This window comes from Burkholderia sp. Bp9090 (assembly GCF_003857985.1).
GTDB lineage: Bacteria > Pseudomonadota > Gammaproteobacteria > Burkholderiales > Burkholderiaceae > Burkholderia.
Window position 1 is genome coordinate 1 of the sequence record NZ_QTPV01000056.1, and the last position, 43,371, is coordinate 43,371.

Genomic DNA, 43,371 nt, shown 5'->3' on the forward strand with positions numbered 1-43,371 from the left:
GCTGCACTGGCGATTGTCGTCGAGATCGGCGGTTCGCTGTGCGTGGTGTTTCGCCGCTTCACGTGGCTCGGCGCCGGCAGCCTCGGCGTGCTGACCGTCGTCGCGATGCTGGTGGCGAACGACTTCTGGAACCAGACGGGCGCAGCGCGCTTCATGGCGCTCAACGGTTTCTTCGAGCACCTCGGCCTGATTGCAGCGCTCGTCCTCGTCACGATGCTGGGCGATGCCCGGCATGCGCAAGGCGACGGTCGCGCCTGAGGGCATGAGCCGCGCATTGCGATGGAACGCAGATTCGATCACCAGGCGGCTTTTTCCCCGTTGCGCCTTTGAAAGAGGCGCAACGGGGATTCCTTTGCGCGACGCGTTGCAGGCGTGCGGCAATTGGGGGCACGCGTGGCGTTGCCCATCGTGCTCACCGGCGAAATCACTTTTGATCTGAAATCACGAATCGGCGGCCGATTCCGTCGCCAGCCTTGTCGGGCGGGGCCGCCGCGCGAACGGACCCTCCGGACGCGATATCCGCCCACCCTTCAGACCACGTTTTAGACCTCCAGGGACTCAACTGTGTCGAATTCCGTCTTGGACAGACTTAACCCGGCTGCCTAGACTGAACTCGCTTTCCCTCACCCCTGGAGAAAATGATGAGTCTCAAAGACACGCTGCCCGGTAACAAGATCCTTGGTTTCGGTACTGCCCCGCTCGGCAACATGTTCCGCAACATCCCGGACGCGGAAGCGGCGGCCACCGTCGAAGCGGCATGGCAACACGGCATCCGTTATTTCGATTCGGCCCCGTTCTACGGCGCCGGCCTCGCGGAAATCCGCCTCGGCGACGCGCTGGCGAATCACCCGCGTGACGAATACGTACTGAGCACCAAGGTCGGCCGCGTGATCCTCGACGAAGTCGAGGACGTGTCGGCGCGCGATCTCGGCGAGAAGGGCGGCCTGTTCGAACACGGCCGGCCGAACCGCATCGTCAACGACTACACGGCCGATGCGACGCTGCGTTCGATCGAGGACAGCCTGAAGCGTCTGCGCACCGACCGCCTCGACATCGTCTGGGTGCACGACATCGCACAGGACTTCTACGGCGACGAATGGCTCGCGCAGTTCGAAGTCGCGCGCAAGGGCGCATTCCGCGTGCTGAGCAAGCTGCGTGAAGAAGGCGTGATCAAGGCGTGGGGCCTCGGCGTGAACCGCGTCGAGCCGATCGAGCTCGTGCTCGACCTGTCCGAGCCGCAACCGGACGGCATGCTGCTCGCCGGCCGCTACACGCTGCTCGATCACGAGCGCGCGCTGCAACGCGTGATGCCGGCGGCTGCCGCGCAGAACGTCGGGATCGTCGTCGGCGGCCCGTACAGCTCGGGCGTACTCGCGGGCGGCACGCACTTCGAATACCAGAAGGCTTCGCCGGAAATTCTCGCGAAGGTCGAGCGCATCAAGGCGATCGCCACACGCTACGACGTGCCGATCAAGGCCGCCGCGCTGCAGTTCTCGATGTCGCATCCTGCCACCGTCGCGGTGATTCCGGGCGCGAGCCGTCCGGAGCGGATCGCGGAAGACCAGGCTGCGCTGAACGTGGTGATTCCGGCCGACTTCTGGCGCGAAATGCGTGAACAAGGTCTGATTGCGGCCAATGCGCCGCTGCCGACCGATCGTTGATCCGCAAAGGTGATGACATGGCACAGGCCAATGCAAGCATCGAGATCACGGCTTCGGCCGACACGGTCTGGACACTGATCGGCGGCTTCGGGTCGCTGCCCGACTGGCTGTCGTACATCCCGGCGAGCGAGCTGAGCGAAGGCGGTCGCGTGCGCAGCCTCGCGAACCCGGACGGCGACGCGATCGTCGAGCGGCTGGTCGCCTTCGACGACGCGGCACGCAGCTACACGTACGCGATCCTCGAAGCGCCGTTCCCGGTCGTGAACTATCGCTCCACGCTGCGCGTGCGCGAGAACGGCGCGAACGCGGCGACGGTCGAGTGGTCGGGCACGTTCACGCCGGATGGCGCGACCGACGACGAAGCGATCCGCCTCTTCCGCGGTATCTACGAGGACGGTCTTGCCGAGCTGGCGAAGCGGTTCACGGCGTGACGGTGTCGTGGCGTAGCGGCGCGATCGCGTGACGGTGTGACGATGTCGCGCGCGGTGGCGCGGGTGCCGGTCGTGTCGGCACCCGCCGGCGCCGTGCGCCGTGGCGGGTTTTCATCCGTGACGACGCGCGGCACCCGCGCCACCGCGCGTGCATCGTCAATCGTCGTATGAACGTGCCGAGCCGTCGTCGCCGTTGCGGTCGCACCGTTCGTCGTCCGGCCGCCGCGGCGGCATGCGATGGACGCGGAACGCGCCCGCATGCGGCGGCGGGGCAACGACCGATAACGCGCGGTTATACCGGTATCACATCCCGTCAATTGTCGCGCGGGGGCGGACTCCGTATGCTGGCCCATTGCGCGGCTTTCCGGCGCATTTCGGACGTGCGCGTCAGTCGGTGCGCCGCCGGCACGCGCTGCGCGCACGGCAGCGCCGGCGCGTGAGCGTGCCGGCCGGCGCACGCGGCGGCACCCGAGCCCGGCATCGAGCGCCCCGCTGCACGGGTTCGAACCGCCCGGCCCACTCACGGCGACGCGACAGGCGCGCCGGCACGACAAACAACACACAACACCTATGCGAGCCCGTGATCGCACGGCGTTCGCCCCCGATCCATCTACAGAGGAAACGAACATGACACTCGCAGGCAACCTGCTGATCGGCTCGCGCGCACGGCGCGGCACGAACGGCGACACATACGCGGTCAACGCATCCAGCGGCGAACGCATGGCGCCGGCCTTCGGCGGCGCGAGCAGCGTCGATCTCGATGAAGCATGCGCGCTCGCCCGGGCCGCGTTCGACACGTATCGCGAAACGCAACCCGAAGCGCGCGCGACGTTCCTCGAGACGATCGCGGCGAACATCCTCGCGCTCGGCGACGAACTGGTCGAGCGCTGCGTCGCGGAAACGGGCCTGCCGCGCGCCCGCGTCGAAGGCGAGCGCGGCCGAACGGTCGGCCAGCTGCGGATGTTCGCCGACGTGGTGCGCGCGGGCGACTACCTCGACGCGCGCATCGATCCGGCGCAGCCGGCACGCCAACCGGCGCCGCGTCCCGACCTGCGCCTGCGTCATATCGGCCTCGGGCCGGTCGCGGTGTTCGGCGCGAGCAATTTCCCGCTGGCATTCTCGGTCGCGGGCGGCGATACGGCGTCCGCGCTCGCGGCCGGCTGCCCGGTGATCGTGAAGGCGCACCCGGCGCATCCGGGCACGTCGGAACTGGTCGGGATCGCCGTGCAGCGGGCGGTGAAGACGTGCGGGATGCCGGAAGGCACGTTCTCGCTACTGTTCGACACCGGCCTCGAGATCGGCCAGGGGCTCGTGCGCGATCGGCGCATCAAGGCGGTCGGCTTCACCGGTTCGCGCCATGCCGGCACCGCGCTGATCGCACTTGCGAACGCGCGGCCCGAGCCGATCCCCGTGTACGCGGAAATGAGCAGCATCAATCCGGTGCTGCTGTTCCCGAACGCACTCGACGCGCGCGGCGACGCGATCGCGCAGCAGTTCGTGCAGTCGCTGACGCTCGGCGCCGGGCAGTTCTGCACGAATCCGGGGTTGATCCTCGCCGTGGACGGGCCGGCACTCGAGCGCTTTACCGCCGCGGCGGCGGAGCGTCTCGCCCAGGCCGCGGCGGCGACGATGCTCACGCCGGGTATTCATCAGGCCTTCGAGCGTTCGGTGGCCGCGCTCGCGCAGCATCCGCAGGTGCGCACCGTCGCGCGCGCGCATGCGCCGGCCGGCGCGAACCAGGGGCAGGGCGCGCTGTTCTCGACGAGCGCTGACGCGTTCCGCGAGTCGAAGGCGCTGCATGAGGAGATGTTCGGCGCGGCGTCGCTGATCGTCCGCTGTCCGGACCTCGAGACGATGCTCGATCTGATCGAGTCGCTGGAAGGGCAGCTGACGACGGCGCTCCATATCGACGAAGCCGACTACGCCGCCGCGCGCACGTTCCTGCCGGCGCTGGAGCGGCGCGCGGGCCGCGTGCTCGTCAACGGTTTCGGCACCGGCGTGGAAGTCGCGCATGCGATGGTGCACGGCGGCCCGTATCCGGCCACCGCGGACGGGCGTACGACGTCGGTCGGCAGTCTCGCGATCCGTCGTTTCCTGCGGCCGGTCTGCTATCAGGACATGCCGGAGGCGCTGCTGCCCGATGCGCTGAAGACCTCGAACCCGCTGGCGATCAACCGGCTGATGGACGGGAAGGTCACGCTCGCGAACTGACGCGCGAGCGGGGGGAAGCCGGCATCAGGTATCGCGCATGCAATCGCATGCGGACCGCTGCCGGCTCGATCGATTTCAGCCGGATTCGTGTGCGGGGATGCGGACGGCACGATAGATTCTTTGTCTTTGCCGGCGATCGCGCCCCCCGTCACGTCACTCGACCGTCGCGACCACATCCTCGCCGGTCAGAATCTCGCGAAACACGCCGACCAGCGGCCGCAGGTTGACCTTGTGCCACGCGGCCCACAGCGGCGTGCGATAGCTGAACCACGGTAGCTCGCGCAGCACGACGCCTTCCGGCACCTGGTGACGCAGGCTCTGCTGGATCATCGTCACGCCGAGCCCGGCGGCGACGAGCCCGAGCGCCGCGAGCGGCTCGCTCGCCTCGACGGAAATATCCGGCGAGAAACCGGCCTTCGCGCACGCGGCGACGAACGCGCCGTGACGCGGCGCGCTTTCCTGCTGGGTGACCCCGATCCACGGCTGCGTCGCGAGATCGTCGGCCACAAGCGTCTTCTTCTTCGCGAGCGGATGGCCTTCAGGCAGCGCGAGCAGCATCGGATCGTTCAGCACGCGCATCGATTCGAGTTCCGGATCGTCGGGCGCGGGCGGCTCGGTCACGAGCGCGATGTCGAGACTGCGCTCGCGCAGGCCTTCGAGCTGCGCGGCGGACGTGTAGTTGTACAGCGCGATGTGGACGGCCGGGCGGTCCGCGCGCAACGTCTTCAGCGCGCGCGGCAGCACGCCCGAGTGCGTGGCCGTTTCCAGGTAGCCGATGCAGAGCCCGCCTTCGTCGCCGCGGCCGAGCCGGCGCGCGAGCGATTCCAGCCGGTGCGCATGGCGCAGGAACGCCTGCGTCTCGCTGAGGAACGTGCGGCCGTCGCGCGTCAGACGAATGCGCTGCTGGCTGCGTTCGAACAGCGTCAGCCCGAGCTTTTCCTCGAGCTGCGCGATCTGGCGGCTGAGCGGCGACTGCGAAATGTGCAGCCGTTCGGCGGCGCGGCCGACGTGTTCTTCCTCCGCGACCGCGATGAAATATTGAAGCTGACGGATGTCGAGCATATAAGACCTGGAGGGACTCAAGTTGGATGAATTATGTCTTGGATGGACATAACCATGCAACCCAGACTGGGCGCACTTTTCCGTGACCTGTGGAGAAATGCATGCGTCTCGACAACACGCTCGGTTTCGGCGCCGCCGCGCTCTGCAACATGTTCCGCGACATCCCCGACGACGAAGCCGCCGCGACCATCGAGACCGCATGGGCGGATCCGCAACTTCGACACCGCGCCGTCGTGCGGCACGAGGCTGGCCGAGTCGCGCTTGGGCGACGTGCTCGCCGGCCATCGACGCGACGACTACGTGATCAGCACGAAGGTCGGCCGCATCAAGGTGATCGCCGCGCGCTACGACATGCCGGTCAAGGCGGCCGCGCTGCAGTTCGTGCTCGCGCATCCGGCGCGCGCGTCGGTGATTCCCGGTGCGAGCCGTCCGGCGCGCATCGCGGAAGATGTCGACGCGCTGAACGCGACGATTCCGGCCGACTTCTGGCGCGAGATGCGCGAGCAGGGGCTCGTCGCCGCGAACGCGCCGCTGCCGATCGATCGCTGATCGGGCCGGTCGACGCGAGTCGACAAAAAAATGCCCGCGCAAGCGGGCATCGTCGGGACGGTGCGGTGCGGCGCGCCGTTCGGGCGCGCGCTTGGCCGTTCAATTAGAATCTCTAACAAAATGAACGGATGGGGCTGCCAACCTGCCGCACGCTCCGCTCACCACTTCGTTGTTTCGCTGACGACGAGACCACGGCAAAACCGATACTCGATGGCGCATTGCCGTCACTGATCCAACTGCTGCGATATTTCGTGCGCGAATGACCGGTTTAGCGCTTGCGTGCCGTTGCGGTCATCGCTGACAAAGGCTACGACTCGAACGCCTTTGTGGCGAGTATCCACTCTCCGCGTGCGAAGGCCGTCATCCCGCTTCGCTCGAACAGAAAAACCAAGCGTCGCTATAGCCGCGTGCTGTATCGGATGAGCTTTATCGATGATCGCTCTGCCCCTGAACAAGCCGCTTGACTTCCTCGATCACTTCGTCTGCCAGCGTCTCGGGTACGCCCCAGTAATCGAAGATACCGCCATCCGCATGATTCTGTCCGCACGTCACGAATACGCCGGTGCCAAATCGATTCTTGAGATGGGTAGCCAGCCAGCCAACGAAGCCACTATTGTCTGCCCCTGCCGGGAAGTGGAATCGAAAGATGCCGAACTGTTCCTTGTGTGAACCGTCACTCGGCACAAGCTGACTCCACACGTTGTCGTCTCGCACCAAGGCAAGTGCGTCGGCCCGCACAGCGCTTGGGAATTGATCCAGCGGAAATTCAATGAACGTGTACGTGCCGGAGTAAATCCGTAGGCGTGCCTCGGTGATGACTCGTCGAAGGCGACGCTCAGTTTGTTCGACGGTCTCACGTGAAATATCAACCATGTCTACTCCGAGAATGAGGCGGTTACAGGTCAGATCATCAATGCAAGTAGAAACGAACTTCATCCTACCAGCATGTGACGCAATCACCGGCGAATAGTCGCCCGAACCGAGCGGACCGGATAACCCGACAACCCGCACAAATGTAAACAGACCCTGGAGCTGCCCGGAGCAGGCGTTTGGCGGACAGACAGGTCGCTCAACATCACCCTGCACTCGAATCGTCGATCGCGGCCAGCGCCTGTCTTGTCATTCCGGCTCCGACTCCGACTCCGACTTCGATGGCGAGGCGACGAAGCGCATGCCAGCCAAGCCTTGTGGAGCCGGCTACTGCTGCATCACGGCGCCTGCGCTGGCACCGATGACAAACAACGTGCCGATACTTTGCAGCAGGGTCACGGGCTGCCCGAGTACCGCAAATCCGATTGCCGAGGCAATCGCAGGCTCGACGCTCATCAGGATGCCAAACGCCGACGCCGTCATGCGCCGTAACGCAATCATCTCCAGAACATAAGGCAGGAGCGGGACGAGCACGGCGAGACCGGCAGCGTCGATCAATTGCCCGGCCGGAAAATGCCCGCCGCTTTCCGCGAGGCCGAATGGCGCGGTCACGAGCGCCGCGACGATCAGCGACGTGGACAGGCCTTGCAAACCATCGAACAGCGACCCCACGCGCTTCATCATCAGGATGTAGGCGGCCCATCCGAGCGCCGAGCCGAGCGGGAATACGAGCGCCGAAACCGGCACGATCCACATGTCGTCCTGGCGCGCGAGCAGCACGATTCCTGCCAGGGCGAGCGCGGGCCACGCGAGCATCCGGATGTTGCGTACGCCGATGGTCGCGACGCACAGCGGCCCCAAGAAATTGATCGCGACCGCGAGCCCGAGTGGCACGCGCTTGACCGCCTCGAAGAAGCACAGTGTCATGCAGGCCATCGCGCAGCCGAGCGCGATGGCGGCGATCCAGCGCTGCCGGGAGTAGCGCCGGACGGGCGGGCGCACGATCACGGCCAGCGCGAAGGCGGCGAAGCACAGGCGCAGCCAGGTCGTGCTGAACGTTCCGTACTCGATCATCGCGGGCCGCGACAGTGCAGCGCCGAGCTGGACGCTGCACATCGACACCACGGCGAACCCGGGCGCCAGAGCCGCTTGGAAGCGTCGTGTCCGCGACGCGCCAAACGACGCATTCGCCGTGAACGCGTCGCGCGCAACCGGTGTGGAAGCGGTCGTGTGCCGGCCGGCCCGGATGCTTCCGGTTTCTTCGTTCATGCAGTGCTCCATGATGGCGATGCGGCGATGGTAACCACGCATGTTCGTTTGGTATAAGCTCGAATTTTTTATGGGCGCTTCAAGAATATTTATGGCTCGGGATCTCGACAGCGGCTTGTTGCGCACCTTTCTGATCGTGGTCGAAACCGGTAGCGTGAGCGAGGCGGCGCAGGCGCTGCATCGCACGCAGGCCGCCGTCAGCATGGCATTGCGCCGGCTGGAAGAATCGGTCGGGCAGCGCCTGCTCGAACGTTCGCCACGCGGCATCAAGCCGACAGCGGCGGGCAGCGTGCTGCTGCCTTACGCGCAGCGCATGCTCGACATCGGTATCGCGGCGCGCGCTGCGCTGAATGCAGGTGAGATCTCAGGGACGGTCCGGCTCGGCCTCCTCGAGGACATCGCTGTTGGCCATCTGCCGCACACGCTGCGTGATTTTGGCGCGTCGTTCCCGAATGTCGCCGTGGAGATCGTCGTCGATTCGAGCAAGGCGCTGTCGCAGGATTTCATGAATGGCTCGCTCGATTTCGCGATCATCGACCCGACGTTCATCCATGCGGAACCGCTCGTGCGGTGGCAGCACCCGCTGTTCTGGGCGGCTGGACTTGCGTATGACGGAGATGTCCGCCACGGTCCATTGCCGTTCGTCGCATTCGGCGGTGCGTGCCCGTGGCAAGACAGGCTGTATGCGTCATTGCGCGATGCTCGGGTCGCATGGAAAGTCATCTGCACGAGCACGAGCCTGGCCGCCATTCAATCCGCAGTCGAGGCAGGGCTGGGGGTCACGGTCCTGCTCGAATGGAACGTCCGGCGCGATTCGATGCGCGTGCTCGATCCGGCTGCCACCGGATTGCCGCACCCGCCATCTGCGGAATTCGGCTTGTTCAGCCGTGCGGATGGCAGCGATCGCATGTCGGCGGTACAGGCCTTGCAGCGCTTTCTCCTTCGCGAGTTGCGCGATGCCGCAACGCTCCAGGAAGCGCTCACACAATGAGTCTTGAAGCCGTCGCCGGCAGTTGCTGCAAGCGGCGATCTTCATGAACGCTTCGTGGATCGCCGCGAGGCGCTCGAACCGGATGTGCAGTCGCCCGAAGTTGTGCAGCCAGGCTGTTGCCAGTCGCGCGGTCTGCGCCAGCAGCTGATGCCCGAGCCGCAGCCCGTTTCCTGCGGAAGCATCTTCCAGGAAATGCCGGACTGCGGCACGAACCCAACGGCATCGCGAACGCGGCGCTGCTGCGTTCGTGATCGACTTCAACCGCTCCGCGTGCCCGACGCTCTACCGCGACATCGCGGCGGCGTTCGGCCGCGTTCTCGCCGATCAAGTGGGCAGCGGCTGCTGTAGCGTCTCGACGAGCATGCGCGCACCGGGTGTCAAGTGCGCGAAGGTGCGGGCCACCACGCCGAACGGCTCGTCGAGCGCGGGGATCGCGACCGGCAGGCACGCGACGAGGCCGAAGCGTTCGCCGAACTCGGCGACTTCGCGCGGAATCACCGCGACCAGTTCCGGGTTCGCCTGCAGCAGCGTCAGCGTCGCGAACGTCGACGCCGTCTCGATCGGATAGCCCGGCACCTCGATGCCGGCATCCGCGAGCGCGCGTTCGAGCGCGAGCCGCATCGGCGTGTTGACCGGATACGCGACCCATTCCGCGTCGGCGAGATCGCGCAGCGTCAGCGCGTCGCGTTCGGCCAGCGCATGCGTGCGCGCGGTCACGACCGCGAGCGGTTCGGACTGCAGCGGGATATGGTCGTAGGCTCCCGGGCGCCGGTTGTTGCCGTTGCGGCAGATCGCGAGATCGATGCGGCCGTCGTCGATCAGGGCGAGCAGGCTCGCGCTGGTGCCTTCGACGATCTCGACCGACAGGTGCGGCTGGCGGCGGCGCAGGTCGGTCAGCGCGCGCGTGAGCAGCGGCACCGCGCCCATGACCACGCCGACGGCCAGATGGCCGCCATGCCCCTGCGTGATCGCGAGCACTTCGGTATGCAGGTGTTCGAGGTCGCTGTAGATGAGGCGCGCATAGCGCGTGACGCAGCGGCCGAGGTCGTTCGCGACGAGGCCTTTCGGTTGCCGCTCGAACAGCGGCATGCCGAGGATGTCCTCGATTTCGCGCAGCACCTTGGTCGCACCGGGTTGCGATATCGCGATTTCTTCGGCGGCCTTGTGCAGCGAGCCGTGGTTTTCGAGCGCGATAAGCAGCTTGAGCTGCTTCAGGCGAAGGCGCGACGCGATGTTCGCGAGAGAGGGAACGGCCAGCGGTTTCATGGCGTCGACCAAACCGAAAGCGGCGATTATAGCCCTGCCGGGCCGAAAACGATCTTGAGGATCGCCAATGCAGAACCGGTCAGCGCGCGTGCGGTGAAGCGGCCCCGCACGCGACGCGGCCCGTGATGTTCGTCGTCAATTACCGTACATGTCGAAGTCGAAGTATTTCGACTGGATCCGGTTGTACGTGCCGTCGCCGTGGATCTGCGGGAGGCATTTGCGCGGATGCGGGATCGGCGCGACGCATGAGCGGGGGAGCGGAGGAGCGGATCGCGATTGCGCCGCACCGATTGGCCGTTGCCCGTCGATCATGCTCGGCCCGTATCGCAATGCAGGCAGGTGTTTGCCCACACGTAGCGGAGTGTTCGGCGTGTTGCGGTTGCTCGGGCGAGCACACAAGCGAGCGTAGGGTGCCACTACGCTCGCTTCAGCGCTCCTTGCGAGCGGCTTCATCGACGCGATGACGTGCATTGCCGAAGCACATGATCGGCGCTCGATGAGCGTGTTGCCGCTGATCGAGCCGCGGCGTTATCCGGAATGGTTCATTCCTGAATCAGGAATCGATTCCGGTTCTTGGCATCCTTGATCCATGCGGGCGCGCGGCCACGGCCCGACCAGGTTGCGCCAGTCTTGGGATCGCGATACTTCGCATTCACGGTCGACGGCTTTTTTGCCGTCGCTCGATCCCGACGAACACCGAAGATGTCTTTTTCGGTAATTCCGTACTCCGCGACCTTGGTACGGATGTCTTCGATTACAGCCTGGAGCTCGGTGAGACGGGCGGTTTCCGCTTTCTCCGCCAGCGCGTCCATTTGAGCCTTCAGTTCCTTGTATGTAGCCATGCTTTCCTCCGCGGGTTGTACTGCAAACATGATATGCGGCTTTTTGCCGAAATGATAATGATTGGCTATGCCTAATTCGCCAAGTTTAAAGCAAATTGAACTTTGGATCTCCCTTGCCTTCGGCGCGAGGAACTGTCCGGCTATCGAATTCTATTTTCATATGATGTGAGTTTCGCTGCCGATCGCACTGCCTACGACTGGAAATCGGCGATGAATCCGTTTGTCATCATGCTCGGCGAGCAATTCACGCCATCGTCACGACAGGCAGGTCGATCATGAGTGTCACCAAAAGCGGAGCAGGACCGGAAGGCTACAACATAGTTACCGAATGGCAACGGAAAGCCGGCAATAACGTCGCGAAACGAAAGATGATCTAAAGAGGACACCTGGTTTATGAACTCCGCCAAAGGCAGCGGGGCCGCTGCGCTTACTCGAACGGCGGACTTTCGTGCTCTGTTGGCGAAATTGCTTTACGAACGGGGCCCGGATTTCGCGCTCGAGGTTCTTGTGGTGACCACGACGCCGGGTTGGGAAGAAAACAGACGAGCGCAAATTTGCGACATCCTTTCAGATGAGGCGAGGCTTGCGGTTATTCAGCGTATGGCGGCAGCGCAGCAGCCTGAAATCGTAGACCAGACAGCGTCCACAACGGTGATTGACGAAATTGCGAGATTTGCTCTGGAATTCCGGATCGAGTCGAAGCGTTTAAGGCAGGGTGCGGCGAAAACGCTCCGTACGAGGATCTTATCTTCCGCCGGCGATCGATTACCTCGCTGTCAGACCGCGTGATCAACCGCTTTTCCCGTGCGTTTTCGCAGCCACGTTGCGGCCGATGATCGTCCGAGAGAGCGGGCATACCCTACATCAGGTAGCAGGACGGGCTCGGCGGAAAGCTTCCGCCGAGCCCGTCCTCGCCGTTCATGTACTCGGCGCGTCACGCGATCGAGCGCGAGGAACGCGCGGCACCTCCCGCGCGCGGGCGGGAAGATCGCGCGCGTTGCCGCTCGAGTTCGGACTCGTGCTTGCGCTCATGCACACGCTCAGGCTCAGGCGAGCGCGGCATCCGTGGTGCGGGAGGCCGACACGCCGGCCCCGCTGGACGAAGACGTACCGGCCAGCGCAGCGCCGGCCAGACGCCGATAGCGCGCAAGCGCCCACAGCGGGAAGTACGCGGTATAGCCGTGATACTTCAGGTAGAAGATGCGCGGAAAGCCCGGCGCATTGTGCGAGCGGTGCCACCAGAAGCCGTCGTCCTGCTGCACCGATTGCAGATACGCGATGCCGCGTTTCACCGAGTCGGATTCGCAGTCGCCGAACGCCATCTGCGCGAGCAGCGCCCACGCGGTGAAGTTCGACGTGCTTTCGCCCGCATTGGTGCCGGCGAGCGCCGGGTCGATGTAGCTGTCGTTCGTCTCGCCCCAGCCGCCGTCCGCGTGCTGACGCGCGCGCAGCCAGGCCAGCGCGCGGGCAATGTACGGCTGCGCGGGGTCTTCGCCCGCGAGCGCGAGCCCGGCCAGCACGCTCCACGTGCCGTAGATGTAGTTCGTGCCCCAGCGGCCCCACCAGCTGCCGTCGGGCTGCTGCGTGCGCTTCACGTAGTCGATCGCGCGCGCGAGCGACGCGCGGTCGGCCGCGCGCTTCGTGACACCGAAGCACAGCAGCACGCGGCCCGATACATCCTCGGTCGGCGGATCGAGCAGCGCGCCGTGATCGGCGAACGGGATCGCGTTCAGGTACATGCGGTCGCAGTCGGCGTCGAACGCCGCGAAGCCGCCGTTGCGCGATTGCAGCCCGCGCATCCAGTCGAGTGCGCGTGCGACGCGCGCCGCATACGGGTGCGAGCCATCCGCGTTGCGGTGCGTGCGGCCACGGCGGTCGAGCATCGCGGTGACGACCGCGGTGTCGTCGATGTCGGGGTAGTACGGGTTCGCATACTGGAACGCCCAGCCGCCCGGTTGCGTGTCGGCGGACGCGTTCTCGATCCAGTCGCCGCGCAGGTCGTTCACCTGGCGCTCGGCGAGCCAGTCGTATGCGCGGGCGATGCATGCGTCGAGTTCATTCTGTGAGCCTGACGGCGCGCCGGCGTCGGGCGCGGCCACGCCACGCGCCTGCTCGAGCGCCATCGTGCTCCACGCGGTGTCCCATACCGGCGACAGGCACGGCTGGCAGTACACGCTGCCGTCGGGCCGCGTGACCAGCAGCTTTTCGAGCGCGTTCTCGCAGTCGCGGCGCAGCGGATGATCGTCCGGGTAGCCGAGCACGTCCATCATCTGGTAGCTGTACACGATCGGCGGAAAGATCCCGCCGAGCCCGTCCTCGCCGTTCATGCGCTCCGCGCACCACGCTTCCGCATGCCGGATCGCACGTTGCCGCAGGCGTTTCGGCAGCAGCGGCTCCACGTGACGCACCACGCGATCGAGCGCGAGGAACGCGCGGCGCATCCCGCGCGCGGGCGGGAAGTACTGGCGTTCCTGGTCGGGCGGCGTGACGAACAGCTCGGGGATCGCGATGTTGCGCGGGTTGCGCGCACGCGCCTTCAGCGAGCACAGCACGAGCAGCGGCACCATCGTCGTACGTGCCCAGTACGCGACCTTGTACATCGAAATCGGCACCCACTTCGGGAACAGCACGAATTCGACCGGCATGAACGGCGCCGCGCGCCACGGCACCTCGCCGAAGGTCGCGAGCAGGATGCGCGTGAACACGTTCGCGCGTGCCGCGCCGCCGAGCTTCAGGATCGCGTCGCGCGCGCGGACCATGTGCGGCGCCTGCTCGCTGTCACCGGCGGCCTTCAGCGCGAAGTACGCCTTCACGCTGCACGACACGTCCGGATCGCCGTCTACGTACAGATCCCACCCGCCATGCGTGTCGAGCCGCTGGATCGCGCGCAGGTAGCGCGCCATCTGCTCCTGACGCGCGTCGTCGATCTTGTCCATGAAATGCATCATCAGGATGTATTCCGCGGTGATCGTCGCGTCGGATTCGAGTTCGAAACACCAGCTGCCGTCGGGCTGCTGAAGACGCATCAGCGCGTCGCGGCCGCGGGCGATCGCGGTGTCGAGCGCGGACCAGGAGGAGGGGGCGGGTTTATTCATGCGGCGGATCATACCATCCAGCCGGAATGTTTATATCGAGACCGCGGGTGCTAACATCGCCGCCATGAAGAAACGCCGCGAACCCGCTTTGCACGACATCCCCGCGCCCGTCGACACGGCCGAACCGGCCGGCCCGCAGGCGTCCGGCGCACCGGCTGTGCCCGGTTCTGCGCCTGATTCCGCGCCCGTCGCCGGCGTGCGGCGTAAAAAGGCGCCGGAACAGGTGCGCGCGCAACTGCTGGAAGCCGCGTCGGAAATCGCGACCCATCATGGCGTGGCCGCGTTGACGCTCGACGCGGTCGCCGAGCGTGCAGGCGTGACGAAAGGTGCGCTGCAGTATCACTTCGCGAACAAGCAGGGCTTGCTCGACGCGCTGTTCGGGCAGGCGACCGAGCGCTTCGCGACGCAGATGGCCGCACGCCGCGCGGCCGATTCGCACGGCGACGGCGCGGCGGCGCGCGCATATCTGCATGCGGTGCTCGACACCTCGCAGCCGGCCGCGAGCACCGACGTGCTGCGCGTGCTGGTCGCGTCGATGATCACCGAGCAGGAGACGCGTGCGCGCTGGTCGGTGCCGATGCGCGAGTGGACGCGGCCGGACCCGGTGCCGCTCGAACGGGCGGCGACGCTGATGATCTGCCGGCTCGCGGCCGACGGGCTGTGGATCTCGGAGCTGCTCGACAGCGTGGAGATCTCGGCGGAACTGCGCGCGGAGATCGTCCGGCAACTCGACCGGATGACCGCGGCCGAGCCGGCGGGCACCGGCAAGATCAAGGGTGAGCGCGGCCGGCGCCGCTGAGTATTCGGTCGCCGGACAGCGCGACGAGATCGGCATACGCCGCACGCCCGTCTTCGCGAAGACCGCCTTGCTCTGGCTGAGCACGGTGCGAATCTGTACGCCGTTGCATGCCGCGTGCTCGGCCGGCGCCAGGCCGCCGGCTATACCGGTCGCGACGGCCGGTTCCGGGCGGGTGAGCGAGAGCGGACGCCGGTGCCGGTGCGCGCGTCGCGCACGAAGCAGTTCGCCGCTCGCGCGTCGGCGAGCGCCATGAGGGCCTCGAGCGCGACGTCCGACTGTTCGGGATCGACGGCGGCCGTGCAGAGCGCCGCGATCGACTCGTCGGCAGCGCAAATCCTCGCGTCCCCGTTCCCCGTTTGCCGCACGCGCTACGTTGCGCGTGTTGCCGCATCGCGTTCGCCGGATCTGGCATGCCGGCGTGTCGCACGGATGCGGTGCGGTCGACTTCTGCAGGCATCCTCAATTTTGGGGATGCCATCGTGAGGCGGAGTGTCTACGATCGGCAACGAAGAGAGGGGCCGTGGACGTGACGCGTGCGGTACGACATCGATCCGACGATATGAAGAAAATCGTCGTGCTGCCGGGTGTTTTTCTGACATACGACGCGCGTACCGTGAAGCGAAACGAGGACGACGCGTCCAGCAAAAGGACCATGCGGCGACGCGCCGATGAAGACAGGCCGGGTGCTCTGTTTCGGGGAGTGGCAAGCACATGCTGACGAGAGACTATGTGGAGCGCGAGCTCTCTCATATCGAGAGAATGGTCGCGCTGCTGGAAAGCGATACCGATACCGGCGCGGCGGTGATGCCGGTTGCGATGCGCGTGAGTCACCCGAGTTACTGGCGCGAGCGGATCGAGGCGCTGCTGGCGATCCCCGGCATGCCGCGCCATCTGACGAAGCTCGGCAATGCGCTGCTCGCGAGGATCGACGGGATGGAGTCGCGGCCGGCGCCGGCGAAGCCCTGAACGGATGGACACGCGCGGCCCGGGACGTGCCGCGCCCGCCCGCCTGTATCCATTATCGAGATAGTCCATATTCCGGATATCGCGTTGCGGGATAGCACTCGTCGCCGCCACACTTGCGCAAAATCAATCCCAACCGGAGACATTCATGCGTACGCAAGTCGGCATCATCGGCGCTGGGCCCGCGGGCCTGCTGCTTTCCCATCTTCTTCATCTGCGCGGTATCGAGTCGGTCGTGCTCGAGTCGCGCAGCCGCGAACAGATCGAATCCACCATCCGCGCCGGCGTGCTCGAACAGGGCACGATGGACGTGCTGACCGAATCGGGCGTCGGCGACCGGATGAAGGCGGAAGGCGCGCTGCATCACGGGTTCGAACTGGCATTCGAAGGCAAGCGCCGCCGCATCGACCTGACCGAACTGACCGGCAAGGCGATCACCGTCTATGCGCAGCACGAGGTGCTGAAGGATCTCGTGGCCGCGCGCGTGGCGGCCGGCGGCGCGCTGTACTTCAACGTGTCCGGGACGACGATTGCCGGCATCGAGACCGATGCGCCGTCGATCCGCTTCGTGCACGACGGCGTCGAACAGACGCTCGACTGCGACTTCGTGATCGGCTGCGACGGCTCGCAGGGCGTGTCGCGCACGATGATCCCCGCCGCCTTGCGGCAGGACTACGAGCGCGTGTTTCCGTTCGGCTGGTTCGGCATTCTCGTGGAGGCGCCGCCGTCGTCGGACGAGCTGATCTATGCGCGCCACGAACGCGGCTTCGCGCTTGTCAGCACGCGCTCGCCGAACGTGCAGCGCATGTATTTCCAGTGCGACCCGAAGGATTCGGTCGACCAATGGTCCGACGATCGCATCTGGGCCGAGATGCACGCGCGCGTCGACTCCGCCGATGGCCGGCAGGTCGTGGAAGGGCGGATTTTCCAGAAGAACATCGTCGGCATGCGCAGCTTCGTGTCGACCACGATGCAGCACGGCCGCCTGTTCCTCGCCGGCGACGCCGCGCACATCGTGCCGCCGACCGGCGCGAAGGGCCTCAACCTCGCGGTGTCGGACGTGCGCATCCTGACGTCCGCGCTGCAGGCGTTCTACGACGAAGCGCGCACCGACCTGCTCGACGCGTACAGCGAAACCGCGCTGCGCCGGATCTGGCGCGCCGAACACTTCTCGTACTGGATGACGCGCATGATGCATCGTCTCGACGACGCGTCGCCGTTCGAGCAGCGTTTGCAGGTGGCCGAACTCGAGCACGTGACGACGTCGCGCACGGCGGCGATGGCGATGGCCGAAAATTACGTCGGCGCGGTCGCGGTCTGACGCGCGGCGATCGAGCGGGCTGTTGCGGTCGCGGCTTTCGGGAGCCGCGACCGCGCGCTTCGCCCGCACCGCGCCCGTTTACGAGCGGCCCGGCATCAGGTCGCGATGGGCCGCTTCCCTGAACTCGCCCGGCGTCAGGCCGGTCTGCTTGCGGAAATAGCGGCTGAAATACGCGCTGTCCGCAAACCCCATCTCGTGCGCGATCTGCTTCACGCTCAGATTCGAATAAACCAGATCGCGCTGCGCTTCGCGAATCAGATGCGCGTTGACGACCGCCGTCGTCGAGATACCCAACTCCTCCCGGCACACGCGCGCAAGCTGCGCGGCCGTTACGCCGAGCCGGTCCGCGTAGAATTCCACCGGCCGATGCTCGCGAAAATGCGTGTCGATCAGTTCGCGAAACCGCCGCAGCAACGTGGCGCGCCGATCGGTGCCGGCATGCGACGGCGCGGCCGCGAGATCGCTCAGGCGCGAGACATGCACGATCAACGCCACCAGCAACGCCATCCCGGCCGCGCCGCGTCCGCGTGAGGTGCTGCGGAATTCCTGTTCTAGCAACGCGAACAGCGGCATCAGCATCGACGCGCTCGCGTCCGGCTCCTTGACCGGAATCACCGCCGCGCGTTGCAGGATCGACAGCGCGCCCGGCGCGGCGGTCTTGACCAGCGTTTCGAGCGCGCGCTGCACGACCGTGATCACGAGGCCGTCGATCTGCGGCGAGAACTCGAACGCATGGACCGTCTGCGCGGGCAGCACCACGAGGCACGGCGGCGCGAACGTGTGCTTCCCGCTCTCGATCACGACATGCCCCTGCCCGCCGCGGATGTACAAAATCTGCAATAGCGCATCGTGACGGTGCGCGGCGATATGCCAGTCGTTCGGCTGGCTGCGCTCCGGTATCCATTCGAAATTGAACGCGTCGTACCAGGGCGGACGCGCCGATTCGCCATACAGATCGTAGTTAGGGATTCTCCTCATGCCGCGCGGCCTCCTGTGTACAAATTGTCCTGTTGCTTGCGGCGTTTGTCCAATTTTCGCGCGATGCGCGCTTCTATACTTTTCCCATCGACGTAGCGCGCGCCACTGATGCGACGCGCGACGTTCGGGCAGCGTGTGCCGGATCGAGCCGGATCTATCAAGATCATTTCAATAGGATACCTAATGATATCGCAAGCGAACAATCAACAGCAGGACTGGCTTCGTCTCGACGGACAGGTTTGCGTCGTGACGGGGGCCGCGGGCGGCATCGGCACGTCGATCGTCGAAACGTTCGTGTCGGCCGGCGCGCGGGTCGCGCTGCTCGACCGCGACGCGGACGGCACCATCGCGATCGTCGAGCGGCTGCGCGCGGCCGGCGGCGACGTCGTCGCCATCGGCTGCGATATCGGCGACGCCGACAGCGTGACCCAGGCCGCCGAACGTGTGGAGCGTGACCTCGGTCCCGCCGACGTGCTCGTGAACAACGCCGGCCTGTTGCGTGCAGGCGGCATCGAGAGCATCGGCCTCGACGCATGGAACGCGATGCTGCAGGTCAATCTCACGGGCTACATGTTGTGTTCGCAAGCGTTCGGCCGCGCGATGCTCGCGCGCGGCTCGGGTGTGCTGGTACATGTCGCGTCGATCGCGGCGCGCCACCCGCAGACGTACAGCGGCGCCTACAGCGCGAGCAAGGCGGCGGTCGCGATGCTCGCGCGGCAACTGGCGGCGGAGTGGGGGCCGCGCGGCATCCGCAGCAATACCGTGTGCCCGGGAATGATCCGCACGCCGCTGTCCGAGTCGTTCTATGCGAGCGGCGACATCGAGGCGCGCCGCAGCGCGATGACCGCGAACCGCCGCATCGGCCGGCCCGACGACATCGCGAACGTCGTCGCGTTTCTCGCGAGCCCGCGTGCGGCATACGTGAATGGCGCGGAATTGGTGGTCGACGGCGGCCTCGACGCGATGCTGATGGATCTCGTGCCGCGGCCCGGCTACGACGCCGGTGCCGGCGCACGCTGATTCGGTGACCTTGCCGTGCTGCACGCACGACGCGCAGCGTGAGCCCGGCGACGCACAGTTATTCAAGAGATGGAGGAAGACATGATGAACGATCAGCAGCGTTCGAAGCACGTCACGTGCGATCTGCTCGTGATCGGATCGGGAGCGGGCGGCCTGTCCACCGCCATTACCGCGCGCAAGGCGGGGCTCGACGTGATCGTCGTCGAGAAGGAAGCGTGCTTCGGCGGCACGACCGCATTTTCCGGTGGCGTGCTGTGGATTCCCGGCAATCGCCATGCGCGCGCAAACGACGTGCAGGATACGCGCGAAGCGGCCCGCACGTATCTGCGCGGCGAGACGGGCGCGTTCTACGACGATGCGGCGATCGACGCATTTCTCGAGCACGGCCCGCACATGCTCGATTTCTTCGAGCGCGAGACGGACGTGAAATTCGTGCCGACGCTGTATCCCGACTATCACCCGGACATGCCCGGCGGCGTCGACATCGGCCGCTCGGTCGTCGCCGCGCCGTACGATGCGCGCGGGCTGGGGCGCGATCTCGAGCGCCTGCGTCCGCCGCTGAAGACGATCACGTTCATCGGGATGATGTTCAATTCGTCGAATGCGGACCTGAAGCACTTCTTCAACGCGACGCGCTCGCTTCGGTCGGCGTGGTACGTGACGAAGCGGCTTGCCGCGCATCTGAAGGATCTCGCGCTGTACCGGCGCGGCGTGCAGATCACGAGCGGCAACGCGCTCGCCGCGCGCCTCGCGAAGTCCGCGCTGGATCTCGGCATTCCGATCCTGACGAACACGCCCGCACGCGAACTCGCCGCGGACGGCGCACGCATCGCCGGCGCAACGGTCGGGGCCGACGGCGCGACGTATCGCATCACCGCACGCCGCGCAGTCGTGCTCGCGAGCGGCGGCTTCTCGCATGACGTCGCGCGCATCGCGCGTGCTTATCCGCACGTTGCGCGCGGCGGCGAACATGTATCGCCGGTGCCGGCCGGCAACACCGGCGACGGCGCGACGCTCGCCGAGCGCGCGGGCGGCCGCGTCGAGATCCGCTATCCGCAACCGGCCGCATGGATGCCCGTCTCGCGCGTGCCGCTCGGCGACGGCCGCTTCGGTGTGTTTCCGCATCTGCTCGATCGCTACAAGCCCGGCGTCATCGGCGTGACCCGCCGCGGCACGCGTTTCACGAACGAATCGAATTCGTATCACGACGTCGGCGCCGCGATGATCGCAGCATGCCAAGGCGAGACCGAGACGGCGATGTGGCTCGTATGCGATCACGCGACGATCCGCAAATACGGGCTCGGCTTCGCGAAACCCGCACCCGTGCCGCTCGGGCCGCTGCTGCGCAACGGCTATCTCGTGCAGGGGCGCACGCTGGCCGAACTCGCGCAGCGCGCCGGCCTCGATGCGGCGAATCTGGAAGCGACCGTGCGACGCTACAACCGCGATGCCGCGCGCGGCGAGGATCCCGAATTCGGCCGCGGCACGACGTCGTTCAACCGTTATCTCGGCGACGCCGACCATCGTCCGAATCCGTGCGTGGCGCCGCTCGGCGACGGGCCGTATTACGCGCTGAAGGTCGTGATGGGTGACCTCGGCACCTTCGACGGCATCCGGACCAACGTGGTCGGCCAGGTGCTCGCCGCCGACGACCGGCCGATCGCCGGCCTGTATGCGGTCGGCAACGATCGCGCCAGCATCATGGGCGGCAACTATCCGGGCGCGGGGATCACGCTCGGGCCGATCATGACGTTCGGCTATCTGAGCGCACGCCATATCGCGGGGCTGGCCGATCTAGGCGACCAGACCGACGTTCGTGACCGACTCGATCTTGCCGAGCCGACACCATCCGCCGCCGAGCCGACACCACCCGCCGCCGCGCGCGCGACCGCCTGACCCCGGAGCCGACCATGACTACCGCTAAATCCTTCATCGACCATCGCATCTATACGATCCGCCCGCGCGGCATGGCGGAGTTCATCGAGATCTTCGACCGGCTCGCGATGCCGATCCAGGTCAAGTATCTCGGCGCGCCCGTCGGCTTCTACATGAGCGACATCGGCGCGTTGAACCAGGTCGTCCATCTGTGGGGCTACGACAGCATCGCCGACTACGACGCGCGGCGCACCGCGCGCGATGCCGATCCGGACTGGCCCGCGTATCTGCAGGCGTCCGGCCACCTGATCGTCGCGCAGGAGAGCCGCATCATCCGCCGCGTCGAGTTCCCGAGCCTCGCGTACCTGACGCGCTGAGCCGATGACGATGAAACCCGGACCCGACACGGACGACACCCCGCGCGCGGGGCGATCGTCACGGGCGGCGCGGACGGCATCGGCCGGCCATGCGCGATGCGGTTGGTCGCCACGGGCTGCCGCGTCGCGATCGCCGGCCTGCAAGGGCGCCGGGTTCACGACGAAACCATGACCATGAACAGGTCCGCGCGCGGGCGGTGCATCGGCACCGTCGTGCGACCGGACCGAAGGAGACATACGATGAAAACCCCCCCGCGTACGCTCGACGTGCAGTCGTTCATCGACGCCGAGCGCTTTTCCCCCTGTCAGTGGCTGATCCTGATCCTGTGCTTCCTGGTCGTGGCCGCCGACGGCTACGACACGGCCGCGATCGGCTTCATCGCGCCCGCGCTGACGCACGACTGGGGCATCGCGCGCAGCGCGCTCGGCCCGGTGATGAGCGCGGCGCTGGCCGGGCTCGGCATCGGCGCACTCGCCGCCGGCCCGTGCGCGGACAGGCTCGGCCGCAAGACCGTGCTCGTGCTGTCGGTTGTGTGCTTCGGCGCGTGGAGCATGGTGTCCGCACATGCGCAGTCGATCGAAGCGTTGACTGCATTCCGCTTCCTGACCGGGCTCGGCCTGGGCGCGGCGATGCCGAATGCCGTCACGCTGATGTCGGAGTACGCGCCCGCCCGGATCCGCGGTGTGGCCGTCAACGCGATGTTCTGCGGTTTCTCGTGCGGGCTCGCGGTGGGCGGCGTCACGTCCGCGTGGCTGATTCCGCAGTTCGGCTGGCAAAGCGTGCTGACCGCGGGCGGCATCGGGCCGCTCGCGCTGGCGGTCGCGCTCGTGATGCTGCTGCCCGAGTCCGCGCAGTATCTCGCGGCGCGACCGGGCACGCATGCGCGCATCGCGCGCATCCTCGCGCGGATCGCACCGCGCGAGCGCTTCGACGACTGCACGTTCGTGGCCGCCGGCGCGCGAGCGCAAACGGGCGGGGCGTCCGCGCTCGCACAGGTCGTATCCGCGCAGTTCCGTTCGCGCACGCTGATGCTGTGGGCGGCCTATTTCATGGGACTGCTGATCTATTACCTGCTGACCAACTGGATGCCGACGCTGCTTCGCGACGCCGGTTTCAGCGCCGAAGGCGGCGCGCTGATGACGTCGTTGTTCCCGCTCGGCGGCGTGCTCGGCAACCTCGGCGCCGGATGGTTGATGGACCGCTTCAATCCGAACCGGACGATCGTCTGCGCGTATGTCGTGGCGGCGCTGCTGGTGCTCGTGGCGAGCCGCACGATCGGGCATGCCGCATGGCTCGGCACGCTGATTTTCCTGTGCGGCACCGTGGTGACGAGCGCGGTGACGTCGATGTCGGCCTATGCGGCGAGCCTGTATCCGACGCGCTGCCGCGCGACGGGCGTGGCATGGATGCTCGGCATCGGACGAATCGGCGGCGTGGCCGGCGCATTCGCCGGCGCGATGCTGATGGGGCTCGGCTGGCACTTCGGCGACGTGTTCAGCCTGCTGGCGGTGCCGGCGCTCGCCGCGGCCGGTGCGTTGTACATGATCGGCCATTGCCGCACGGAGATCACGGAACAGGAGCGCGCGAGCGGGGCGGCCGTGCAGCAGCACTGATCCGGCAGGTGCGCGATTGCAGCGCAGAGCGCGAATGAAAAAAGCCACGGAGGGTTCCGTGGCTTTTTGTTTTCGTCACGCAGCCGTTTCATGGCTGCGTATCGAACGGTTGCGTGCGAACGCGCTTACGCGATGCTCTTCGACCAGTTCGCATACCAGTTGCGGAACAGCGTGTACTGCGCTTCCGCGTAGTTGCGCTGCGCGTCGCTCAGGGCGTCGGTTTCGTTGAAGTGCAGCGTGTATTCCTTGTCGCCGTTCAGCACCATCAGGTGCTTGTAGAACAGGACCAGATCGCAGCCTTCGTCGAACGACGACAGCACGGCCAGCGCCGCTTCCAGTTCCTTCGCACGCACGCGCGCCACTGCGTCGCCTTGCGCGGCCTTCTTGCACAGGTCGACCAGTTGCAGCACTTCACGCGGCAGCGCGTTGCCGATACCGGTGATCGCGCCTGCGGCGCCGCAGTTCACGAAGCCGTGGAAGACCTGCGTGTCGACGCCGGCCATCAGCGTGACGCTGTCGTCCTGCGACGTGATGTTCTCGGCTGCGTAGCGCATGTCGGCGGCGCCGCCGAATTCCTTGAAGCCGATCAGGTTCGGGTGCTGGCGACGCAGTTCGAAGAACAGGTCGGCGCGGGTCGCGAAGCCGTAGTACGGGCTGTTGTAGATCACGGCCGGCAGGTTCGGCGCGGCGTTCAGGATCGCGGCGAAGTGCGCCTTCTGGGCCGCCGGCGATGCGCCGCGCGACAGCACGCGCGGGATCACCATCAGGCCGTGCGCGCCGACCTTCGCGGCATGCGCGGCGTGCGACACGGCTTCCTTCGAGTTCACCGCGCCGGTGCCGACGATCGTCGGGACGCCGGCTTCGACCAGGCGCGCGACGCCTTCCTGGCGCTGCGCTTCGGTCAGCAGCGGCCAGTCGCCCATCGAGCCGCAGTACACCACCGCGCGCATGCCGAGTGCAATCAGTTCCTTGCCCTTCTTCACCAGCGCGTCGAAATCCGGCTGACGGTCAGCGGTGCACGGCGTCATCAGGGCCGGAATGGTGCCGGTAAAAATGTTGTCGCTCATCTCGTTTCCTCACATTCAGATAGGGTCAACTGCCATTGCTGGCAACCTGGGCTGTACGCGCGCTCGCCGTCTCGTCGGTGCTGCATGCGATCCGGACGGCGGCTGGCCGCCTCTTGTTTGCCTCGGTGCCGAAACGTTGCCTCCGGTTTCGCCCGAGAGTCAGCCATCGACGGAAGTCATTCTAGCCAGTTCGAATATTTTATACAATATAAAATAAAAAGGGCATGACGAAGGTCGTCGTGCCGGAGCCGCGGGGAGGGTGGCGAACCGCGCCGCAGCGGCTTTGGGCGGGGGCGACGGACGATCCCGTCGACGCCGGAAAATTCACGCCATGCCTCGTCCGTCGGCCCGTGAGCCATGATCGGCGTCCCGTCTGCAAGCCGCTGCCGTACTTTCCTCCGATCAGAACCATCGCGCTCGCAGGCTCGGAACCTGACGGCCAGATGCCGCCCCGCATGTCGCATTTCTGCCGAAACCTTTTTGAGATTGCGTGGATTGTGTATTGGATATTGTATAAAATCTTTCGGCGTGCTTACGCGCGAACCCGCCCCGCCAAGGGAAATGGAAGACAACGAGAGGAGATACGGAGATGACAAGTCAGGTCGGCGAGGCAGTCTCGCCTGGTAGTGCAGCAGCCGTGCGGGACACGGCGTCGAAGCGGGAATTGAAGCGGGTCGTCGCGGCGTCGATGGTCGGCTCGGTGGCGGAGTGGTACGAGTTCTTCCTGTATGGAACGGCGTCGGCGCTGGTGTTCGGCACGCACTTCTTCAAGAAGACCGGCAACCCGATCGACGGCCTGCTCGCCGCGTTCGCGCTGTATGCGGTGGGATTCGCCGCGCGCCCGATCGGCGGGCTGGTGTTCGGCTACTACGGCGACAAGTTCGGCCGCAAGTATCTGCTGCAGGTGAGCCTGATCGTGGTCGGCGTCACGACCTTCCTGATGGGGTGTCTGCCGACCTTCGATGCGATCGGCTACTGGGCGCCGGTGCTGCTGGTGTCGCTGCGCCTGATCCAGGGCTTCGCGTTCGGCGGCGAGTGGGGCGGCGCGATCCTGCTGGTCAGCGAACACAGCCCGGACAACCGCCGCGGCTTCTGGGCCAGCTGGCCGCAGGCCGGCGTGCCGGCCGGCAACCTCGTCGCGACGATCATCCTGCTGGTGCTGTCGAGCTCGCTGTCCGAGGCCGACTTCCTGGCGTGGGGCTGGCGCGCGGCGTTCTGGTTCTCGGCGGTGGTCGTGCTGATCGGTTTCTGGATTCGCCGCAAGGTCGACGATGCGCCGATCTTCAAGGAAGCGCAGGCGCGCCGCGCGCAGAAGCAGGAAAAGCAGCTCGGCGTGGGCCACGTGCTCAAGTATCACTGGCGGCAGGTGCTGATCGGCATCGGCGCGCGGTTCGCCGAGAACATCCTGTATTACATGGTCGTCACGTTCTCGCTGACTTACCTGAAGCTGGTCGTCGGCTTCGACACCACGCGGATCCTGAAGCTGATGTTCGCCGCCAACGCGATTCACTTCTTCTTCATCCCGCTGATGGGGCTGATGTCGGATCTCGTCGGGCGCAAGCCCGTGTATCTGACGGGCGCCGTGCTGACCGCCGGCTGGGGCTTCGTCGCGTTCCCGATGATGGATACTGGCAACGACTGGATCATCATGGCCGCGATCGTGCTCGGCCTGTTCATCGAATCGATGACGTACTCGCCGTATTCGGCGCTGATGACCGAGATGTTCCCGACCAACGTGCGCTATACCGCGCTGTCGCTGTGCTACCAGGTCGCGCCGCTGATGGCCGGCTCGCTTGCGCCGCTGATCGGGCTGTCGCTGCTCGAGCGCTATCACTCGTCGACGCCGATCGCGTTGTATCTCGTCGCGGCCGCGCTGATCTCGATCGTGTGCGTCGGGCTTGCGAAGGAAACGCGCGGCAAGTCGCTGCGCGAGGTCGATGCGGAAGCGAGTCGGCGCACGCACGTGTGAGGCGGGTGATCGACGACTGATTGCACGCACGGAAGCCACCCGCGAGGGTGGCTTTTTTGTGCTTCATCGAGGATGTCCGGGGAGCGCGGGGAAGACGGCCGGCGTTCGGTTCACTACGGTCGTCACTGATTGCGCCCGGCAGCGGCCATCGACGGGTGCTGGTCGAGGGGGGGCGAATCTGCCGTAGCGCACTGCACTGCGTTCGCTCGTTCCCGGTGATGTCGCGCATGCCGTCGGATGGCGACGCGTCGACAACGGGCGTAGCATTCAGACATGCGGCCGGCCGCGATGCTCGCTGCCGGATCGGCGGCACGCCAGGTCCGGCCGCGGCCGGCCACCCATGACGGCCCGGCAAAGGAGCCTCGATGCGCTCGCAAGCAACGTCCGTCCCACGCCTGAGACGCTACGGGATCGCGGCTGCGATCGTCGTCGCCTGCCTGATCGTCGTCGGGCGCGTCACCGGTCTCCTGGTCGACTGGCTCTGGTTCGCGTCGATCGGCTATGCCGACGTCTTCTGGACGATCCTGTCCGCGAGGGTGCTGCTGTTCGCCGCGGTGTTCGCCGTGTCGGCGGCCGCGATCGGCGCGTCGGGGTGGCTCGCGCATCGTCATGCCAGGCCCGTCGATGTCTGGCAGGTAGCGGACGCTTCGTCGACGCGTGCGGAGGATGTCCTGCGGGCGCTGGCGGGGGAGGTCGCGTCGCGCATTCCCTGGCGCGCGGTCATTGCCGCGGGTGCCGTCATTCTCGGGCTTGCGATCGCCGCCGGTGCGATGTCGAGCTGGGATGTTGCGCTTCGCTTCCTGCATCGGGTGCCGTTCGGCGCGCGCGATCCGATCTTCGGCAAGGACATCGGTTTCTATCTGTTCGCGCTGCCCGTCTGGATCGTGCTGAAGAACCTGCTGCTGCAAGTGGTCGTGTGCTGCGCGATCGTCGCGGGCGGCGTCTACTGGCTGCGTGGCGACATCATGCTCCGCCCGCCGAAGGGGCTTTCGTCGGCCGCCGCGGTTCACGGGTCGGCGCTACTGGCACTGTTCTTCCTGCTGAAAGCCTGGTCCTGGTGGCTCGAACGCTTTCTGCTGCTCTACGACAACAACGGGGTCGTGGTCGGCGCCGGTTATACGGATATCCACGTGATGCTGCCGGTGCTGTGGCTGCTCGTCGGCCTCGCCGTTGCGTCGGCCGTTGCGATGCTGGTCAACCTGCGCCGGCCCGGCTATCGGTTGCCGGCCGCCGCGATGCTGCTCGTGTTCGGCACTTCGTTCGCGCTCGGCATCGTCTATCCCGCGCTGTTCCAGCGCTTCTACGTCAAGCCGAGCGAACTGCAACTCGAGACGCCCTATATCCAGCACAACATCGCGTTGACGAGGCAGGCTTACGGTCTCGCGCGGATCGAGGTCAAGCCGTTCGCGGCCGAGCAGGGCCTGAACATCGCGTCGCTGCAGGCCAATCGCGCGACCGTCGACAATATCCGCCTGTGGGATGTGCAGCCGCTGATGGATACCTATGCGCAGTTGCAGGAGATCAGGACTTACTACAAGTTCTTTTCCGTGGATATCGATCGCTACCGTCTCGACTCCGGCTACCGGCAGGTCATGCTGTCGGCGCGCGAACTGGAGCAGTCGATGCTGCCGGAGAACGCCCGAACCTGGGTGAACCTGCATCTGCTGTTCACCCACGGCAACGGCATCGTGATGTCGCCGGTCACGGAGAAATCGACAGAAGGCTTGCCGTCGCTCTATCTGCGCGACATTCCGCCCGTCGCCGATGGCGGACCGGCGATCGACGAACCGCGCATCTACTTCGGCGAAGGCGGGCAGGGCTATGTGATCGTGAAGGGCAGCGTGCCCGAATTCGACTACCCGAAGGGGGACAGCAACGTCTACACGTCGTACAGCGGGCGCGACGGTGTCGCGATCGGCGGCGCGGTGCGGCGCAGCCTGTTCGCATGGCAGTTCGGCGATCCCAACATCCTGCTGACGCACTACATCACGAACGAGAGCAGGATCCTCTTTCACCGCAACATCCGGGACCGGATCCGCACGATTGCACCGTTTCTCGCGCTCGACCACGACCCCTATGTCGTGGCAAGCAACGGACGCCTGTTCTGGATGCAGGACGCCTATACGACCAGCCAGTGGTTTCCGTATGCGCCGCCCGGCACTGGCGATGGTGCCAACTACATTCGCAACGCGGTCAAGGTGGTGGTCGACGCGTACAACGGCACGGTCGACTTCTACGTCAGCGATCCTTCCGATCCGCTGGTGCGGACTTACGCGCGCATCTTCCCGGGCATGTTCAAGCCGCTCGACGCGATGCCGCAGGACCTTCAACGGCACATCCGCTACCCCGAGGATCTGTTCCTGATCCAGGCGAACCTCTACCGCGCTTATCACATGGATGCACCGGAAGTGTTCTATAACCGCGAGGACCTCTGGCAGTTTCCTCGTGCGCTCGGCGATATCGATGGGGGCGACGCCGCGAACCGGCAGATGGCGCCGTACTACACGATCATGCGGCTGCCCGGCGATGCGCAGGCCGGCTTCGTGCTCATGCTGCCGATGGTGCCGAGCCAGCGCGAGAACATGATCGCGTGGCTGGCCGCGCGTTGCGATCCGCCCGGGTACGGCAAGCTGATCGTCTACGCGTTCCCCAAGGAAAAGCTGATCTACGGGCCGTACCAGATCGAGGCGCGCATCCAGCAGAGCACGGAAATCTCGCAGCAGATCTCGCTGTGGAACCAGATGGGCTCGCGCGTGATCCGCGGACATCTCGTGGTCGTTCCGATCGAGCACTCGATTCTCTACGTGTCGCCGCTCTATCTGCGCGCGTCGTCCGGCCAGTTGCCCGAGTTGAAACGGGTGATCGCGGCCTATGGCGATCGCGTCGTGATGGAGGAAAACCTGAGCGAGGCGCTCGCGGCGCTCTTCAAGGAGACGAGGCCGGGGCCGGTGGCAGCGCCGGCCGGCGGCGCGGCGGATACGCGCGCCCGCGATGCGCTGGCCCATTACGATCGTGCGATCGAGCGGCTGAAGGCGGGGGATTGGGCCGGCTTCGGCGCGGAACTCGATGCGCTTCGACCGTTGCTCGAAGCGCTGGGCGCCGCTCGCGCGGATCACAAACAGTGAGTGAGGCGCGGCTGAGCGGGCGTGGGCGTGATCGACCGCGGTCAAGCAGTTGTCGTGTCGTTCCGGGCGCACACGTTGGCTTGAATCGGGACCGGGCGCGGAAAGCGGGCCGGCAGCCGGCTCGTCGTCCCATGCATCGAGCGAACCGGCCAACCCGTCAGGTCAGCGGCGGCGCGTGCCCATGATCCTCCAGACTTCGCGCGTCGTCGTATTCCCGCGAAATATCCTTGTTCGTGTAGTCGCCGAGCTTCGATGCGGCGACCAGGCTCAGCACCGCACATATCAGCACGTACACCGCGATCGCATACCCCGAATGGTAGTAGGCAAACAGCGCGGTCGCGATCAGCGGTGCCGGGCCGCCTGCAATGACCGAAGCGAGCTGATAACCCATCGACGCACCGCTATACCGCAACCGCCCGGTAAACGACTCGGCGATCAATGCCGCCTGCGGTCCGTACATCATCGAATGCGGGACCAGCGACAGCACGATGGCCGCGAAGATCCACGCCGGATTCCGGCTGTCGACCATCGCGAAGTAGAGGAATCCGAATACACCGACGGAAACCGCACCGATCATGTACATCCGTCGCCGCCCGATCAGATCCGACACGTGGCCGAACAGCGGAATGGTGACGAATTCGACCACGGACGCCACCAGCACCGCCGTCAGCAGCAGCTCTCGCGTGACGCCCAGTGCCGTGATCCCGTAAGTGAACACGAACGCCGTGAAGATATAGAACGGCGCCTGTTCGGCCATTCGCGCAAACGCCGACAGCACGATATCCCTCGGCTGCTTGCGCAGCACTTCGAGCATCGGCGCCTTCTCGATCCGGCGCTCGGCCAGCAGTTTCGCGAAGATCGGCGTCTCGAGAATGTTCAGGCGGATATAAAGCCCGATCGCGACCAGCAGGATGCTGAGGACAAACGGCACGCGCCAGCCCCACGTGAGAAAACTGCTGCCGGACAACCAGCTCATGGCCAGCACGGCGAGGTTGGCGAGGAACAATCCTGCCGGCACGCCGAACTGGGGCCACGACGCGACGAAGCCGCGATGCGCATTGGTGCGCGCCCACTCCATCGACATCAGGACCGAGCCGCCCCATTCGCCGCCGACGCCGACGCCCTGGATGAAGCGCAGCACCGTGAGGAGAACGGCGCCCCAGATGCCGATCGTCGCGTAGGTCGGAACGAAGGCCACGGCGAACGTCGCGAGCCCCATCAGCAACAGGGTCACGATCAGCGTGGCCTTGCGGCCGATGCGATCGCCGTAGTGGCCGAAGATCGCCGCGCCGACCGGCCGCGCGACGAAGCCGACGGCATAGATCAGGAACGCCTGAAGCGTGCCGACGAGTGGATGGGATTGGGGGAAATACAGCTTTGCGAAGACCAGGCCGGTGACCGTGCTGTAGAGGAAAAAGTCATACCATTCGATCGTGGTGCCAATCGTGCTGGCGATGACGGCGCGGCGCAACTGGCGCCGGGCTTCCTCGTCGGAGAGGGGCGTGGCCGCGGATTGCATGGCAGCCATTTTGGTATCTCCCGGAAAAGGGCGATAGAGAAATAAACCATACGCCCGGCGACAGGTTTCAGCAAGCGCAGGCCACGAATGGATTGCAGGGCGCTCAAGACTTTCAATAAGAAGTCCTGATATATAGCCAGATCAACCACTCGCGCGCGCATGCATGTCGATGAACGCGCGGTTGCACGATGGCTCGGTGATTTCCGTCGATTGAAGATGCGCGCATTTGCAGTACGCGATCCGCAGCGATTCCCGGTTTCGTGAGAAGGCCCGGCGCGGTGCCGGTCGAATCGGCGGCCGTGGAATCGTGGAGTAGTATTCCTAATGTCCAGGTTATGGCTCGGCCTCCACGGCGCATAGCCAACCCGTCCGCGACGAGGGCGGCAGGCTCGTCAAAGGATTTGGAAGCTGCTTCAACGATACGTATGGTGGCGTCGGCCGTGACGACGGCATTGAGGGGAGTGCGTCATGTCAACCGAGTGGAAGCAGCGCGTCAGACTGTTCATCCAGCGCTTCTGGCAGCCGACCAGTGCGTGCATGACCTGCATGCCGGGGAGCTGGGGCAACATCATGAGCCTCGCCCACTGGTCGATTGCATTTCATACCGGTCTGTTTACCGGACTCCTGGCTGTACTGCTGACTTTCACGCCCGCGGCGAAACTCTACGCGCATCGATACGGCAATGCGGTGATCGTCGGCGTCCTGACGACGTTGGGCGACGCCTACTCGCACACGAGTCACTACCGTATCCCCTATGTCGAGCACATCGTGACGGGTGCGATTTCAGGTCTCTTGACGCTGGCAGCCTCATATCTGTTCGAAGACCGCGCGCGACGCCTTCGGGCGGTATGGGCCCGGGTGTTCGGATAGCTCGTCCGCTGACTTTTCGAACCCGCCGGGCCGAGCGGCAAGAGGCTCCACGGTGCGGCGGCGCTTCGCCGGCGCGCAGCCGCACCCCGCCCGCCGCCAGAGCGGCGACGGTCCTCCCCGACAGGTCGCGTCAGCGCGAAGCCGCGCCGTCGCGCCGTAGCGCCGTAGCGCCGTAGCGCCGTAGCGCGGCGACGATCCTCGACAGCCGACGAGGTTCAGGCTGCTGCCGCGATTTGAACCGAGTCTTGCCGCTCGCCACCCAGGATATCGACGAGATCGGTCAACATCCGCGCCAATTCACCCGTCATCAGCGTGACATCCGAGTCGAAGCGTTCGTCGTCGTTCTGCGCGGTGGGATCCGACGCCTCCTTGATCACGTCGAGCGGCGTGACACGCTTGATCGTCAGCGACGGCGTCAGCACGAAGGAGATCCGGTCATTCCAGGTCATCGCGAGGCGCATGCATTGTTTGCCGGCCTCGATGTGCCGGCGCATGTCGTTCGCCTCCAGCGCGTGGCCGACGTATCGCACCGTGGCGCCACCTTCGCCGCTCGAGCGCAGCTCGGCGTCCTGATCCACGGTGAATCCGCCCGGCGCCTCGCCGGACAGCAGCCAGTCCGTCATCGCGGCGACCGGCGACAGCGCCACCTGGACGCCGGCGAGCGGCAATTGATCGATCGATTTGACGAGCAGGCCGCGAACGTCGTCGGCAAGTGCCTGTGCGGCCGCATCGATGACGAGCCAGCCGTTCACCGTATCGATCCACACGCGGGTATCGCGGCGAATGGTGAACGCGCGCGGCAGCAGTTCGTCGGTCACCTGCTCCTTGAGTTCGCGCAGCTGTTTTCGCCCGACCTTGAAACCCTGCTGCTCCTCGACCTCGAGCGCCCGGGCCTTGGTCACCTGATTGACGACCGACGCCGGGAGCAGCTTCTTTTCGGCGCGAAACGTCAGCAGCATCTGCCGGTTGATCGAATACACGAGCGCGCCGTCGTCACGCGGCGACGCCCATCCCGAGCGCTGCATCTCGACGCTGGTGCCCGGCTGAAACGCGTGGGGCGCGAGCCATGCTTCCATCTGATCGGGGGTAACGGCCCACGGTGCCGGAAGACGATGAAGCTGAAGATTCTTGAACCACATAGGCGTGCGGGCAAAGCGCGTCATTCTATATGACGGTGACGTCTACCGGCCAGAAGCGCCGGTCGGGACGCAACATCGGCAGGCCGCTTCGATAGCTCGAGCGGCCTTTCGTCGGCATCGCTTCAAGCGGATTGCGCCGCCGAGAATGCGTGTGCCGCGGCCATCGTATCCGGTGCTTCGCGCCACACCGTCATTGCATGAATGCAATGACGAAACGCCGGCCGATCAACCGCGCCGACGCATCATTTCGGCCATCGCCAGGTCGGCTCGGAAAGGTGCTCGGCAAGATAATCCGACAGCACCGCGACTTTCGCGGGCCGCGCGCGCGCCGAGGGCGTGACGAAGTAAATGCCGCCCTTCGTCAGCGACCAGTCGGTCAGGATCGCTTCGAGACGGCCGTCAGCCAGGTAATCGCCGGCGATGAACTCGGGCAGTTCGGCAATCGCCAGTCCGGCGAGCAGCGTGGGCAACAGCGCATCGGCGTTCGTCACGCGCAGCGGGCCCGCCGGCATCACCGGCTCTTCTTCGCCTGCGTCGTTCGTGAAGCGCCATACGGCGCTACGCGCGCGGTACGCGTACGAGAGACAAGGACGATCCGCGAGTTCGCGCGGATGGGCGGGCCGTCCTTCACGCGTCAGATATTCCGGCGACGCCACCACGAATTGCGTCACCGCGCACAGCCGCCGCGCGACCAGCGACGAATCCGGAAGCGCGGCGATCCGCAGCGCGGCGTCGAACCCGTCGGCGACCAGATCGACCGACGCATCCGACAGATGCAGGTCGATCGACACTTCCGGATACGCGCGAAAGAAGCCCGGCAGCAGCGGCGCGACCCAGCGCAGCCCGTACGACATCGGCACGGCCAGACGCACCAGCCCGCGTGGCCGCACCGACATTTCACGTGCCGAGCTTTCCGCCTCCTCGGCCTGGCGATAGATCTCGCCGGCTTTCTCGCTGATCGTGCGGCCGAACTCGGTGAGCGAGAGCTGACGCGACGTGCGATTGAACAGCCGCGCGCCCAGCCGGTCCTCCAGGCGGGCCACGCCGCGCGAGACGGTCGCGACCGACACGCCGGTCGCGCGCGCCGCGGCGGCAAACGAACCGTGTTCGGCCACCTTCGCGAACATCGCGAGCCCCTCGAAATCGGGTAGTTGAGCCATCTTCCCTCATCTTTGCATTTCTGCAACGTTTGTTTGCAATCAATTCTATTTCGAAATGATCAGGCCGTCGATATTCTCCTCACATCGCAGTACGCGATGCAACGCAACCCACACCGATCCAACGAAAGGAGCAATACCATGGCACGCAAACTCGACAACAAGATTGCACTCGTCACCGGCGCAACCAGCGGCATCGGTCTCGCCACCGCCCAGCGCTTCGCGGCCGAAGGTGCGCACGTCTATCTCACGGGCCGCCGACAGGCCGAACTCGATGCCGCCGTGAAGGGCATTCGCGAAGCCGGCGGCAAGGCGACCGGCGTACGTTCGGATTCCACCAAGCTCGATGAGCTCGACGCGCTGTATGCGCAGATCAACGAAGAACAGGGCCGCCTCGACGTGCTGTTCGTGAACGCCGGCGGCGGTTCGATGCTGCCGCTTGGCAGCATCACCGAAGCACACTACGACGACACTTTCGAGCGCAACGTGAAGGGCGTGCTGTTCACGGTACAAAAAGCGCTGCCGCTGCTTGCCGAGCGTGCCTCGGTGATTCTCACCGGCTCGACGGCGGGCAGCGCGGGCACCGCGGCGTTCAGCGTGTATTCGGCTTCGAAGGCAGCGGTGCGGGCCTTTGCACGCAGCTGGATTCTCGATCTCAAGGAACGCGGCATCCGCGTGAACACGATCAGCCCGGGCGCGACCCGCACGCCTGGCCTGCTCGATCTCGCCGGCGACGATGCCGCGCAGCGCCAGGGCCTCGCCGATTATCTGGCTGCCCAGATCCCGATGGGGCGCCTCGGCGAGCCTGGCGAGATCGCGAGCGCGGCGCTGTTCCTGGCCTCGGACGACGCGAGCTTCGTGAACGGCATCGAATTGTTTGTCGATGGCGGCCAGCAGCAGATCTGAGTGCAGCCACGGCGCGCGGGTGCGGAAGACGCCGTCTGCGACGATCGCGATCCGCGCCCGGCGTACTCGAACCGGGCTCCGTCATGATTGAACATCGGCCTTTTCTTGTGCTTGGCGCAATCCGGTGCGGCCGTGTCGACATTCGCCAGCATTTCCGCATCGGCGAATCCCGGCGCGCCGACGATGCGCCGCTCGGTCCGCTCTACATGTTGAGCGACGTCGAATTCGCGCCGCACTCGGGCCTCGGCCCGCATGCCCACCGCGACGTCGAGATCGTCACGTGGGTGCGGTCGGGCGCCATCACGCATGAAGACGACGCGGGCAATCGCGTGCGTCTGGTCGCCGATTCCGTCCACGTGACGAGTGCCGGCACGGCGATCCATCACGCCGAGCGCAACGACGAGAATATGCCCGCGCGGCACTTCCAGATCCGGCTGCGGCCGCGCACACCTGCCGGTACACCGCGCTGTGCGACGCGAGTCTGTTCGCCCGGATGTCGCGAGGGCCGATTCGTGACGCTGGCGAGCGGCGATCCGGAGGATGTCCGCGCCGGCGCGTTGCCCATTCATGCCGATGCACGCGTGCGTATCGCGACACTGCGTGAAGGCACTGCGTTGCGGCACGCGTTGCCGATGCCCGGTTCCGCTTATCTGGTTGTCGATCATGGCCGGCTGGACGTAGGGCCGATCAGGCTGGCACGACGCGATGGCGTTGCCGTTCGCGATGAAACGTGGCTCATGTTGCGGGCGCGGGACGACACGGACGTCGTGATCGTCGAGCGCTTATGCTAGGGCGAGTGCTCGATCAGCGCGCGGCCGCAGCCTGGTTCATTGCCGTGCCGACTTCGAGAAAGCGCGCCGGTGAGCGTCGGGTGGCCGTATTGCGGGAACACCGGACGTCGATGCCGACGTCGCCGGTGGCGGCGACCGCCGACGCTCGCCTGCAAGGCCGCTCTGCTAATATCGTAGAAAGTATGCAATATCCAGCGCCGCGTCGGCGCTTGCCTGACCGCCATCCCCAGTCCGAACCGCAACATGAACGAGAAACGCCCCGCTCTTGTCTACGCCACGCGCGCCGAAGCCGCAGCCAATGAACTGCGCCGCCGCATCCTGACGGGGGAATACGTCGACGGCTACCAGCTTCGCCAGGATGCGCTGGCGACCGAGCTCGGCATCAGCCGGATCCCGCTGCGCGAAGCGCTCGTGCAGCTCGAGAGCGAAGGGCTCGTGAAGATCCTGCCGCACAAGGGCGCGATCGTGTCGGAGCTGTCGCCGGAGGACATCACCGAACTGTTCGAATTGCGCGCGCTGCTGGAGCCCGTGCTGCTGAAAAAGTCGATTCCGAAGCTGACCGCCGAGGATTTCGCGCGGCTCGATGCGATCCTCGACGAATACAGCGCAGTGCTGCACGCGAGCCAGTCCGGCCGCTGGGGCGAACTGAACACCGAACTGCATCATCTGCTGCTGTCGCGCGCCGACCAGCCGAAGACGGCGGCGATCGTCGCGTCGCTGCTGCAGCAGACCGACCGCTACACGCGCGTGCAGCTGTCGCTGTCCGAGGCCGCGCGCGACGTGGCCGAATCCGAGCACGCGGAGCTCGTCGCGCTGTGCCGCAAGGGCGATGCGCGCGCGGCGGCGTCGCTGCTCAAGCGCCACATCGAGCATGCGGGTGGCGAGTTGAATGCGTTTCTGCGGGACCGGCGGCTCGGGCGTTGAGGTCTTTCACGCGCCGCGCGCCGCGCGGATACCCGATTCCGGTCAATCGCGGCGTTGTAGCGCGGTCGCATTCGATCCGTGGCCTGTCCGGGCGCCGCACGGCGCCGAAGGCGGCCTGCACGCATCGCTTCCGTTTGACCGTCTAGCCGCCGCCGATCCCCTGCAGTACCTTACCCGTCCCTCCGCACACCGCGCATGGCTGTCCTTCGACCATCCCGGTGCCGCGACACACGCCGCATAGATCCTCGCCGACGCCCGGCGCATCGGGCGGCCCTTCGTCGCCCGGATTCAACGGCGTGTCCTGACGCTGTCCCGCCGGCGTTCTGGTCGTCTGCATCGCACACCTCCTTGCGTGTTTCCGATGTCGCGGCAAGCGCGCATCGCGCGTGCCTGCCGCGACGGCATGCGCCGTGGTCGACGCGCGGTGCCGCCAGCACGCGTGAGCAGGCACGCCGGCAACGATGACGCGACGCCCCGCATGACCGCGGGGCATCGGCGTCGTCACGTCCTCATTACAACGACGGCGGCCACGTCGAGTCGGCCGTCGCCGGCGGCAGTCAGTCATCCTATGACTGTAGAAATAGAAACGAAAGAGAGCATCCGGCTCCGGAAAACGACACGTCACCGCGCCGGCTCAAACGCAGCCTCATTTCCGGAAAACGTTTCGCCAGCTACGCGCTGAACTGAGAAGGCTTTTCCCTTCGCCTTGCCGAAAACCCGCTACAGATGCGCCTATAGGGTATGCACCAAGTGAGTTAAACGATTAACCGACGTACATTCGCTCCCACACGTCATACAACGTATGACTGCGATTCGGTGAAGGCCGTGCCCCGACTGATACGGAAGCCGCCCGGATCGCCGCCAGACGACGAACAACCATCAAGGAGACTGACGATGACGCACCGATTCACCCGCTCCCGTACCGCCCTGGCCGTCGCGCTGATGGCCGGCTTCGCGGTGTCCGCGCAGGCCCGCGTGTTCCGCTCGGCGGACGTGCACGGCGACAGCTTCCCGACCAACATGGCGGTCAAGTACATGGGCGACGAGCTGTCGAAGCTGACGGGCGGCAAGGACTCGATCAAGGTGTTCGGCAACAGCGCGCTCGGCTCCGAGAAGGACACGGTCGACCAGGTGCGGATCGGCGCGATCGACATGGCGCGCGTGAACGGCGCGTCGTTCAACGAGATCGTGCCGGAGTCGCTGATCCCGTCGTTCCCGTTCCTGTTCCGCGACGTCGACCATTTCCGCAAGGCGATGTACGGCCCGGCCGGCCAGAAGATCCTCGACGCGTTCGCGGCGAAGGGGATGATCGCGCTGACGTTCTACGAGAGCGGCGCGCGCTCGATCTACGCGAAGCGCCCGGTGCGCACGCCGGCCGACATGAAGGGGCTGAAGGTGCGCGTGCAACCATCGGACCTGATGGTCGACGAGATCAAGGCGATGGGCGGCACGCCGACGCCGATGCCGTTCGCCGAGGTCTACACGGGCCTGAAGACGGGCCTCGTCGATGCGGCGGAAAACAACCTGCCGTCGTACGAGGAAACCAAGCACTTCGAGGTGGCGCCCGACTACTCGGAGACGCAGCACGCGATGACGCCGGAAGTGCTGGTGTTCTCGAAGAAGATCTGGGACACGCTGTCGCCGCAGGAACAGGCCGCGATCAGGAAGGCCGCGGCCGATTCGGTGCCGTACTACCAGAAGCTGTGGACCGCGCGCGAGGCATCGGCGCAGCAGACGGTGACGAAGGGCGGCGCGAAGATCCTGCCGGCCGCGCAGGTCGACCGCGCGGCATTCGTGAAGGCAATGCAGCCGCTGTGGGCGAAGTACGAGAAGACGCCGCAGATGAAGCAGATCGTCGACGAGATCGAGGCCACCAAGTGACCCGTCGCGCTTCCCTGAACGGCGCGGCGGCCGTGGGCGCATCGGACGCGGCTGCCGCGGACGGTGCGGCGCCGTGCCGGCCGCATGCGGCGGCGCCGCGCCTGCGCTGCGTGAACGACCTGCTGTTCCGCGCGCTGGCCGTGGTCGCGTCGCTGTGTCTCGCGGCGCTCACGGTGCTGGTGTTCTACGCGGTCGTGATGCGCTACGCGTTCGAGAACGCGCCCGACTTCGTCGAGCCGATCGCGCTGCTGCTGGTGATCGTGATCGCGATGTTCGGCGCGGCGATGAAGGTGCGCGACGGCGGCCACATCGGCCTCGACTCGCTCGTGCGGCGCCTGTCGCCGGGCCCGCGCACCGCGGTGATCGCGATCCAGCACCTGAGCCTGATCGCGTTCGCGATCGCGATCATGGTCGGCTGCGGCAGCATGGCCGCGGAGACGATGGGCGACCGCATTCCGATCATCGGGTTGCCCGAAGGCGTGCGCTACCTGATCACGATTCCCGCGGCGATCGCCATCATCCTCTTCTCGCTCGAGCACCTGCTCGCGCTTCGTCGTTCTTCGTCGGGACAATAACGCCATGGAACTCGCGATCCTGTCCGTCAGTTTTCTGGTTTTCCTCGTGCTCGGCGTACCGGTCTCGTTCGCGCTCGGCATTTCCTGCGTGCTGACCTACCTGGTCGAAGGGCTGCCGATCGCGACCGCGATGCAGGCGATGATCTCGGGGATGAACGCGTTCTCGTTCCTCGCGGTGCCGTTCTTCATCTTCTCCGGCGAGCTGATGCTGCACGGCGGCATCGCGGACCGGATCCTGCGCTTCGCGCAGGCCACCGTCGGCCATTTCCGCGGCGGCCTCGGGATGGCCAACGTCGTCGCGTGCACGCTGTTCGGCGGCGTGTCGGGTTCGCCGACGGCCGATACCTCCGCGATGGGCGGCGTGGTGATTCCGCTGATGAAGCGCGAAGGCTACAGCGCGGCTTACGCGGTCAACGTGACGACCCACGCGTCGCTCGCCGGCGCGCTGATGCCGACGTCGACCAACATGATCATCTACGCGTTCGCCGCGCAGGGGATCACGGGCATGCTGCACGGCCAGCCGGTGAGTGGCGTGTCGATCGGCGACCTGCTGTTCTCCGGCCTCCTGCCGGTGCTGTGGGTGATGGGCTTCGTGCTCGCGGCCGCATACTGGCAGGCCGTGCGCCACGGCTATCCGCGCCGCGAGGACGGTTCGTCGGCGCTGCCGTCGTTCCCGGGCTGGTATGCGGTGCTGCGCAGCTTCGTCGGCGCGGTGCCGGGCCTGATGGTGATCGCGATCATCCTCGTGTGTGTCGCGAAGGGGATCGCGACCGCGACCGAAGCCGCCGCGATCGCCGTCGTGTACTCGCTCGTGCTGACCGCGCTCGTCTACCGGACGCTGACGGCCGGGAAGCTGCGGCGCGCGCTGTCGCATGCGGCGCGCACGACGGGCGTCGTGCTGCTGCTGATCGCCGTGTCCAACATGCTGCGCTTCCAGATGTCGTACCTGGAGATTCCGGATGCGATCGAAGGGCTGCTCAAGCAGTCGACCGCCGCGCCGTGGCTGATGCTGCTGTACATCAACATCATCCAGGTGTTCCTCGGCACGTTCGTCGACATGGCCGCGCACATCCTGATCACGACGCCGCTGTTCCTGCCGATCGCGATGGCATGCGGCGTCGGGCCGGTGCAGTTCGGCATCATGCTGCTGCTGAACTGCTCGCTCGGCCTCGTGCACCCGCCGATCGGCTCGGTGCAGTTCGTCGGCTGCGCGATCGGCAACGTGTCGATCGGCGAGACGACGAAGATGGCGTGGCCGTATTACCTCGCGATCTTCAGTGCGATCAACATCGTCACGTACATGCCGTTCTTCTCCACCTGGCTGCCGAGCCTCATCAGCGGGCACGCGGTGTTCTGAGCGCGCGTTTCGCCCGTCGCGGCGCCGGACGATCCGAGGTCGTCCGGCGCCGCAGTCACGTCAGCGGTTGCTTCACGCGCGGCGTGGCGCGCCATCGCGGCGGCCGCACCGGCGTCGGCCGCGTCGCGCGATCGGCGTCGTGCCGGCCGCACGGCGCAAGTGCGCGATGCGCTGCGTCGCGGCATGCGCGGCAGTCACCCGCAACGGCGGCAACCTGTGCGATGATTCGCCGCTTCGCGTTCGTCGCAGAACGCCGCGGATCGCGGCGCCCGTTGCCGGGCCGCCGCTCACCGCCCACCGCATTGACATCCGGAGACGACATGCCCGCACACATCGTTCATGGCAGCACCCTGCATTACCAGGATCACGGCACCGGATTTCCGGTGCTGTTCGGGCACAGCTATCTGTGGGATGCCGCGATGTGGGCGCCGCAGATCGACGCATTGTCGAGCCGGTATCGCGTGATCGTGCCGGACCTGTGGGGACATGGCGCATCGGGCCCGCTGCCTGCCGGCACGCAGACGCTCGACGATCTCGCCGCGCACGCGAGCGCGTTGCTCGATGCGCTGGAGATCGGGCAGTGCGCGGTCGTGGGGCTGAGCGTCGGCGGGATGTGGGGCGCGCGGCTCGCGTTGCGCGAACCGCAGCGCGTGCGCTCGCTCGTGCTGATGGATGCGTCGCTCGAGGCCGAACCCGACGCGACGCGGCTGCGCTACTTCGGGATGCTCGATGCGATCGCCGCCGCCGGCTGCATCGCGCCGCCGCTGCTCGATGCGATCGTGCCGCTGTTCTTCCGGCCGGACGTGAACCTGGCCGACCCGGTGCCGCGCGCCTTTCGCGCGGCGCTCGCGAACCTGCCGGCCGACCGGCTGCGGGAATCGATCGTCCCGCTCGGCCGGCTGATCTTCGGGCGGCCGGATACGCTCGCCGCACTCGCCGGGCTGGATGCCGAACGCACGCTGCTGATGTGCGGCGCGGGCGACATGGCGCGCCCGCCGTCGGAGACGGTGAAGATGGCGAGCGTGATCGGCTGCCGCCATGCGCTGGTGCCGGACGCCGGCCATATCTCGAACCTGGAGAACCCCGCGTTCGTCACGCGGATGCTGCTCGACTGGTTCGACGAGCAGCAGCTCGCGGCGGGCTGAACGCCGCACGCGATGCCGGCGGCGGGCGCCGCGCGGCATCGCGTGACGACGCACCGACTTGCGTTGCGACGTGGCCGCGGCAATGCGACGTTACCGCGTCATGCGCGTTCGCCGACCGGCGTGAACTGGCGGTCGCGCACGCGGCCCGCGTCGGCACCGCGGCGGATCAGGTCCTGCGCCTCCGCACGGCTCGCGACGCACGGTGACGGGCGGGTGGAGCTTCGCATGTGCATCCGCATGTGCATCCGCCCGCAACGGAAGTCGCGCCGAAACCGGATGCATCGCCGCAGGCCGGCATCGGCGAAAAACGATTCGGAGTGCGAATGCATCGGGGCGGTGGTTCGATGCAGCCGCCACCGCCCGTGCATCAGAACATGTGGCGGATCCCGAGGTTCGCGCCGACGGTCGTGCCGGTGACCGCGTAAAGCGCGTTGGTGATCCCCAGCCCGGTGTTCATCGCACCGTGGTTGTTGACCATCGCGACCTGCGCGTACAGCGCGGTCGCCTTCGACAGGCTGTAGGTCGTGCCGATCGCCGCGAGCAGCGAGTGATTGGCCGTGTCGTTGCGATCGCTGGTGAACCAGACGCCGCCGTTCAGGTCGACGGCCGGCGTCGCCTGATAGTCGAGGCCGCCGCCGTACACGTTGTTGCTGAACGAGCCGCCGACCTTGTAGCTCGTGAACGACGCCTTCGCGGTGACCGGGCCGAAGCGGTAGGCGGCGCCGATCGTGCGCCCGACGAACGCGACGGTGCTCGGCGTCGGCGTCGGGTTGGTGCCGTCGTTGCCGTCGTAGAACGCGGCGTCGATCATGAAGCCGTCGTGCTCGTACTTGAGGCTCGCCGAATACTGGCGGCCGGCCTGGAAGTCGCCGGCCTTGCCGCCGAACGCGAACATCGCGCTGCCGGTGAGGCCGGCGATCGTCGGGCTCGTGTACGACACGGCGTTCGGGTTGAACAGGCCCGTCACCAGCACGTTGTCGACGTAGTTGATCAGCCCGCTGCCGAAGTGCGAGAAGCTGCGCGGATCCGAATCGAAGATCGCGAGCAGGAACGGCGAATACTGCACGCCGGCCTTGACCGTGCCGAACCCGCCGTCGAGCCCGACCCACGCCTGGCGGCCGAAGAAGTTGCCGTTCGAATGCGCGAAAGCGCCGTTGGTGACGGCGAAGCCGCTCTCGAGCTGGAATTTCGCCTTGAGGCCGCCGCCGAGATCCTCGGTGCCGGTCATCCCGAACGTCGTCGGCGTCATGCCGGTGTCGGTCATCGCGAACTGATGGCCGGCGTTCGCGCCGGTGGCCGCGTCGCGTGTCTTGCTGGTGTACAGCAACGCGGCGTCGAGGTTGCCGTACAGCGTCACGCTGCTCTGCGCGAAGCCGCTGCTGCTGGCCAGCGCGCCTGCCAGCGCCGCGCAACCGATCACGATTCTGCTTTTCATTGAGGTGTCTCCAGTGTTGTTGTACGTCGATGCATCGAACAAGGGGATGCGGCGGATGCCCGCGTGGCGGTTTCCGTCGCATGAGCCGCGCACGCAGGGTGGGGCGCGGCGGGACGCACGTGCGCGGCCGGGTGGCGGCCGCGTGCGACGCGTTCAGGGCGGGGATGGGCGCCCGAACGCGCGTGTGTCGACAGTGTCGGGTGCGGCCGGTGCCGGCCGCGTCATTCAGAGCGACCGGTTGAGCTGCTCGAGGATCGCCGGGTTCTCGAGCGTGGACGTGTCCTGCGTGATCGCCTCGCCCTTCGCGAGCGAGCGCA

37 protein-coding genes and 4 pseudogenes are annotated in these 43,371 nt (G+C 66.3%); 25 read left to right on the forward strand and 16 right to left on the reverse strand.

Going from position 1 to position 43,371, the window contains the following annotated elements:
* From DIE16_RS32620 to DIE16_RS32635, 4 genes are all read left to right on the forward strand, one after another.
* Window positions 1-258, forward strand: a 258-nt coding sequence (locus tag DIE16_RS32620; protein WP_148095403.1) for a DoxX family protein, incomplete at its 5' end; no start/stop codon positions are given.
* Between the two features lie 383 nt (window positions 259-641).
* Window positions 642-1,661 carry an aldo/keto reductase gene (locus DIE16_RS32625; protein ID WP_124646686.1) on the forward strand — a complete coding sequence of 340 codons (1,020 nt, stop codon included), beginning with the start codon at window positions 642-644 and terminating at the stop codon, window positions 1,659-1,661.
* A gap of 17 nt (window positions 1,662-1,678) precedes the next feature.
* A complete protein-coding gene (locus DIE16_RS32630; protein WP_124489413.1) occupies window positions 1,679-2,092 on the forward strand; it encodes an SRPBCC family protein in 414 nt (137 codons plus the stop codon).
* Window positions 2,093-2,719: 627 nt separating this feature from the next.
* On the forward strand, window positions 2,720-4,303 hold the full coding sequence (locus DIE16_RS32635; RefSeq protein WP_124894183.1) for an aldehyde dehydrogenase (NADP(+)): 1,584 nt from the start codon (window positions 2,720-2,722) through the stop codon (window positions 4,301-4,303).
* A gap of 153 nt (window positions 4,304-4,456) precedes the next feature.
* Here DIE16_RS32635 and DIE16_RS32640 read toward each other — a convergent pair whose 3' ends face one another.
* On the reverse strand, window positions 4,457-5,365 hold the full coding sequence (locus tag DIE16_RS32640; RefSeq protein ID WP_124646688.1) for a LysR family transcriptional regulator: 909 nt from the start codon (window positions 5,363-5,365) through the stop codon (window positions 4,457-4,459).
* A gap of 270 nt (window positions 5,366-5,635) precedes the next feature.
* On the opposite strand from DIE16_RS32640, the pseudogene DIE16_RS37585 reads away from it, so the two are divergent.
* Window positions 5,636-5,914 (forward strand): annotated as a pseudogene (locus DIE16_RS37585) (aldo/keto reductase); the annotation flags it as partial.
* 275 nt (window positions 5,915-6,189) lie between these two features.
* A pseudogene (locus tag DIE16_RS32650) lies at window positions 6,190-6,354 on the forward strand (IS5/IS1182 family transposase); the annotation flags it as partial.
* Here DIE16_RS32650 and DIE16_RS32655 read toward each other — a convergent pair.
* Entirely contained in the window at window positions 6,341-6,787 is a 447-nt protein-coding gene (locus DIE16_RS32655; protein WP_124894184.1) for a DUF6196 family protein, read from the reverse strand. The pseudogene DIE16_RS32650 and the gene DIE16_RS32655 overlap by 14 nt on opposite strands.
* 324 nt (window positions 6,788-7,111) lie before the next feature.
* Window positions 7,112-7,900 carry a DMT family transporter gene (locus tag DIE16_RS32660; protein ID WP_260434504.1) on the reverse strand — a complete coding sequence of 263 codons (789 nt, stop codon included), beginning with the start codon at window positions 7,898-7,900 and terminating at the stop codon, window positions 7,112-7,114.
* 244 nt (window positions 7,901-8,144) lie between these two features.
* Between DIE16_RS32660 and DIE16_RS32665 the strand changes: the two genes are divergently transcribed.
* Entirely contained in the window at window positions 8,145-9,044 is a 900-nt protein-coding gene (locus DIE16_RS32665; protein WP_124489418.1) for a LysR family transcriptional regulator, read from the forward strand.
* Here DIE16_RS32665 and DIE16_RS37590 read toward each other — a convergent pair.
* The 4 genes and pseudogenes from DIE16_RS37590 to DIE16_RS32685 form a co-directional block, all read right to left on the reverse strand.
* Window positions 9,036-9,158: pseudogene (locus DIE16_RS37590) on the reverse strand (IS5/IS1182 family transposase); the annotation flags it as partial. The gene DIE16_RS32665 and the pseudogene DIE16_RS37590 sit on opposite strands and share 9 nt — an antisense overlap.
* Window positions 9,152-9,256: pseudogene (locus DIE16_RS37370) on the reverse strand (IS5/IS1182 family transposase); the annotation flags it as partial. The pseudogenes DIE16_RS37370 and DIE16_RS37590, both read right to left, overlap by 7 nt.
* 112 nt (window positions 9,257-9,368) lie before the next feature.
* The gene (locus tag DIE16_RS32675) at window positions 9,369-10,310 is read right to left on the reverse strand and encodes a LysR family transcriptional regulator (RefSeq protein ID WP_124489408.1); all 942 of its coding nucleotides are present in this window, start codon (window positions 10,308-10,310) and stop codon (window positions 9,369-9,371) included.
* A 542-nt stretch (window positions 10,311-10,852) separates the two neighbouring features.
* Window positions 10,853-11,152 (reverse strand): H-NS family nucleoid-associated regulatory protein, encoded by a 300-nt coding sequence (locus DIE16_RS32685; protein WP_124523822.1) that lies wholly within the window; start codon window positions 11,150-11,152, stop codon window positions 10,853-10,855.
* A gap of 393 nt (window positions 11,153-11,545) precedes the next feature.
* Here DIE16_RS32685 and DIE16_RS32690 point away from each other — a divergent pair, with 393 nt between their 5' ends.
* The gene (locus DIE16_RS32690; RefSeq protein WP_124894186.1) at window positions 11,546-11,941 is read left to right on the forward strand and encodes a hypothetical protein; all 396 of its coding nucleotides are present in this window, start codon (window positions 11,546-11,548) and stop codon (window positions 11,939-11,941) included.
* A gap of 257 nt (window positions 11,942-12,198) precedes the next feature.
* Here DIE16_RS32690 and shc read toward each other — a convergent pair whose 3' ends face one another.
* Entirely contained in the window at window positions 12,199-14,259 is a 2,061-nt protein-coding gene (gene shc, locus DIE16_RS32695) for a squalene--hopene cyclase (protein WP_124894187.1), read from the reverse strand.
* 52 nt (window positions 14,260-14,311) lie between these two features.
* On the opposite strand from shc, the gene DIE16_RS32700 reads away from it, so the two are divergent.
* The 3 genes from DIE16_RS32700 (at window position 14,312) to DIE16_RS32715 (ending at window position 17,330) form a co-directional block, all read left to right on the forward strand.
* Window positions 14,312-15,046: a TetR/AcrR family transcriptional regulator gene (locus DIE16_RS32700; RefSeq protein ID WP_124894188.1), complete on the forward strand. Its 735-nt coding sequence runs from the start codon at window positions 14,312-14,314 to the stop codon at window positions 15,044-15,046.
* Between the two features lie 711 nt (window positions 15,047-15,757).
* Window positions 15,758-16,012, forward strand: coding sequence for a hypothetical protein (locus DIE16_RS32710; protein ID WP_124489403.1), 255 nt, complete (start codon window positions 15,758-15,760; stop codon window positions 16,010-16,012).
* 145 nt (window positions 16,013-16,157) lie between these two features.
* On the forward strand, window positions 16,158-17,330 hold the full coding sequence (locus tag DIE16_RS32715) for a 4-hydroxybenzoate 3-monooxygenase (RefSeq protein WP_124489402.1): 1,173 nt from the start codon (window positions 16,158-16,160) through the stop codon (window positions 17,328-17,330).
* A gap of 78 nt (window positions 17,331-17,408) precedes the next feature.
* Here the strand turns inward: DIE16_RS32715 and DIE16_RS32720 are convergent, their stop codons facing one another.
* The gene (locus DIE16_RS32720) at window positions 17,409-18,308 is read right to left on the reverse strand and encodes a helix-turn-helix domain-containing protein (protein WP_124894189.1); all 900 of its coding nucleotides are present in this window, start codon (window positions 18,306-18,308) and stop codon (window positions 17,409-17,411) included.
* 183 nt (window positions 18,309-18,491) lie between these two features.
* On the opposite strand from DIE16_RS32720, the gene DIE16_RS32725 reads away from it, so the two are divergent.
* The 4 genes from DIE16_RS32725 (at window position 18,492) to DIE16_RS32740 (ending at window position 23,194) form a co-directional block, all read left to right on the forward strand.
* Complete coding sequence (locus DIE16_RS32725; RefSeq protein WP_185735545.1) at window positions 18,492-19,328, forward strand: SDR family oxidoreductase; 837 nt, start codon at window positions 18,492-18,494, stop codon at window positions 19,326-19,328.
* 81 nt (window positions 19,329-19,409) lie between these two features.
* Window positions 19,410-21,224, forward strand: coding sequence for an FAD-dependent oxidoreductase (locus tag DIE16_RS32730; RefSeq protein WP_409364472.1), 1,815 nt, complete (start codon window positions 19,410-19,412; stop codon window positions 21,222-21,224).
* Window positions 21,225-21,238: 14 nt separating this feature from the next.
* Window positions 21,239-21,580: an NIPSNAP family protein gene (locus tag DIE16_RS32735; RefSeq protein WP_124489399.1), complete on the forward strand. Its 342-nt coding sequence runs from the start codon at window positions 21,239-21,241 to the stop codon at window positions 21,578-21,580.
* Between the two features lie 240 nt (window positions 21,581-21,820).
* Window positions 21,821-23,194: an MFS transporter gene (locus DIE16_RS32740; protein WP_124894191.1), complete on the forward strand. Its 1,374-nt coding sequence runs from the start codon at window positions 21,821-21,823 to the stop codon at window positions 23,192-23,194.
* A gap of 125 nt (window positions 23,195-23,319) precedes the next feature.
* Here DIE16_RS32740 and DIE16_RS32745 read toward each other — a convergent pair whose 3' ends face one another.
* A complete protein-coding gene (locus DIE16_RS32745; RefSeq protein WP_124523839.1) occupies window positions 23,320-24,261 on the reverse strand; it encodes a dihydrodipicolinate synthase family protein in 942 nt (313 codons plus the stop codon).
* Between the two features lie 589 nt (window positions 24,262-24,850).
* Here DIE16_RS32745 and abaF point away from each other — a divergent pair.
* The gene (gene abaF / locus DIE16_RS32750) at window positions 24,851-26,230 is read left to right on the forward strand and encodes a fosfomycin efflux MFS transporter AbaF (RefSeq protein WP_124668330.1); all 1,380 of its coding nucleotides are present in this window, start codon (window positions 24,851-24,853) and stop codon (window positions 26,228-26,230) included.
* Between the two features lie 365 nt (window positions 26,231-26,595).
* Window positions 26,596-29,355, forward strand: coding sequence for a UPF0182 family protein (locus DIE16_RS32755; protein WP_124894192.1), 2,760 nt, complete (start codon window positions 26,596-26,598; stop codon window positions 29,353-29,355).
* Between the two features lie 157 nt (window positions 29,356-29,512).
* Here the strand turns inward: DIE16_RS32755 and DIE16_RS32760 are convergent, their stop codons facing one another.
* Complete coding sequence (locus DIE16_RS32760; RefSeq protein ID WP_124489394.1) at window positions 29,513-30,883, reverse strand: MFS transporter; 1,371 nt, start codon at window positions 30,881-30,883, stop codon at window positions 29,513-29,515.
* Window positions 30,884-31,342: 459 nt separating this feature from the next.
* Here DIE16_RS32760 and DIE16_RS32770 point away from each other — a divergent pair, with 459 nt between their 5' ends.
* On the forward strand, window positions 31,343-31,744 hold the full coding sequence (locus tag DIE16_RS32770; protein ID WP_124489393.1) for a hypothetical protein: 402 nt from the start codon (window positions 31,343-31,345) through the stop codon (window positions 31,742-31,744).
* Window positions 31,745-31,959: 215 nt separating this feature from the next.
* Here DIE16_RS32770 and DIE16_RS32775 read toward each other — a convergent pair whose 3' ends face one another.
* Window positions 31,960-32,883, reverse strand: a complete 924-nt coding sequence (locus DIE16_RS32775) for a recombination-associated protein RdgC (protein WP_044847162.1) — start codon at window positions 32,881-32,883, stop codon at window positions 31,960-31,962.
* Window positions 32,884-33,125: 242 nt separating this feature from the next.
* On the reverse strand, window positions 33,126-34,043 hold the full coding sequence (locus DIE16_RS32780; RefSeq protein ID WP_124894193.1) for a LysR family transcriptional regulator: 918 nt from the start codon (window positions 34,041-34,043) through the stop codon (window positions 33,126-33,128).
* A gap of 138 nt (window positions 34,044-34,181) precedes the next feature.
* Here DIE16_RS32780 and DIE16_RS32785 point away from each other — a divergent pair, with 138 nt between their 5' ends.
* The 3 genes from DIE16_RS32785 (at window position 34,182) to DIE16_RS32795 (ending at window position 36,661) form a co-directional block, all read left to right on the forward strand.
* Complete coding sequence (locus tag DIE16_RS32785; protein WP_124894198.1) at window positions 34,182-34,946, forward strand: SDR family NAD(P)-dependent oxidoreductase; 765 nt, start codon at window positions 34,182-34,184, stop codon at window positions 34,944-34,946.
* Between the two features lie 83 nt (window positions 34,947-35,029).
* Window positions 35,030-35,737: a pirin family protein gene (locus DIE16_RS32790; protein ID WP_124894194.1), complete on the forward strand. Its 708-nt coding sequence runs from the start codon at window positions 35,030-35,032 to the stop codon at window positions 35,735-35,737.
* Window positions 35,738-35,980: 243 nt separating this feature from the next.
* A complete protein-coding gene (locus DIE16_RS32795; RefSeq protein ID WP_044847167.1) occupies window positions 35,981-36,661 on the forward strand; it encodes a GntR family transcriptional regulator in 681 nt (226 codons plus the stop codon).
* 142 nt (window positions 36,662-36,803) lie between these two features.
* On the opposite strand, the gene DIE16_RS32800 is transcribed toward DIE16_RS32795, so the two are convergent.
* Complete coding sequence (locus DIE16_RS32800; RefSeq protein ID WP_124489389.1) at window positions 36,804-36,998, reverse strand: hypothetical protein; 195 nt, start codon at window positions 36,996-36,998, stop codon at window positions 36,804-36,806.
* 557 nt (window positions 36,999-37,555) lie between these two features.
* Here DIE16_RS32800 and DIE16_RS32805 point away from each other — a divergent pair.
* The 4 genes from DIE16_RS32805 (at window position 37,556) to DIE16_RS32820 (ending at window position 41,619) form a co-directional block, all read left to right on the forward strand.
* Complete coding sequence (locus tag DIE16_RS32805; RefSeq protein ID WP_124894195.1) at window positions 37,556-38,542, forward strand: TRAP transporter substrate-binding protein; 987 nt, start codon at window positions 37,556-37,558, stop codon at window positions 38,540-38,542.
* Window positions 38,539-39,117, forward strand: coding sequence for a TRAP transporter small permease (locus tag DIE16_RS32810; RefSeq protein WP_124894196.1), 579 nt, complete (start codon window positions 38,539-38,541; stop codon window positions 39,115-39,117). Before DIE16_RS32805 ends, DIE16_RS32810 begins: the two co-directional genes overlap by 4 nt.
* Before the next feature lie 4 nt (window positions 39,118-39,121).
* The gene (locus tag DIE16_RS32815; RefSeq protein ID WP_124523853.1) at window positions 39,122-40,474 is read left to right on the forward strand and encodes a TRAP transporter large permease; all 1,353 of its coding nucleotides are present in this window, start codon (window positions 39,122-39,124) and stop codon (window positions 40,472-40,474) included.
* Window positions 40,475-40,794: 320 nt separating this feature from the next.
* Window positions 40,795-41,619, forward strand: a complete 825-nt coding sequence (locus tag DIE16_RS32820; protein ID WP_124489385.1) for an alpha/beta fold hydrolase — start codon at window positions 40,795-40,797, stop codon at window positions 41,617-41,619.
* 98 nt (window positions 41,620-41,717) lie between these two features.
* Here DIE16_RS32820 and DIE16_RS37375 read toward each other — a convergent pair whose 3' ends face one another.
* The gene (locus tag DIE16_RS37375) at window positions 41,718-41,846 is read right to left on the reverse strand and encodes a hypothetical protein (RefSeq protein ID WP_260427357.1); all 129 of its coding nucleotides are present in this window, start codon (window positions 41,844-41,846) and stop codon (window positions 41,718-41,720) included.
* Window positions 41,847-41,986: 140 nt separating this feature from the next.
* A complete protein-coding gene (locus DIE16_RS32825; RefSeq protein WP_124489384.1) occupies window positions 41,987-43,054 on the reverse strand; it encodes a porin in 1,068 nt (355 codons plus the stop codon).
* Window positions 43,055-43,371 lie beyond the last annotated feature (317 nt).

Bases quoted from the DNA above. Each gene is read 5' to 3' on its own strand.
- DIE16_RS32790 (WP_124894194.1), top strand. From the start codon at position 35,030: ATGATTGAACATCGGCCTTTTCTTGTGCTTGGCGCAATCCGGTGCGGC.
- DIE16_RS32815 (WP_124523853.1), top strand. From the start codon at position 39,122: ATGGAACTCGCGATCCTGTCCGTCAGTTTTCTGGTTTTCCTCGTGCTC.
- DIE16_RS32725 (WP_185735545.1), top strand. From the start codon at position 18,492: ATGATATCGCAAGCGAACAATCAACAGCAGGACTGGCTTCGTCTCGAC.
- DIE16_RS32730 (WP_409364472.1), top strand. From the start codon at position 19,410: ATGATGAACGATCAGCAGCGTTCGAAGCACGTCACGTGCGATCTGCTC.
- DIE16_RS32690 (WP_124894186.1), top strand. From the start codon at position 11,546: ATGAACTCCGCCAAAGGCAGCGGGGCCGCTGCGCTTACTCGAACGGCG.
- DIE16_RS32775 (WP_044847162.1), bottom strand. From the start codon at position 32,883: ATGTGGTTCAAGAATCTTCAGCTTCATCGTCTTCCGGCACCGTGGGCC.
- DIE16_RS32715 (WP_124489402.1), top strand. From the start codon at position 16,158: ATGCGTACGCAAGTCGGCATCATCGGCGCTGGGCCCGCGGGCCTGCTG.
- DIE16_RS32640 (WP_124646688.1), bottom strand. From the start codon at position 5,365: ATGCTCGACATCCGTCAGCTTCAATATTTCATCGCGGTCGCGGAGGAA.
- DIE16_RS32685 (WP_124523822.1), bottom strand. From the start codon at position 11,152: ATGGCTACATACAAGGAACTGAAGGCTCAAATGGACGCGCTGGCGGAG.
- DIE16_RS32825 (WP_124489384.1), bottom strand. From the start codon at position 43,054: ATGAAAAGCAGAATCGTGATCGGTTGCGCGGCGCTGGCAGGCGCGCTG.
- DIE16_RS32795 (WP_044847167.1), top strand. From the start codon at position 35,981: ATGAACGAGAAACGCCCCGCTCTTGTCTACGCCACGCGCGCCGAAGCC.
- DIE16_RS32625 (WP_124646686.1), top strand. From the start codon at position 642: ATGAGTCTCAAAGACACGCTGCCCGGTAACAAGATCCTTGGTTTCGGT.
- DIE16_RS32720 (WP_124894189.1), bottom strand. From the start codon at position 18,308: ATGAGGAGAATCCCTAACTACGATCTGTATGGCGAATCGGCGCGTCCG.
- DIE16_RS32780 (WP_124894193.1), bottom strand. From the start codon at position 34,043: ATGGCTCAACTACCCGATTTCGAGGGGCTCGCGATGTTCGCGAAGGTG.
- DIE16_RS32745 (WP_124523839.1), bottom strand. From the start codon at position 24,261: ATGAGCGACAACATTTTTACCGGCACCATTCCGGCCCTGATGACGCCG.
- DIE16_RS32660 (WP_260434504.1), bottom strand. From the start codon at position 7,900: ATGTGCAGCGTCCAGCTCGGCGCTGCACTGTCGCGGCCCGCGATGATC.
- DIE16_RS32635 (WP_124894183.1), top strand. From the start codon at position 2,720: ATGACACTCGCAGGCAACCTGCTGATCGGCTCGCGCGCACGGCGCGGC.
- DIE16_RS32805 (WP_124894195.1), top strand. From the start codon at position 37,556: ATGACGCACCGATTCACCCGCTCCCGTACCGCCCTGGCCGTCGCGCTG.
- DIE16_RS32785 (WP_124894198.1), top strand. From the start codon at position 34,182: ATGGCACGCAAACTCGACAACAAGATTGCACTCGTCACCGGCGCAACC.
- DIE16_RS32665 (WP_124489418.1), top strand. From the start codon at position 8,145: ATGGCTCGGGATCTCGACAGCGGCTTGTTGCGCACCTTTCTGATCGTG.
- DIE16_RS32630 (WP_124489413.1), top strand. From the start codon at position 1,679: ATGGCACAGGCCAATGCAAGCATCGAGATCACGGCTTCGGCCGACACG.
- DIE16_RS32700 (WP_124894188.1), top strand. From the start codon at position 14,312: ATGAAGAAACGCCGCGAACCCGCTTTGCACGACATCCCCGCGCCCGTC.
- DIE16_RS37375 (WP_260427357.1), bottom strand. From the start codon at position 41,846: ATGCGAAGCTCCACCCGCCCGTCACCGTGCGTCGCGAGCCGTGCGGAG.
- abaF (WP_124668330.1), top strand. From the start codon at position 24,851: ATGACAAGTCAGGTCGGCGAGGCAGTCTCGCCTGGTAGTGCAGCAGCC.
- DIE16_RS32740 (WP_124894191.1), top strand. From the start codon at position 21,821: ATGAAAACCCCCCCGCGTACGCTCGACGTGCAGTCGTTCATCGACGCC.
- DIE16_RS32820 (WP_124489385.1), top strand. From the start codon at position 40,795: ATGCCCGCACACATCGTTCATGGCAGCACCCTGCATTACCAGGATCAC.
- DIE16_RS32735 (WP_124489399.1), top strand. From the start codon at position 21,239: ATGACTACCGCTAAATCCTTCATCGACCATCGCATCTATACGATCCGC.
- DIE16_RS32760 (WP_124489394.1), bottom strand. From the start codon at position 30,883: ATGGCTGCCATGCAATCCGCGGCCACGCCCCTCTCCGACGAGGAAGCC.
- DIE16_RS32710 (WP_124489403.1), top strand. From the start codon at position 15,758: ATGCTGACGAGAGACTATGTGGAGCGCGAGCTCTCTCATATCGAGAGA.
- shc (WP_124894187.1), bottom strand. From the start codon at position 14,259: ATGATCCGCCGCATGAATAAACCCGCCCCCTCCTCCTGGTCCGCGCTC.
- DIE16_RS32800 (WP_124489389.1), bottom strand. From the start codon at position 36,998: ATGCAGACGACCAGAACGCCGGCGGGACAGCGTCAGGACACGCCGTTG.
- DIE16_RS32755 (WP_124894192.1), top strand. From the start codon at position 26,596: ATGCGCTCGCAAGCAACGTCCGTCCCACGCCTGAGACGCTACGGGATC.
- DIE16_RS32770 (WP_124489393.1), top strand. From the start codon at position 31,343: ATGTCAACCGAGTGGAAGCAGCGCGTCAGACTGTTCATCCAGCGCTTC.
- DIE16_RS32655 (WP_124894184.1), bottom strand. From the start codon at position 6,787: ATGGTTGATATTTCACGTGAGACCGTCGAACAAACTGAGCGTCGCCTT.
- DIE16_RS32675 (WP_124489408.1), bottom strand. From the start codon at position 10,310: ATGAAACCGCTGGCCGTTCCCTCTCTCGCGAACATCGCGTCGCGCCTT.